Source organism: Halomonas sp. 141 (assembly GCF_002810305.1).
GTDB lineage: Bacteria > Pseudomonadota > Gammaproteobacteria > Pseudomonadales > Halomonadaceae > Vreelandella > Vreelandella stevensii.
The window spans coordinates 1-57,671 of record NZ_PINZ01000017.1 but is presented as its reverse complement, the minus strand read 5'-3'; the positions used below and the strand labels follow the sequence as shown (position 1 = coordinate 57,671).

General features: G+C 62.7%; 48 protein-coding genes and 2 riboswitches (1 of these 50 running past the window's edge). Of the genes, 15 read left to right on the top strand and 33 right to left on the bottom strand.

The features are described from left to right. The 3 genes in view from cobM to CWI66_RS09680 are tightly spaced (at most 32 nt apart) and all read right to left on the bottom strand, a layout consistent with a single transcriptional unit that may run on beyond the window. On the bottom strand, nt 1-556 hold the 5' portion of the coding sequence (gene cobM / locus CWI66_RS09690) for a precorrin-4 C(11)-methyltransferase (protein WP_016914166.1). It extends 242 nt beyond the left edge of the window; 556 of the gene's 798 nt are visible here — the first part of the coding sequence; its start codon is at nt 554-556; the stop codon falls past the left edge of the window. Then, nucleotides 556-939, bottom strand: a complete 384-nt coding sequence (locus CWI66_RS09685; RefSeq protein ID WP_016914167.1) for a cobalamin biosynthesis protein — start codon at nt 937-939, stop codon at nt 556-558. The genes cobM and CWI66_RS09685 overlap by 1 nt, the downstream gene beginning before the upstream one ends. A 32-nt stretch (nt 940-971) precedes the next feature. After that, nucleotides 972-2,207: a bifunctional cobalt-precorrin-7 (C(5))-methyltransferase/cobalt-precorrin-6B (C(15))-methyltransferase gene (locus CWI66_RS09680; RefSeq protein ID WP_016914168.1), complete on the bottom strand. Its 1,236-nt coding sequence runs from the start codon at nt 2,205-2,207 to the stop codon at nt 972-974. Here CWI66_RS09680 and CWI66_RS09675 point away from each other — a divergent pair. After that, complete coding sequence (locus tag CWI66_RS09675) at nt 2,206-2,943, top strand: cobalt-precorrin-6A reductase (RefSeq protein ID WP_016914169.1); 738 nt, start codon at nt 2,206-2,208, stop codon at nt 2,941-2,943. The two genes, CWI66_RS09680 and CWI66_RS09675, sit on opposite strands and share 2 nt — an antisense overlap. 10 nt (nt 2,944-2,953) lie before the next feature. On the opposite strand, the gene cobJ is transcribed toward CWI66_RS09675, so the two are convergent. The 8 genes from cobJ to CWI66_RS09635 are packed head-to-tail and all read right to left on the bottom strand — an operon-like array spanning nt 2,954 to nt 14,163. After that, a complete protein-coding gene (gene cobJ, locus CWI66_RS09670) occupies nt 2,954-3,703 on the bottom strand; it encodes a precorrin-3B C(17)-methyltransferase (RefSeq protein ID WP_016914170.1) in 750 nt (249 codons plus the stop codon). Continuing rightward, nucleotides 3,700-4,425: a precorrin-2 C(20)-methyltransferase gene (locus CWI66_RS09665; RefSeq protein WP_016914171.1), complete on the bottom strand. Its 726-nt coding sequence runs from the start codon at nt 4,423-4,425 to the stop codon at nt 3,700-3,702. Before CWI66_RS09665 ends, cobJ begins: the two co-directional genes overlap by 4 nt. Then, on the bottom strand, nt 4,422-5,051 hold the full coding sequence (locus CWI66_RS09660) for a precorrin-8X methylmutase (RefSeq protein WP_016914172.1): 630 nt from the start codon (nt 5,049-5,051) through the stop codon (nt 4,422-4,424). The genes CWI66_RS09665 and CWI66_RS09660 overlap by 4 nt, the downstream gene beginning before the upstream one ends. Continuing rightward, nucleotides 5,035-6,186 (bottom strand): cobalamin biosynthesis protein CobG, encoded by a 1,152-nt coding sequence (locus CWI66_RS09655; RefSeq protein WP_040460823.1) that lies wholly within the window; start codon nt 6,184-6,186, stop codon nt 5,035-5,037. The genes CWI66_RS09660 and CWI66_RS09655 overlap by 17 nt, the downstream gene beginning before the upstream one ends. Continuing rightward, on the bottom strand, nt 6,176-10,003 hold the full coding sequence (cobN, locus tag CWI66_RS09650) for a cobaltochelatase subunit CobN (protein WP_100731552.1): 3,828 nt from the start codon (nt 10,001-10,003) through the stop codon (nt 6,176-6,178). Before cobN ends, CWI66_RS09655 begins: the two co-directional genes overlap by 11 nt. Next, entirely contained in the window at nt 10,003-11,109 is a 1,107-nt protein-coding gene (gene cobW / locus CWI66_RS09645) for a cobalamin biosynthesis protein CobW (protein ID WP_016914175.1), read from the bottom strand. The genes cobN and cobW overlap by 1 nt, the downstream gene beginning before the upstream one ends. Next, nucleotides 11,096-12,466: a cobyrinate a,c-diamide synthase gene (locus tag CWI66_RS09640; RefSeq protein ID WP_016914176.1), complete on the bottom strand. Its 1,371-nt coding sequence runs from the start codon at nt 12,464-12,466 to the stop codon at nt 11,096-11,098. Before CWI66_RS09640 ends, cobW begins: the two co-directional genes overlap by 14 nt. Next, a complete protein-coding gene (locus CWI66_RS09635; protein ID WP_016914177.1) occupies nt 12,466-14,163 on the bottom strand; it encodes an ATP-binding protein in 1,698 nt (565 codons plus the stop codon). Before CWI66_RS09635 ends, CWI66_RS09640 begins: the two co-directional genes overlap by 1 nt. 296 nt (nt 14,164-14,459) lie before the next feature. Further along, nucleotides 14,460-14,651: riboswitch (cobalamin riboswitch) on the top strand. Nucleotides 14,652-14,714: 63 nt separating this feature from the next. On the opposite strand from CWI66_RS09635, the gene CWI66_RS09630 reads away from it, so the two are divergent. From CWI66_RS09630 to CWI66_RS09620, 3 genes are read left to right on the top strand one after another with little or no spacing between them, the layout of a single operon-like run. Next, entirely contained in the window at nt 14,715-15,731 is a 1,017-nt protein-coding gene (locus tag CWI66_RS09630; RefSeq protein WP_016914178.1) for an ABC transporter substrate-binding protein, read from the top strand. After that, a complete protein-coding gene (locus CWI66_RS09625; RefSeq protein ID WP_016914179.1) occupies nt 15,728-16,792 on the top strand; it encodes a FecCD family ABC transporter permease in 1,065 nt (354 codons plus the stop codon). The genes CWI66_RS09630 and CWI66_RS09625 overlap by 4 nt, the downstream gene beginning before the upstream one ends. Next, on the top strand, nt 16,792-17,559 hold the full coding sequence (locus CWI66_RS09620) for an ABC transporter ATP-binding protein (protein WP_016914180.1): 768 nt from the start codon (nt 16,792-16,794) through the stop codon (nt 17,557-17,559). The genes CWI66_RS09625 and CWI66_RS09620 overlap by 1 nt, the downstream gene beginning before the upstream one ends. Here CWI66_RS09620 and CWI66_RS09615 read toward each other — a convergent pair. From CWI66_RS09615 to CWI66_RS09560, 12 genes are all read right to left on the bottom strand, one after another. Continuing rightward, nucleotides 17,556-18,326 (bottom strand): ABC transporter ATP-binding protein, encoded by a 771-nt coding sequence (locus CWI66_RS09615; protein WP_100731551.1) that lies wholly within the window; start codon nt 18,324-18,326, stop codon nt 17,556-17,558. The two genes, CWI66_RS09620 and CWI66_RS09615, sit on opposite strands and share 4 nt — an antisense overlap. Then, the gene (locus CWI66_RS09610; protein WP_100731550.1) at nt 18,326-19,297 is read right to left on the bottom strand and encodes a FecCD family ABC transporter permease; all 972 of its coding nucleotides are present in this window, start codon (nt 19,295-19,297) and stop codon (nt 18,326-18,328) included. Before CWI66_RS09610 ends, CWI66_RS09615 begins: the two co-directional genes overlap by 1 nt. Further along, nucleotides 19,297-20,154 carry a cobalamin-binding protein gene (locus CWI66_RS09605; RefSeq protein WP_100731556.1) on the bottom strand — a complete coding sequence of 286 codons (858 nt, stop codon included), beginning with the start codon at nt 20,152-20,154 and terminating at the stop codon, nt 19,297-19,299. Before CWI66_RS09605 ends, CWI66_RS09610 begins: the two co-directional genes overlap by 1 nt. 40 nt (nt 20,155-20,194) lie before the next feature. Next, entirely contained in the window at nt 20,195-22,000 is a 1,806-nt protein-coding gene (locus CWI66_RS09600) for a TonB-dependent receptor domain-containing protein (RefSeq protein WP_100731549.1), read from the bottom strand. 143 nt (nt 22,001-22,143) lie between these two features. Beyond that, a riboswitch (cobalamin riboswitch) is annotated at nt 22,144-22,380 on the bottom strand. Between the two features lie 73 nt (nt 22,381-22,453). Then, nucleotides 22,454-22,891, bottom strand: coding sequence for a bifunctional adenosylcobinamide kinase/adenosylcobinamide-phosphate guanylyltransferase (locus tag CWI66_RS09595; protein ID WP_039179601.1), 438 nt, complete (start codon nt 22,889-22,891; stop codon nt 22,454-22,456). Beyond that, on the bottom strand, nt 22,843-23,496 hold the full coding sequence (locus CWI66_RS09590) for a histidine phosphatase family protein (protein ID WP_170919403.1): 654 nt from the start codon (nt 23,494-23,496) through the stop codon (nt 22,843-22,845). The genes CWI66_RS09595 and CWI66_RS09590 overlap by 49 nt, the downstream gene beginning before the upstream one ends. Beyond that, entirely contained in the window at nt 23,448-24,209 is a 762-nt protein-coding gene (gene cobS, locus CWI66_RS09585; RefSeq protein WP_081135151.1) for an adenosylcobinamide-GDP ribazoletransferase, read from the bottom strand. Before cobS ends, CWI66_RS09590 begins: the two co-directional genes overlap by 49 nt. Continuing rightward, a complete protein-coding gene (locus CWI66_RS09580) occupies nt 24,206-24,754 on the bottom strand; it encodes a bifunctional adenosylcobinamide kinase/adenosylcobinamide-phosphate guanylyltransferase (RefSeq protein WP_081135024.1) in 549 nt (182 codons plus the stop codon). The genes cobS and CWI66_RS09580 overlap by 4 nt, the downstream gene beginning before the upstream one ends. After that, the gene (gene cobD, locus CWI66_RS09575; protein WP_100731548.1) at nt 24,738-25,850 is read right to left on the bottom strand and encodes a threonine-phosphate decarboxylase CobD; all 1,113 of its coding nucleotides are present in this window, start codon (nt 25,848-25,850) and stop codon (nt 24,738-24,740) included. Before cobD ends, CWI66_RS09580 begins: the two co-directional genes overlap by 17 nt. Continuing rightward, complete coding sequence (gene cbiB / locus CWI66_RS09570; RefSeq protein ID WP_100731547.1) at nt 25,850-26,872, bottom strand: adenosylcobinamide-phosphate synthase CbiB; 1,023 nt, start codon at nt 26,870-26,872, stop codon at nt 25,850-25,852. The genes cobD and cbiB overlap by 1 nt, the downstream gene beginning before the upstream one ends. Beyond that, complete coding sequence (cobT, locus tag CWI66_RS09565; RefSeq protein WP_100731546.1) at nt 26,869-27,960, bottom strand: nicotinate-nucleotide--dimethylbenzimidazole phosphoribosyltransferase; 1,092 nt, start codon at nt 27,958-27,960, stop codon at nt 26,869-26,871. The genes cbiB and cobT overlap by 4 nt, the downstream gene beginning before the upstream one ends. A gap of 109 nt (nt 27,961-28,069) precedes the next feature. Beyond that, nucleotides 28,070-29,545: an efflux transporter outer membrane subunit gene (locus CWI66_RS09560; protein ID WP_232710823.1), complete on the bottom strand. Its 1,476-nt coding sequence runs from the start codon at nt 29,543-29,545 to the stop codon at nt 28,070-28,072. A 147-nt stretch (nt 29,546-29,692) separates the two neighbouring features. Here CWI66_RS09560 and CWI66_RS09555 point away from each other — a divergent pair, with 147 nt between their 5' ends. From CWI66_RS09555 to CWI66_RS09530, 6 genes are all read left to right on the top strand, one after another. Continuing rightward, the gene (locus tag CWI66_RS09555) at nt 29,693-30,769 is read left to right on the top strand and encodes an efflux RND transporter periplasmic adaptor subunit (protein ID WP_100731545.1); all 1,077 of its coding nucleotides are present in this window, start codon (nt 29,693-29,695) and stop codon (nt 30,767-30,769) included. A gap of 8 nt (nt 30,770-30,777) precedes the next feature. Then, nucleotides 30,778-33,918, top strand: coding sequence for an efflux RND transporter permease subunit (locus CWI66_RS09550; protein WP_100731544.1), 3,141 nt, complete (start codon nt 30,778-30,780; stop codon nt 33,916-33,918). A gap of 201 nt (nt 33,919-34,119) precedes the next feature. Continuing rightward, nucleotides 34,120-36,021, top strand: coding sequence for a phosphogluconate dehydratase (edd, locus tag CWI66_RS09545; RefSeq protein ID WP_100731543.1), 1,902 nt, complete (start codon nt 34,120-34,122; stop codon nt 36,019-36,021). Next, nucleotides 36,021-36,986 carry a glucokinase gene (glk, locus tag CWI66_RS09540; protein ID WP_100731542.1) on the top strand — a complete coding sequence of 322 codons (966 nt, stop codon included), beginning with the start codon at nt 36,021-36,023 and terminating at the stop codon, nt 36,984-36,986. The genes edd and glk overlap by 1 nt, the downstream gene beginning before the upstream one ends. Nucleotides 36,987-37,003: 17 nt before the next feature. Then, nucleotides 37,004-37,435 carry an aldo/keto reductase gene (locus tag CWI66_RS09535; protein WP_232710821.1) on the top strand — a complete coding sequence of 144 codons (432 nt, stop codon included), beginning with the start codon at nt 37,004-37,006 and terminating at the stop codon, nt 37,433-37,435. 73 nt (nt 37,436-37,508) lie between these two features. Next, nucleotides 37,509-38,474: a carbohydrate kinase family protein gene (locus CWI66_RS09530; RefSeq protein WP_016914197.1), complete on the top strand. Its 966-nt coding sequence runs from the start codon at nt 37,509-37,511 to the stop codon at nt 38,472-38,474. Nucleotides 38,475-38,495: 21 nt separating this feature from the next. Here the strand turns inward: CWI66_RS09530 and CWI66_RS09525 are convergent, their stop codons facing one another. The 4 genes from CWI66_RS09525 to zwf all read right to left on the bottom strand — a co-directional run bounded on the left by CWI66_RS09525 (nt 38,496) and on the right by zwf (nt 43,613). Further along, the gene (locus CWI66_RS09525; protein WP_100731541.1) at nt 38,496-39,977 is read right to left on the bottom strand and encodes a glycoside hydrolase family 32 protein; all 1,482 of its coding nucleotides are present in this window, start codon (nt 39,975-39,977) and stop codon (nt 38,496-38,498) included. A 770-nt stretch (nt 39,978-40,747) separates the two neighbouring features. Further along, nucleotides 40,748-41,410, bottom strand: a complete 663-nt coding sequence (locus CWI66_RS09520; RefSeq protein WP_039179577.1) for a bifunctional 4-hydroxy-2-oxoglutarate aldolase/2-dehydro-3-deoxy-phosphogluconate aldolase — start codon at nt 41,408-41,410, stop codon at nt 40,748-40,750. A gap of 42 nt (nt 41,411-41,452) precedes the next feature. After that, nucleotides 41,453-42,118, bottom strand: coding sequence for a 6-phosphogluconolactonase (gene pgl / locus CWI66_RS09515; RefSeq protein ID WP_100731540.1), 666 nt, complete (start codon nt 42,116-42,118; stop codon nt 41,453-41,455). Nucleotide 42,119: 1 nt separating this feature from the next. Continuing rightward, nucleotides 42,120-43,613: a glucose-6-phosphate dehydrogenase gene (zwf, locus tag CWI66_RS09510; protein WP_081135050.1), complete on the bottom strand. Its 1,494-nt coding sequence runs from the start codon at nt 43,611-43,613 to the stop codon at nt 42,120-42,122. Nucleotides 43,614-43,913: 300 nt separating this feature from the next. Between zwf and malE the strand changes: the two genes are divergently transcribed. From malE to CWI66_RS09490, 4 genes are all read left to right on the top strand, one after another. After that, on the top strand, nt 43,914-45,101 hold the full coding sequence (gene malE, locus CWI66_RS09505; protein WP_232710819.1) for a maltose/maltodextrin ABC transporter substrate-binding protein MalE: 1,188 nt from the start codon (nt 43,914-43,916) through the stop codon (nt 45,099-45,101). 62 nt (nt 45,102-45,163) lie between these two features. Beyond that, nucleotides 45,164-46,720: a maltose ABC transporter permease MalF gene (gene malF, locus CWI66_RS09500; protein ID WP_081135051.1), complete on the top strand. Its 1,557-nt coding sequence runs from the start codon at nt 45,164-45,166 to the stop codon at nt 46,718-46,720. A gap of 10 nt (nt 46,721-46,730) precedes the next feature. Further along, complete coding sequence (gene malG / locus CWI66_RS09495; RefSeq protein ID WP_100731539.1) at nt 46,731-47,621, top strand: maltose ABC transporter permease MalG; 891 nt, start codon at nt 46,731-46,733, stop codon at nt 47,619-47,621. A gap of 172 nt (nt 47,622-47,793) precedes the next feature. Further along, nucleotides 47,794-49,281, top strand: coding sequence for a TrkH family potassium uptake protein (locus CWI66_RS09490; protein ID WP_100731538.1), 1,488 nt, complete (start codon nt 47,794-47,796; stop codon nt 49,279-49,281). 16 nt (nt 49,282-49,297) lie between these two features. Here CWI66_RS09490 and CWI66_RS09485 read toward each other — a convergent pair whose 3' ends face one another. From CWI66_RS09485 to kdpF, 6 genes are read right to left on the bottom strand one after another with little or no spacing between them, the layout of a single operon-like run. Next, complete coding sequence (locus tag CWI66_RS09485; RefSeq protein WP_100731537.1) at nt 49,298-50,026, bottom strand: response regulator; 729 nt, start codon at nt 50,024-50,026, stop codon at nt 49,298-49,300. Further along, nucleotides 50,016-52,700 (bottom strand): sensor histidine kinase, encoded by a 2,685-nt coding sequence (locus CWI66_RS09480; RefSeq protein ID WP_100731536.1) that lies wholly within the window; start codon nt 52,698-52,700, stop codon nt 50,016-50,018. The genes CWI66_RS09485 and CWI66_RS09480 overlap by 11 nt, the downstream gene beginning before the upstream one ends. A gap of 4 nt (nt 52,701-52,704) precedes the next feature. After that, on the bottom strand, nt 52,705-53,367 hold the full coding sequence (gene kdpC, locus CWI66_RS09475) for a potassium-transporting ATPase subunit KdpC (RefSeq protein ID WP_100731535.1): 663 nt from the start codon (nt 53,365-53,367) through the stop codon (nt 52,705-52,707). A gap of 10 nt (nt 53,368-53,377) precedes the next feature. Further along, complete coding sequence (kdpB, locus tag CWI66_RS09470) at nt 53,378-55,414, bottom strand: potassium-transporting ATPase subunit KdpB (RefSeq protein ID WP_100731534.1); 2,037 nt, start codon at nt 55,412-55,414, stop codon at nt 53,378-53,380. Between the two features lie 10 nt (nt 55,415-55,424). After that, a complete protein-coding gene (gene kdpA, locus CWI66_RS09465; protein WP_100731533.1) occupies nt 55,425-57,116 on the bottom strand; it encodes a potassium-transporting ATPase subunit KdpA in 1,692 nt (563 codons plus the stop codon). A gap of 9 nt (nt 57,117-57,125) precedes the next feature. Next, complete coding sequence (kdpF, locus tag CWI66_RS18675; RefSeq protein WP_100731532.1) at nt 57,126-57,206, bottom strand: K(+)-transporting ATPase subunit F; 81 nt, start codon at nt 57,204-57,206, stop codon at nt 57,126-57,128. 205 nt (nt 57,207-57,411) lie between these two features. On the opposite strand from kdpF, the gene CWI66_RS09455 reads away from it, so the two are divergent. Beyond that, nucleotides 57,412-57,671, top strand: a 260-nt coding sequence (locus tag CWI66_RS09455) for an NAD-binding protein (protein WP_198517503.1), incomplete at its 3' end; no start/stop codon positions are given.

Here is a 57,671-nt window from a genome sequence, read left to right as displayed (position 1 = left end):
GGCACTGCGCTCCATAATGTGGGGTCAGGCTTTCCACCACCTGGGCAAGATTGTGAATGGAGAGGTGAATGGCCAGGGTGGCGCCAGTGCGGGCAAAGTTGGCCAGGGTCTCTTCGCTGGGCATGGCACTGGCCCGCCCAGGTGTACGGGTGAGCACCACCGACTGGGCCACGCCGGGCAGCGTCAACTCCTGGCCCAGGGTCGCTGCTGCGGCGGCAAAGGAGGGCACACCGGGGGTGATGCTGTAAGGAATCTTCAACTCACGCAGGCGGCGCAGCTGCTCGCCCATGGCCGACCATACCGAGAGATCCCCCGAGTGCAGGCGGGCGATGTCCAAGCCTGCCGCGTGGGCGGTTTGAACTTCGTGAAGTATCTCGTCTAGCGATAGCGGCGCGGTGTTGATCACCCTGGCCCCTGGCGGGCAGTGTTGCAGAATCTGCTCCGGCACTAACGAGCCCGCATAGAGGCACACCGGGCAGGCGGCGATCAGGTCACGCCCGCGCAGGGTAAGCAGATCCGGCGCGCCGGGGCCTGCGCCAATGAAATGTACGGTCATTATCGATTTCCTTCTGCCAACGCCAGCGCGGCGGTGGCCTGTCGATCCGCTGAGATGATTCTGGGCCCTAGCAGCCTTGCCCCTGGCCCGGCCCCCAGTAGCGCCACGGCTTCGGCGACGCTGCCCGTACCACGGGCCTGCATGCTGCGAACCGAGTGGGTGAGCGTTGAGGCTGAAGAGAGCTCGGCGTCTGCCACGGCGATTACCTCCAGACTGCGCAGTTGGCCCAGTTGTTGAACCAACGGCAGCATGGAGTGGGCCGATGCCAGTTGGTCGATGGTGCCATACTGCTCGATCAGTTGATCCAGCGCTTGACCAAGAGACGTCAGCGGCGCTTCGCTGCGAAAGCCAAACCCCGCTACTTTTATCCTTTGCACCTTCATCGCGTGCGCTATCGGTGTATCGTCAACATCGTTCATCGAACGCCCCGCCACTGCACAATCGGGTAGTTGGCCTTCCAGCCCCGGCGGGTGCCGATGGGGGCCGCGCTGGCCAGCTCCAGGCGCAGCAGCTCACCGCCTGCCTGCTGGTGCCAATGGGCCAGCAATGCTTCCGACTCCAGGGTGACCGCATTGGCGACGATGCGCACGCCTTGGGGTAGGCATTGCCATAAGGCCTCTAACAGCGTTTGGGATAACCCGCCGCCGATAAACACCGCATTCGGTAGCGGTGTCTCGTTGAGCCTGTCAACCGCACTGCCCTCTTTGACCGCTAGCCAGTCAACGCCCAGGCTGGCTGCGTTGGCGCGTGCCCTAGCAGCCCGTTCAGGGTGGCGCTCAAAGCCGATGGCCTGATTATCCGGGTGAGCGAGCAGCCACTCAATGGCGATGGAGCCCGACCCGGTGCCGATATCCCATAGCCGCTCACCGGGCATGGGGGCCAAGGCGGATAGAGTGATTGCGCGAACGGCCTGCTTGGTGATCTGGCCGTCATGCTCAAAGAGGCTATCTGGCAGGCCGGGGGTAAGCGGCAAGGCGGGGCCAGCCCCGGCAATGTTGAGCCCTACCGCGACGGGGTGGGCGATATCCTCGGGTAACTCGGCCCCAATACGACAATGGCGAATGCGCTCTTCGGCACCGCCCAGGGATTCCAGCAGCGTTAGCTGGGAATCACCAAAGCCGAAGCGGTTCACCAGTGCCGCTAACTCGGCCACCGCCTCGCCGTCTCTTACCAGCACTAATAAACGCCTGCCCGCATGCAGATAGGGGCGAATGCGCGTTAGCGGTTTGGCATGCAGGCCCAGGCAAGTGCAGCGCTCCAGCGGCCAGCCTAAACGGGAAGCCGCCAGGCTAAAGGTGGAGGGCGATGGCAGCGCCTGCCACTCCTCTGCCGCCAGGTGACGTGATATGGAAGTGCCTGCCCCAAACCAGAAGGGGTCGCCGGAGACCAGCATAACGACCCGACGGCCGCGCTGCGCTAACAGCATGGGAATGCCATCGGCAAAGGGCACCGGCCATTCATGCATCTCCATGTTCAGGTCAGCATTCAGGGGTGGCAGCAGGCGTAAGTGGCGGCGCGCACCGAAGACTACCTGGGCATTCTCCAGCGCTTCACGGCTTGTCGGGGTTAGCCCCGCTATGCCACTCTCCCCCCATCCTAATAGCGTCAGCCAGGGAGCCTGACCCACTGGAGCGTGAGAAATTTCAGCCATGATCAACATCCTAATTCTTGGGGGAACCTCTGAAGCCAGCGCCCTGGCCAGCGCCGTCGCCAAGCGCGGCCTTCCTGCTGTGTTCAGCTATGCTGGGCGGGTGAACGCGCCCAAACCCCAGCCGCTACCTACCCGCATTGGCGGTTTTGGCGGCGTCAGTGGGCTAGTCGCTTTTTTAGCCCAGCAGCGCATTACCCATGTTGTTGATGCCACCCACCCTTTTGCTACCCAGATGAGCACTCATGTTGTCGCCGCTGCGGCTCAGTGTGGGGTTAAGGCCACTGCCCTTACCCGGCCTGCCTGGCGACCCATTGATGGCGACCAGTGGCAGAGCGTGGCAACGGTCGATGAGGCGGTTAGCGCGCTGGCTGGCCCACCCCAGCGTGTACTACTGGCCATTGGCCGCATGCACCTGGCTGCCTTTGCCCCCCAGCCCCAGCACCATTACGTTCTGCGTCTGGTCGATCAGCCTAACAGCCCGCCGCCGCTCGTGGATTATAGCACCGTGATCGATAGAGGCCCGTTTACCCTGGAAGGCGACTTGGCTCTGCTGGAGACCCTGCGTATCGAGCGCATCGTATGTAAAAACTCCGGCGGCGAAGGCGCGGCGGCCAAACTCACCGCTGCCCGTAGGCTCGGCCTGCCGGTGGTAATGATCGAGCGGCCGGAGCTGCCTTCCCGCCATGAGTTGCATAGTATCGATGACGTGATGAGCTGGCTTGATGACCACTGTTAAGATACCACTGTTAATCGGCAGAACGTGGCGTATACACCAGCGGCACGCCCTCCCGCTCGATCAGCCGCGTCTGCTGGGAACCGACGATCACCAGCGTGCGCATATCGGCCATTTCAGGTTCAGCCCCGCCTAGCGTCGTGACACGAACCGATTCCTCGGGGGTAGAAACCGCGCGGGCGAAGATGATCAATCGGTCCGGGCCGCAGGCTTCCCTCAGTACCTGCAGGGTGCGCGCAAAACCCTCGGGCCGCGCTTTGGAGCGAGGGTTGTAGAACGCCATGGCAAAATCGGCCTCGGCGGCCAAACGCAGGCGTTTTTCGATGAGCGCCCAGGGCTTGAGGTTGTCAGAAAGATTAATGCAGCAGAAGTCGTGACCCAGCGGCGCGCCGACACTGGCGCTGGCGGCCAGCATGGCGGAAATGCCCGGCAGCACCTGGATATCCAGGGTACGCCACTGGACGTTCCCGGCTTCCAGCGCCTCGAACACCGCCGCCGCCATGGCAAACACGCCGGGGTCACCAGAAGACACCACCACTACCCGGTGCCCCTCAAGCGCCAGCTGCAGCGCATGCTCTGCCCGGCGAATCTCTTGGCGATTATCCGAGCCATGGCGAATCAACCCGGCTCTAGGCGCGACCCGGTTGACGTAGGGTACGTAGCCCACCACATCGGTGGCCTGCTGCAGCGCAGCCGTCACTTCCGGGGTGATCATCGTTTCGGCCCCAGGCCCCAGGCCGACGATTTTCAGCCAGCCGCTCATGGGCGCCGCCCGTTGCCGTGAATCAGCACGATCGAGAAGTACGGTACGCTCTCGCCAACGTCGGCCAGCGGCAATACCCGTTGCTGAGGCATGGCGGCGTACTCGATCAGCCAGGCATCCTCTTCTCGGCCAGCGTGCACCAGCGCCCGGCGCAATTTGGCCAGGTTGCGGCCAATCTTCATCACCACCAGCGCGTCGGTCTGGGCGATACGTTCGGCCAGCGCCGCTTCGGGTAGCGTGGCCATCAGTACGGTCATGATGTCATCGCCCCAGGTGATCGGCTGGCCGGTGGCTGTCCATGCCGCCGACATGCCGGTAATGCCCGGCACCACCGAGACCGGCACCCGGTTCAACAACCGCGTGTAGAGGTGCATGAAGGAGCCGTAGAAGAACGGGTCGCCTTCGCACAGCACCACCACATCGCAGCCTGCCTCGGCCATCTCAGTTAGCTGGGCCACGCTGCGTTCATAGAAGGCTGACAACAGCTCGTTGTAGCGGGGGTCATCAAAGGGAATCTCCGTGGTCACCGGATACTCCATGGGCAGCTCGATTGCCCCAGGGCTTATCAGTCCTTCCACAATGGTGCGAGCATGGCCGCAGCGGCCCTTCTTGCGAAAATAGGCCACGTGGGTCGCCCCGCGTATCAGGCGGTCGGCGCGCACGCTCATCAAGTCCTGGCTGCCGGGCCCCAGGCCCACTCCGACGATGGCTCCCTGGGTCATTCGATGCGATCCGCCATGGCGTTGATGGCAGCCACCGTCACGGCGCTGCCGCCCAGCCGACCACGAACGACACAGCTGGGCAGTGCCGAATGGGCCAGCAGCGCTTCCTTGGATTCCGCCGCTCCCACGAAGCCCACCGGGCAGCCGATGATCGCCGCCGGGCGTGGGCAGGCCGGGTCTTCGAGCATGTTGAGCAGATGAAACAGCGCGGTGGGCGCGTTGCCAATGGCGACCACGGCGCCTGCCAGACGCGGGCGCCACAGCTCCAGCGCCGCCGCCGAGCGGGTATTGGCCATTTCCCGGGCGAGCGTGGGCGTGCGCTCATCGTTAAGGGTGCAGATGACCTGATTGTCGGCTGGCAGACGCTTGCGAGTGATGCCTTCCGAAACCATCCGGGCATCACACAGAATCGGCGCGCCCTGCTCCAGGGCGGTGCGGGCCTTGTGCACCACATCGTTTCGAAAGTGAATATGCCCGGCCAATTCCACCAGGCCAGCGGCGTGAATCATGCGTACTGCAACCGTCTCTTCTTCCGCTGAAAAGCGGCCAAGTTCCGCCTCGCGGCGAATGATGGCGAAGGATTCCCGGTATATCGCCGGGCCACTGGTTTCATACTGATAAGGCACCCAAACTCTCCAAGTAGGCGATCACCTCACTCTCCGTGAGATCTGACTTCACCGGCGTGCTGTCGGCACTGCCATTGACGATAAGATGGAACCGGCCCGACTGCCCCACCAGACACAGATCGGCCGCAGCGCGTCGGGCGCACCCTTTCGCACAGCCGGAAATATGTACACTGCTGCTGTTCACGCCGCTCAGCCGCTCGGCAAGGCGCTGGGTCTCGACACTGGCCTGCTCGCAGTAGGGCGCGCCAGGGCAAGCATCCAGGGACAACCGCGGGTCGGCGTCATCCAGGATCAAGCCGTCGTTGGCGGCCTCGAATGCCCCTTTCAGCAGCAACCGCCGCCAGGGGGTCACCCGGCCTGCCGTCACCGTGGCGGGCGCTATCCACTCCCGCAGCGTGGCCGCAGTGGTACGCCCCAGGGGTAGCCCCACCACCCATCCAGCCGGATGGCGACCCAGCGCCAGCCGGGGGCCCGCAGGCGCGGGCAGCGTGTCCTCGGGTGCCCAGGCAGGCAGCGGCGCCATATGGCGCCGCATGCGGCCAGACTGCCCGCCACCGCTCTCCATGAACCAGTGGGTCAGGCGGATGAGCAGTGCCACAGCGGTGTCCACATCTTCCACGGCGGTACCTGCCGGATGGCCATCGGCCCGTACCAGCAGACCGCCACACTCGGAGCGCTCGATGCGAAAATCGGCGGCCTCCTCACCCAGCACCGGGGCGTCGCCCGCATCGATGGCGATGCCCACCTTGCCGGGCAAGGCGGCCACTTCAGCGCCCCTGGCCTGCAGCAGGCGAGCCATGGTAGGCGAGTCTTCCCCCGCTTGCCAGTCGGGCGCCAGCATCAGTGGCGGCTGGCGCTCCGTTTCGGGGTCGGCGCTCACCAGCTGGTGCCGAAGCAAAAAGTCCATCAGCGGCGGCCAGCTAGCATGGCTCACCCCGCGTAGCTGGATATTGGCGCGCCGGGTCAGCTCGATCAAACCACTGCCGAAGGTTTCGGCGGCATCGCAGAGCGCCAGCAGCTGCGCTCGCGAAAGCTCTCCCATGGGCGGGCGCACCCTGACCAACAGGCCGTCTCCGGTGGCCATGGGGCGCCAGGCACCAGGGCACCAACCCTTGATACGCGGGCTAGACAACATGGCCATTGGCCTCCCTGGCTTCGTCCAGTGCCAGCAGTAGCTCCTGCAGCGCTTCGCCATGCTCGCCAGGGGAATGCCACATGCCTCGCTGGGCGGCTTCCAGCAGCCGCTCGGCCATCTCTTCCAGGGCTGCCGGATTGTGCTGACGCAGAAACTGCTGATTGGCAGCATCGAGCACCAGGGCATCGCTGACCTGAGCATACTGGTAGTCGGCGACCAGGTCGGTGGTGGCGTCGTAGGCAAACAGATAGTCCACCGTGGCGGCCATTTCGAAAGCACCCTTGTAACCGTGCTCGCGCATGGCGTCGATCCATTTGGGGTTCAATACCCGAGCGCGCAGCACCCGATTCAACTCTTCCTTCAAGGTGCGGATTCTGGGCGCCGCCGGGTTGGCGTGATCGGCGTGGTAAATCTCCGGAGCGATGCCGCTCAGCGCTCGGCTGGCGTTGGCCATCCCCCCCTGGAAGGCGTAATAGCTGTTGGAGTCGAGAATATCGTGCTCGCGGTTGTCCTGATTCTGCATGACGGCATCGAGCCCCTGGAGCTGCTGCTCGAACGCTGCCCGTGCGGGAGCCCCCGAGCCCTTGAACTGGCCATAGGCGTAAGCCCCTGCGTCCAGATACGCCTCGGCCAGATCATCGGCGCTCTCCCAGGCGCGGTTGTCGATCAGCCGATTGAGGCCCGTGCCATACTCGCCAGGCTTGCTGCCGAAGATACGGTAGCTTGCCTGCTGGGCCGCCATGTCCGAGGGCATGCCCTGTGCCTCCAGGGCTTGCTGGCGAGCCAGCACCGCCTGCCGAATTGTGTTGCTGTTACCGGGCTCCTCGTAGCTTGCCACGGCCTGCACGGCGGCATCGAACAGACGAATCACGTTGGGAAACGCATCGCGGAAAAACCCGGAGACGCGCAGGGTCACATCTACCCGAGGGCGATTGAGCAGCATGGCAGGGATGACATCGAAATCGGTGACCCGCTGCGCCCCCAGCGACCACCTGGGCCGCACGCCCATGAGCGCCAGGGCCTGGGCAATGTCGTCGCCACCGGTGCGCATGGTGGCGGTGCCCCAGATCGACAACCCCAGCCGCCTTGGGTAGTCGCCATGATCCTGCAGGTAGCGCTCGACGAACGCCTGGGCGGACTTTTCACCCAGCGCCCAGGCGGCTGGCGATGGAATCGAGCGGTTATCCACGCTGAAAAAGTTGCGCCCGGTGGGCAGCGTGTCCAGGCGGCCTCGGCTGGGAGCCCCACTGGGCCCGGCAGGCACGAAGCGGCCCGCCAGGCCATCCAACAGTGATTGAATTTCCATGCGGGCACCCCGCTGCATGGCCACCCACAGGTGTTCCCGGGCGTAGTGCAACTGTTCCGCCGTGGCGGGGTAGCACTGGGCCAGGGTCTCCAGGCAGCCCGGCGCGAGCACGTAGTCACTCACCCAGCGTTCGGCAAGCAGCTCCAGACGCTCCCGGGTGTCGGCAGCGGTACGCCAGGGGGCATCGAGCTGTGCGAGCAGGATGCCAGGCGTGGGCCCTTGCCAGGGCTCGCTGCCCGCGGCCAGGGGGTCGAAAGCCGCGCCCTCATCGGGGGCGCTCAATCCGAGGTCCTGGGCCAGGTTATGCAGCAGGCCGCGTTGGGCTACGGCCTCCCCTCTGGGCAGCCGCAACAGCGCCACCAGAGTGCCCGCCCGCTTGTCTGCTGGCGGCAGGTCGCCAAGCACATGGAGGCCGTGGCGAATCTGGGCCTCCTTGATATCGCACAGAAAGGTATCCAGCTCGTTGAGCAGTTCGGTGTCGTCGCTGCTGTGGGCCAACTCCTGGTCGATGCCGGTATCCCGCAGGTGGGCCAGTATCTGGCCGCGGATCAGCGCCTCCCGGCGCGGGTCCATGTCCAGCGCCTGATAATACTCGTCGGTGAGCGCTTCGAGTTCGGCCATGGCGCCGTACAGTTCGGCCCGGGAAAGGGGTGGCATCAGATGGTCTATGATCACCGCATGGCTGCGCCGCTTGGCCTGGGCGCCTTCACCGGGGTCGTTGACGATGAAGGGGTAAAAGTGCGGCAGCGGCCCCAGGGCAATATCCGGCCAGCAGTCGGCGCTCAGGGCAGTACTTTTCCCCGGCAGCCACTCCAGATTGCCGTGCTTGCCTACGTGGATAACCGCATCGACTTGATACTGTTCGCGCAGCCAGACATAGAAGGCCAGGTAGCTATGCGGCGGCGCCAGCTGCATATCGTGGTAGGACTGGGTGAGGTCATCGATGAAGTCCCGCTCGGGCTGGATCCCCACGAAGGTATCGCCTAGCCGGATACCGGCAATCATCAGCCGCCCCTGACGACACTTGGGGTCATCCTGGGGGGCTCCCCAGCGGGCCCAGACGACTTCCTGCAGTTCGGCAGGCAAGGTGTGGAACCAGGCCAGGTAATCCTCCACGCTGATGCTCTGCCAGCAGGCGCGCTGGTCGAGGCTGGCGTGGTCGTTGGTCACCGCGCCCTGGAGCTGGCGAATCAAGGTGTCGCCGCTGTCAGGTAGCTCGCTGAGCGGATAGCCCGCCTCGGCCAGCGCCTGCAGAATCTTCAGCGTCGACGCCGGGGTGTCCAACCCTACCCCGTTGCCGATACGCCCATCACGGTTGGGATAGTTGGCCATCACCAGCGCCACCCGCTTTTGCGCATTGGGGGTCAATCGCAGGGCAGACATGCGCCGCGCCAGCTCGGCCACGAAAACGGCGCGCTCCGGTTGGATGACATGGTGGGTCACCGCCAGCTGGCAACGCGGGTCATAGTGGGCTTCGGCCTTGAAGCCCACCGGCCGGGTAATGATGCGGCCATCCATTTCCGGCAGCACCACCTGCATGGCTACATCGCGGCTATGCAGCCCGGCCGCCATGGCTTGCCAATCTTCCAGAGTGCTGCTGGCGAGAATCGCCTGGAGCACGACCGGACGGCCCACGAACAGCTCGTCAGGTAGCGCATCCCCCAGGGCATCCAGGCCGTCGGCGCTGCGATTCACCGCGAAGCTGGTGGTGTTGATCACCAGCAGGGCACCGGTCTGCTCGATCAGATGGTTGATGAAATCGATGCATGGCCCTGCTTTCAACGACGCCACGGCAACCGCCAGCGGCGCCAGCCCCTGCTCCTCAAGCGCCGCGATCATGCCATCGGGCACTGCGGTATTGGCCCCTTGCAGGTGGCTGCGATAAAACAGCAGCAGGCAGACGGGCCGCCCCGGCGCCTGGCGTGCCCGCCATTCGCTCAGGCTGGAGACCTGCTGCGCTGCCGGCGCATATATCACCGCAGACGGGATGACCTTGGGCTCCTGCCACGCGCCCAGGTGGGTCTGCCGATACTCGCTGGCAACAAAGCGCAGCAGCTGCTCGGCGTTATCCACCCCCCCCTCGCGCAGGTAGCGCCACACCCGGTAAGCGTCATCGAACGCCACGCTGGAGTCTTCCAGCAGCGCATCGTCCGGGGCATCGCAACCGGGCACCATGATCAACTGGCGGCCGGGCTTCTGGGCCCAGGCCAGCAGACGTTCGTGCCCATAAGGCCAGTAGGTCTTGCCCCCCAGTAGCGACACGATCACCAGTTGAGCGTGCTCCAGCACCCTGTCTTCGTACAGGTCGTAGGCAGCGGGCTTGACCAGGTTCATCCAGTTGGCCAGCCGCACCGAGGGGCAAGGCTCCCCCAGTCGCTCCACCGCCTGGGCCAGCGCCGACAGGTTGCTGTCGGCGGCGGACAGGATCACGATCTCGGCGGGGCTCTGTTGCAGGTCGATGATGCCCTCATCATCGACGAAGCCTCCTGGCTTGGCGGCAAATAAGTGCATCAGTTGGCCGTCTGGACCTCTGCCGTTGCCAACGCTTCGCGGAGCGCGGCGCTATCCAGGTGCTTGCCAATGATCACCAATTGGGTTTGGCGGGCTTCCCCAGGGGCCCAGAGCCGGTCGAAATAGCCTTCCAGGCGCTCGCCCACCGCTTGAATGACCCGCCGCATGGGCTTGCCGGGAATTGCCGCAAAGCCTTTGGCGCGATAGATCTCATGGTCTTTCAGCAACTGCTGCAACTGGCTGGCCAGGGCATCGCCATCCACGTCGCCCAGGGTGATCACACAAGAGTCGAAATGATCGTGAGCGTGGTCGTGGTGAACACCTTCGGCGTGATGCTTGTCGTGGTGGTTGGTGATGCTATCGATGTGTGCTTCGCTGGCGGCGCCAATCCCCATGAGTGCTTCCAACCGAGCGGTATCGGTCACTTGGGTCTGATCGATGAACAGCGTTTTCACCGAGTCGTTGACCCGCGCCTGGATGACCGTTTCCACTCGCGAACGCGCTTCCGGGCTGAGTAAATCCGCCTTGCTGACCAGCACCAGATCCGCCGCGCTGAGCTGGTCGTCGAGCAACTCGCGCAGGCTGGGATCGTGGTCGAGGCTGTCGTCGGCACGGCGCTGGGCCTCTACTTTATCGACATCGCTGGCATAGCGCCCAGCGGCCACGGCAGGCCCATCGATCACGGTGATGATGGCATCCACGGTGCAGTGCTGACGTACCTCGGGCCAGTTGAACGCCTGCACCAGCGGCTTGGGCAGCGCCAGGCCGCTGGTTTCGATGAGAATGTGGTCGATATCATTGCGGCGGGCGACCAGCTTATTCATCACCGGCAGAAACTCCTCTTCCACCGTGCAGCAGATACAGCCGTTGGCCAGCTCATAGATGCTGCCGTCTTCGCCGTCTAGCTGCCCGCCTTCGCTACCCTCTTCACACCCCAGCGCGCAGCTGCGCAGCAGGCTGGAGTCGATATCCTGTTCGCCGAACTCATTGACGATCACGGCGATCCGCTTGCCGGTCACCTGACGCAGAATATTGGCCAGCAACGTGGTTTTGCCGCTACCCAGAAAACCGGTCACGACGGTGGCAGGAATCTTATTCAATTGCATGGGTAAATGCCTCGCGGTGGGACGGTTCGCCCTGTGCCGGGTTTGCCGCAAACAAGCGGCCCACGGCCTCAGGGTTGTTGGGAAAAAACAGATGTAGATAGGTCGCCGTCAGGCGCTTCTGCCGATAAATCGCCTCACCCGGCGCCGGGTGGCGCTGACGGCGGCCGTGGGCAATCGGCTCCGGCGTGCCCTCCGCCATGGAGCGGTGGTGGGCATGGCCGCGCACTGGCCCTTCCGGCAGTTCAGCGGTCTGCATGCCCTGGCAGCCCCGGCGACCGCGCATGGCGCCTTGCCCAGGCAACAGGCCCAACATGGTGTGGGTAGCATCGGCGTAGTCGGTCAGGGTTTCCAGGCAGTACAGCAGGCCACCGCACTCGGCCAGGATAGGTTTTTCGGCATTAAAAAACGCCTGAATGGCCCCGCGCATGGCGCTGTTATCGGCAAGGGTTTCGGCGTGCAGCTCCGGATACCCCCCCGGCAGCCACAGGGCATCGCACTCGGGCAGGTGGCTATCCGTTAGCGGCGAGAAAAAGCGCAGTGTGGCACCCATCTGCTCCAACACATCCACATTGGCCTGGTAGATGAAACTGAAGGCAGCGTCTCGGGCCACGCCAATGGTGTGGCCTTCGAGCAGCGGCGCGGTGGACGTTCGACTTTTCTGAGGAGCGGCAAACGTCACCGGAGCCAGCGTCGAGAGCGCCTCCAGCAAGCCCGCCGCCTCCAGCGCCTGGGCAGCTGCCTCGAAGCGGATTTCCAGATCTTCGCGAATTTCCGCCGCCTGGACCAACCCTAGGTGACGCTCGGGAAGCGACAGGCCGGGGTCACGTGGCACGGCCGCCAGCAACGGGATCGAAGGTGGCAGCGCCTCTTCGATCAGCTCGCGATGGCGCGCCGAGCCACAGGCATTGGCCACTAGCCCGGCAATATGGATATCGTCACGAAAACTGGCCAACCCCGATACCAGCGCGGCGGCGGTTTGGGCCATGCCTTTGACATCCATGACGATGGCTAGGGGAATGCCGAACAGTGCTGCCAGATCCGCGCTGGAGGGTTCGCCGTCAAACAGCCCCATGGCACCTTCCACCAGGATTAAGTCAGCCTCAAAAGCGGCGTCATGAAAACGCTGGCGGCAGTAGGCTTCGCCTGCCATCCATAGATCCAGCTGATCCACTGGCTGGCCAGAGGCCTGGGCAAGTATCTGCGGATCCAAGTAGTCCGGGCCGGTCTTGAACACCCGCACCACCTTGCCCTGGTTGCGTAGCAGACGTGCCAAGCCCGCCGTGACGGTGGTTTTGCCCTGGCCTGAGGCCGGGGCAGCGATAAACAGCGCGGGACAGTGGGCGGTTGGCATGGTCATCAGGTGGGGCTCCCTGGCAGTAGTGGGCTAAACGGAGCGGGCCAGTAACGCGCGCCCAGCTGCAAGGCAATCCGCTTGCCCTGCCCGCGTTTGACACGGGACTGTTCGGTGTCGATCAGCAGGCACTCTTCCAGGGGGGCAAGGTCGTCCACGTGTTCCCGGGTACGGCCGTCGGTAATCAGGTAAGTGCGCACCCGCAGCCCGGGTTCGCGTCGCTGCCACTGACGAATCAGCCGCTTGGCTTCAATGATCGCTTCCCGCAGGGGGGTTCCCCCACCGCCTTTGGCGTTATCGAGCGTGCCTCGGACGTTTTTGGGTGCACGGCGGCGGGACAGGATCGGCATCACCCCGCCATTACCAAATCCCAGTACCGCTACCTGCTCCCGCGTGGCGTAGGCTTGGGTCACCAGCGCTTCCACCAGCCCTTTCGCCTGCCCCAACAGGCGCTGGCCCAGGGTCGAGCCGGAGGTGTCCAGCAGCACCAGGTGCGCCGTCGCCTGCCCCGCTCGGGCCTTGCGCATCGTCAACTGCCGCCAGGGCCACTGGCCGCGATTGGCAACAATGGTCGCAAAGCCGTCCAGCCGTGAAGTCGCCACTCGGGATCGCCCCTGGTCCAATGCAGCGCCGAGACCCGCGCTAGCGCCGGTGTCGGTGCGTTTAGCCCGCTGAAACAGCGCCTCGCTATCGGGCAGGCTCACCGCAGGCTGGCGAATCGATGCCTGGGCCACGGGAGGCATAGCTCCCCACTGGCCCTGTTTACTGTGGGGATGGGATGAACCGCCCTCGCCCTTTGAGGGCATCTGCTCAGGCGGGGGAGACGGCGGGCTCTGCTCAGGCGATTGGGTACGCCGATGTGCCAACACCCAGGGCTCCACGGTGTCGATATCCTGCTGCTCCACGCTAGCCACACCCCGCCAAGCCGCGTGGGCCTGGGCGGCGCGATGCCAGGTGACATCGGCGCGCAGGCCTTCGACCCCGGCGGCTTCGCAACGGGTGGCAATGATGCGGTAACCCCAAGGCTCGGTGGTGATCTCATCGAGCAAGCGCTGCGCTTGGGCAATCCGCTCGGACAGGGCGGCCTGGGCATCCTCTACCCGTGCGAGAGTGCCAATGGGGTCGCGGTCAAAGGCTTCCCGCTGTTGCACGATGGCGATCCGCTCGTCGATACTCATGGCGCCCGCCTGCTCAAGACAGAGGCCAAAGCGATCCAGCAGTTGAGGGCGCAGCTCACCCTCGTCCGGGTTCATGGTGCCAATCAGGCTGAAACGCGCTGGATGCGTGTGGCTGATCCCGTCACGCTCGACGATATTGGTACCACTGGCCGCCACGTCCAGCAGCAGGTCCACCAGGGTATCCGGCAGCAGATTGACTTCATCCACATAAAGAACACCGCCGTGGGCGTTGGCGAGCAGCCCAGGGTGAAAAGTGGCTTCCCCCGCCGACAGTACCTTTTGCAGGTCCAGGCTGCCGACCAGCCTATCTTCGCTGGCGCCCAACGGCAGCGTAACGAAAGGCGCCTGCGGACGCTGGCCATCGCCGGGCAAGAGGGCGGCCAGGGCCCGCGCCAAGGTCGATTTCGCACTGCCGCGTGGCCCGCTGATCAGCACCCCGCCAATGCGCGGGTTGATGGCATTGAGCAACAGCGCGGTTTTCAGCGATTCCTGGCCGATCACCGACACAAAGGGAAACTCATCCACTGGCACCTCCTGTGCTGGCCATGCCCGTTGGGGGTCATCATCTCGCCACCGAGACAGAGAGCGTCACCCATGAATGACATTCATGAAAAAGTGGCTATACAAAAGTCGCTTAGTATAGAGGAAACCTTGGCCGTGAGGCCAACCCGGACGGCCCATGGAGCGGGAAGAACCGCATGACCATCAGCGCAGATGATCAACTGCCGATGACACGCTCAAAAACATTATGATATAACATATCAATCCAGCACAGGCAGCACAGGCTTCTGGCCTTTCAGTTGTTCGCCACCTACCCGCCCCCTAGAATGGCCAGCGTCGGTGTTCCCAACGGAACTTAATAGAGAATCCGCCGTGGCGTGCCACGAAACGGAACTGCCCCCGCAACTGTAGGCGGCGAGCGACGCTCATCGATGCCACTGGACATCACGTCTGGGAAGGCGAGCTAGCCATGACCCGTCAGTCAGGAGAACTGCCGATCCACTACTTACCTCGAGCAAAGCAGTCTGGCCAGCAGGTCACGGCCAGGGCTGAGCTCATCATGCACGGAAGGGTACATGATGTTGAGATTGACCATGGCCATGGCCGCAGGCGCCATCGGCCTCGTTCAGGTGGCACACGCCGCCACCGACTATCCGCTGACGCTGACCAACTGCGGCGTAGAGATCAGTGTAGCGTCGGCCCCGGAGCAAACGGTGACCGTGGGCCAATCAGCCACGGAGATCCTCTATTCGCTGGGGCTCGCTGACCGAGTGAATGGCACGTCGGTTTGGTTTAATCCGGTGTTGCCACAGTTTTCTGAGGTCAATGAAGGGATCGAGCGGATCGCCAACGACGACCCGAGCTTTGAGGCCGTGGTCAATAAACGGCCTGAGCTGGTGGTAGCGCAGTATGAGTGGCACGTAGGCCCCACCGGCAGTGTCGCTACCCGTGAGCAGTTTCATGAGCTGGGTATTGACACCTATGTCATGCCCGCCGATTGCGACACCAAGGATAACTCCACCGGCGGTGATGGTACCCGCACCGCCGCCTTCTCGACGGATTCAATCTATAAAGGCATTACCGAGCTAGCCCAAATTTATGATGTGCAAGACGCTGGAGAAACCTTGGTAGCCGATCTTATTGACCGCGAAGCGCGTGCAATTGAGCTGGCGAGCAGCCTTGACCTACCGGAAGACCTGTCGGCGGCATTCTGGTTTTCATCGACAGACCTGGGGGTTAGCCCCTTCGTGGCGGGCCAGCTCGGCGCACCGGGCTATATGATGGACAAGCTTGGTATTCACAATGTGATCGAGTCCGATGAGGAGTGGCCCACTGTCGGTTGGGAGAGTATCGCCAGAGCGGATCCCGATGTGCTCGTGATCGCTCGAATGGATCGCCGTCGCTTTCCTGCCGACGATATTGAAGCCAAGCGTGAGTTTCTGCGTCGTGACCCGGTCACCCGTGAGATGAACGCGGTCCAGAATAATCGCATCGTAGAGATGGATGCCCATGCCATGAGCGCCACGATGCGCACTATTTACGGCCTTGAAACTCTGGCCGAGGCGCTGGCGACGATGGCATTTGACGAATGAGCATCGCGTTAACGCGGCTATCGACGGCGGGTTTCGAGGTGCGCTGGCTATGGATAACCCCGCTCGTGCTTGTGACGGCTCTGATCGCGGGCACAGCCATCGGCGAAACCGCCATTCCAGTGGATACCATCCTGAAAGTACTCGCCAACCAGCTGTTGGGGGCTGATTACGCAGTCGACCGGATCGATGAGGGCATTATCTGGAATTATCGTCTTAGCCGCGCCGTCGTGGCCGCCTGCTGTGGCACCAGCCTGGCCTTGGCGGGGGTGGTATTGCAGGCCTTGCTGCGCAACCCCCTGGCCGACCCTTACCTGATGGGTATTTCCGCTGGCGCCTCTACCGGCGCGGTTGCCGTGGCAGTGGCTGGATTGGGCGCCGGGGTGCTTTCGCTCTCTCTGGGGGCCTTTACCGGCGCCCTGCTCGCCTTTGGCATCGTGGTCCTGCTTGCCCACGCAGCCAACAGCGGCGTGGGTGGCGGACGTGGCGTCCAGGCAGCGGGTGCCATCATTCTGGCGGGCATCGCCGGTTCGCAACTCTTCAATGCATTGACGGCCTTCATCATCACCAAATCGGCAAGTGCCGAGCAGGCAAGGGGCATCATGTTCTGGCTAATGGGCAATCTCTCTGGAGTTCGCTGGGCCGATGCGACACTGGCTGTGCCAGCCGCCCTTTTTGGGCTGCTGGTTTGCCTGTGGCACCGCCGCTCATTGGATGCGTTTACCTTTGGTGCCGACAGCGCCGCCTCCATGGGCATCGCGGTGCGCCCGGTGCGCGGGATGCTGATCATTGCCATGGCGCTGGTGACGGCGGTGATGGTATCTATTGTGGGGGCGATTGGCTTTGTCGGCTTGGTGATTCCCCATGCCATGCGCTTTATTGTGGGTAGCCAACACACCCGCTTGGTACCCGCCACGGCGCTTGCGGGCGCAGTATTTTTGATTGGCTCGGATATTCTATCGCGCATTCTGATACCCGGCCAAGTGCTACCTATAGGCGTGATTACCTCGCTGGTGGGCGCCCCGGCATTTGCACTTATCCTCATTCGCGGCAGGAGGTACTGATGCGCTTGATGGCCGAACGGCTAGATTGGGCGGTGCATGGTACACCGCTGCTGAGGGACATCAACCTCACCGTGGAACCAAGCCAAACCTTTGGCCTGGTGGGCCCGAACGGCTCGGGAAAAACCTCCCTGCTGCGTCTGCTAGCGGGCCTGAATAAACCCAGGTCCGGGAGGGTATTGCTCGACAGCCAGCCCATGCACTCCCTCAGGCAGCGTGCCATTGCCCAGTCCATTGCGCTGGTAGAACAGCAGGCGGAAACCACTGACCGGATCACCGCACGCCAGGTGGTTTCACTGGGACGCACGCCGTTTCTCTCGGCGCTGCGTCCATGGTCCATGGAAGACGATCACATCGTGGCTAAAGCGTTGTTCGATGTGGACATGGCCCATATGGGCGATCGGCTTTGGCATACCCTCTCGGGTGGCGAGCGACAGCGCATCCATATTGCAAGAGCGCTGGCTCAACAGCCCAGAATACTGCTACTGGATGAGCCCACTAATCATCTCGATATTCGTCACCAGCTATCGATACTGCAACTGGTTCGAGGGCTACCGATCACGGTCATCATCTCACTACACGACCTCAACCAAGCCATGGAGTGTGATCGCATCGGCGTCATGGAGGGTGGCCGCCTGATCGATAGCGGCGCTCCTCATGAGGTGCTGACCCCGAGCAGGCTGCACCACACCTTTGGCGTACACGCGCATCTCATCGAAGACCCCTCGGATGGCCGACAGATCATGCGATTCAGGAGCACGACTGCCTAGCCACTGATAGGCACGAACACCGGCGCGCCGTCCACCACTACCGTGGCCAGCCGCTGGCGGTAGAGCCGCTCCAGGGCGCTGGGCACCAGCATGGTGTCCCGGGGGCCCCAGCAGGCTTCGCCGCTGGGGTAAAGCAGCAGAATGTGGTCGCACCAGCGGGCGGCCAGGTTGAGGTCGTGCAGGCACATCATCACCGCGCTGCCCTGGGCGGCCTGTTCGGCCATCAGCGCCATCACCGCACTTTGATGGTGTAAATCCAGATGATTGGTGGGTTCATCGGCCAGCCAGAGGCTGGGGGCCTGGGTCAGTACCGTGGCCACGGCCACCCGCTGGCGTTCGCCGCCGGAAAGCGTATTCACCAGGCGGTCGCGCAGATGGGCAACGTCCAGCGCAGCCAGCGCGGCTTCGGCGCGGGCGTAGTCGTCGGCACCTTCCCGCTGCCACAATGAAAGGTAGGGGTGGCGGCCTATCAGCGCGGTCTCCAGTACCGTGGCGGGAAAGCCGTCCAGCCGCTCCTGAAACACCAGCCCCAGCCGCTGGGCCACTTGCCTCCTGCGTAGCTGGCCAAGTGGCGTGTCGTCCAGCAGCACCTGCCCCGAGCGGGGAGCGTGAAGCCCGGCCAAAGTGTGCAGCAGCGTGGTCTTGCCCGCGCCGTTGGGGCCCAGCACGCCCCATACCTGCCCCGGCTCGATGGTGAGGTTCAGCGCGGTGCCTGAACGGCGCCCCGGCACGTCGATGATCAACTCCTGGGTGGCCAAGCGGGTCATCAGCGGCTCCGGTAGAGCAGAAAGAGGAACGTGGGCACGCCCAGCAGCGCGGTGATCACCCCCACGGGCAGCTGTTCCGGGGCAATCAGGGTGCGGGCCAGGGTGTCGGCCAGCACCAGCAGCGTGCCCCCGGCCAGGGCGCAGGCGGGCAGAATCAGCCGCTGGTCGTTGCCCAGCACCAGGCGCAGCATGTGCGGCACGATCAGCCCCACGAAGCCGATGCTGCCCGCGCTGGTCACGGCGGCGGCCGTGAGCAGGCTGGCGGCGATGTAGATGCTCCACTCCAGCGGGCGCACATCGACCCCCAGTGCGGCCGCCTGCTGGGGGCCTCGGGCCAGTACGTTCAGGCTGCGCCCCAGCGGCACCAGCACCAGGCAGGTCAGAAGCAGCAGGAGCAGCGGCGGCCAGGGGGTGCGGGAGTAGGAAAGGTCGCCCATCAGCCAGTAGAGCATGCCGGGCAGCCGCTCGGCGGGGCTCAGCGCCAGCATCAGGGTAATCACCGCGCCCCAACCGGCGGCCACCACCACGCCGGTCAGCAGCAGCCGAGAAGGAGTCCAGCCGCCCCGGCCATGGGCCAGGCCAAACACCAGCAGCGTCGATACCAGCGCCCCCACGAATGCAGAACCGGAGACCAACAGGCCGCCCAGGCCCGCCAACATGGCCGCCAAGGCACCAATCGAGGCGCCGCCGGAAAGCCCAAGCACGTAGGGGTCGGCCAGCGGGTTACGCAGCAGCACCTGCATCAGCGCCCCGGCCACGGCCAGCAGCCCGCCCACCGCAAAGGCCGAGAGCGCCCTTGGCAGGCGCAGTTCCACCACCAGGGTGCGCGCCAGCGTATCGCCCTGCCCCTGAACCACGCCCCAGAGCTGAGCCATGGAAAGCGAGGCGCTGCCCACCGTCAGCGAAAACAGCAGCGCCGCCACGGCCATCAGGGCCAGCAGGCCAAGGGGTGTCCAGCGGCGCAGCGGCATCAGGCGTCCTCGCGCTTCTGGCGCGCCTGGTCGAGTTTGTCGCACAGCAGCTGTGCGCCTTCCAGCAACCGCGGGGTGGGCCGCTGGATCAGTGAAGGCGGTACGAAGTAGAGGTTCTCCTTGGCCACCGCATCGAGGTGGGGGTACTGCTCCCAGTGGGTCAGCCAGTGGCGGTTCTCTTCGCCCATGCCGCCCGCGATGATGGCTTCCGGGTTGGCGGCCAGCACGGCTTCGTCATCCAGTCTTGGCACCAGCCGTTCCAGCTCGCCAAACACGTTCTCGCCGCCGCACAGGGTCACCACCTGGCCAATCAGGTGTTCGTCACTGACGCCCATCAGCGGTTCGTCCCACACCTGGTAGAAGGTGGGGACCGGGTCGCGTTCGCTATAGCGCGCGGTGAGCGCGGCCATGCCGTCTCGGAACTCGCTGGCCGCCTGCCGCCCTATTGGCTCGGTTCCCGCCAGCCGGGCGAGTCGTTCGATGGTATGGGCGACGGCTTCCACGCTACGCGGCTCGATGTAGAACACCGGCATGCCCAGCGCTTCCAGGGTCTCCATCTGCTCGGCGGGGTTGCCGGTCACCCAGCCGATGACCAGATCCGGCTCCAGCCCCACCAGCGCTTCCAGGTCGATGCGCGTGTGGCTGCCTACCGAGGCCACCTGCTTGGCTTCCGGGGGGTAGTCGCTGTAGCTGACCACCGCCACCACCTGATCCCCCGCCCCGGCGGCCCAGGTCAGCTCGGTGGCCCCCGGCGAGAGCGTGGCGATACGGTTGGCAGAGGCGTGCAGGCACACCTCTCGGTCGCGATCATCCACCGCGCAGCGTGAATGGTCATGCCCCTGGGCGGCGGCCGCCATGAACGAAAACGCGAGGCCCAGGGCCCCGCGTGTCAGTGTGTCATTGGCCAAAGTGAACACTCAGGAACCCTGCCCGGCCAGCGTTGATGTAGTCGGCACCGTCGAAGGAGCGCGTGGTGGTGTACTCCTGGTCCAGCACGTTCTCCAACGTCACCCGGGCGCTCCACAGCGGCGCAAACTGCCAACCGGCGCGCAGGTTCACCAGGCCGTAGCCACTCAGGCGGTCCTGATTGGCGGCATCCCGATAGCGGTGGTTCTGGGCCAGCCAGGAGCCGCCCACCGACCACTCGCCCAGCTCACGGTCGATGTCCAGACGCAGGCTTTGGGAAGCGCGGTTTTGCAGGCGCATGCCGGTCAGGCGATTCTCCGGGTCGGTGTAGGTGAGCGCCGCCGCCAGCGTCCAGGCGTCGAGTTCGAGCCCAGCGCTCAGCTCGGCTCCCCGAATACGGCTTTCCGGCACGTTGAACTGCAGCCCCTGCCCCGCAATCAGGTTGTCGATGTCGGTCTGGTACAGCGCCGCATCCCAGAACCACTGGGCATACTGGCCGCGTAGCCCAGCCTCGACGGTATGTGACGTTTCCGCTTCCAGATCGGGATTGCCGAAGCCAGGGAAGTAGAGCTGGTTGTAGGTGGGCGCATTGAACGCCGTGCCGTAGCTGGCGCGAAGGGTGTGCTGGTCATCCAGCTGGTAGCCCAGCCCCAGGCTGCCGGTCACTTCCTCGCCGTAAGCCTGGTTGTCGTCGAAGCGCAGGCTCGCCTGTACCAGCAGCGGGGAGAAGTCCAGCAGGGTCTGGGTGAACACGGCGGCATTGCTGCGGCTGGTTTCATCGTAGGCGGTGGTGCTGTCTACCCGGTCTTCGCTGTACTCGGCCCCGGCCACCAGCTCATGGGCCCCTGCGGTGAAGGTGTTTTCCCAGCGGGCAGCACGGATCCTGGTATTAAAGGCAGACTCGCTGAAGCCATCGAAATTATCGCTTTCATCGCGGGATTCGCTGAGCGTCAGGCGGCTACGCCAGCTGTCTGTCAGCGGCAGCTCGCCATATACCCCGGCCACCTGCTGCACGAAGTCGTTCTCGCCGCCGTCGTATTCGTTGTGGCCACGGGCACGCAGGGCCAGCACGCCCGCTTCGGCACCGTTATCAAAGGTGTGCGATACCCGCGCCAGCGCCGATGTGTTGTCGTACCCCTTGTCGTCGCCATCGCGGCGCACGGGTTGGCCATCGGTGGTGAAGTGGCTACCGGCAAAGCTGTAGCGGGTGCCGCCTTCTCGGCCGCTGATACCTGCGCTGAGCCGCTGGGTGTTGAACGAGCCACCGCCTGCGGAAATACGCGGCTGCGGGCCTTCCTCACGCCCTTCGGGGGTAAACAGTTGAATGACGCCGCCCATGGCATCGGCACCGTAGAGGCTGCCGCGGGGGCCGCGCACGATTTCGGCGCGGTCGAACATGCGTGGTTCCAGGTACTGCCACGCCGCGCTGCCGCTGGTGGCCGAACGTAAGCGAATGCCGTCGATCAGCAGCACGTTCTGGGCGCTGCCGGTGCCGCGCAGAAAGACGCCACCGCTCTTGCCGAAACTGCCATTGGAAGTGACATCGACCCCCGGCTGGCCGCGCAGCAGATCCGTAATGCTCACCGGGTCCTGGCGGCGAAGCGTCGCTTCATCCAGAACGGTGACCGAAGAGAGACTTTCGTTGGCGGTACGCGGTGCCAGCGCCGCCGTCACGACGACAGGATTGAGCGTATCGTGACTGGCCGAGGCCTGCTGCTGCGCCTGCGCATGAACGGCCATGGGCACGGCGGCCATGGCAAATGCCGCCAGCGTGGCGGTAGAAGATAAACGTTGCATGATGGATCCCTTGCGCACTGTGCTCACCCGCACAGCGTGTTTTTTAGTGGCCGGTGCAGGCGCACACGCAAGGCAGGCAAGCTGCGTTGGCAGCCCACCCTACACCCTGCACATGCCCACCGCATGCCGGTAATCCGTGGCTTTTCAGCCGTCACTCCTGGGCCGGTCTCCGGGCTGACGAGCGAAAGGAGGCGCTTTTTTCAAGCGCCGACCCTTTCCGAGCGACCACCTTCCCATGCCTGAGCACAGTGGCGTCCTGGCCGTTCTTGTCTCGATCACCGTTGCGGGGGCAGCGTTGGATTGACGCAGTTGCGTTCACCAACTTCCCGTTTAACTGAGGGCGAAGGGTCGCCATCAGCACCTAAGAGTGCGCGTAAACTAGCAACTTGCGCTAATCAGGTCAATTTTGGCCAGGCGGGGCGTGCTGCACTAAGTCGGACTTTATGGCGTGCTTTATGCCGTGCTTTTCAGCGCTTGCACGAGCCCATGGCGCACGTACCACACCTGGCTTGCCTGGGCGGCGGCGTCCTGGGTGAACCAACCGCTGAGGTCCCTCAGGCGGCGCTGGTCCCGGGCCATGGGCACCAGGCCTCGGCCCAGCTCGTTGGCAATCACCACCAGGGTGGCGTGCTGGCCTGCCGCTGCCTCGTCCAGGCGCTGCAGATCTTCGCGCCAGTGGGCGCGCCATTCGTCGCTGCTGAAGTCGGAGTGAATGGCCGCCGAGAGCCATTCGAACAGGCCATGCAGCACCAGCGGAGTGCCGGGGTGCATGACGTGGGACACTTCCTGCAAGCGCTGGCCCGGCGCCAGGCGCCACCACACCGCGCCGGGAAAGCGCTGTTTTACTGCGTCTCGCTTGCCTGCGCTGGCACCGCCGATGAACAGTTGCATTGCCACTCTCCTTTGCCTGCATCGTTGGGCTGATAGGTCAGCTGCCAGCGACGGCCCTGGGCCTGATGGACGATGCCCGCCCAGAAATCCAGCGTTTCGAACCGGCGGCGCAGCTCACGAATCACCCCGCCGTGGGTCACCACCAGCACCTTGCGATGGCCCTGTTCGCGCGCCTGTTGCGCCACCTCTTCCAGCCAGGCATCGAGGCGCTCACGCAACTGGCCAGACGACTCACCGCCGGGTATCTGCAGCTCGCCCGCGCTGTCTATCCAGGCGCGGTAGTGCGGCAGCTCCTTGAGTTCATCGTAAACCTTTCCTTCGTACTCGCCAAAATCCAGCTCTCGCAAGCGCGGCTCCCGGTACACCGGCATGCCGGGCTTGGCCGCCTGTGACCACGCCAGGGTTTCCTGGCAGCGGCCCAGGTCACTGGCATGAATGGCATCGAAACGCTCGCTTGCCAAAGCGTCACGCAGGGCCAGCAGGCCCGCTTCCGCGTCCGGGAACAGCAGCGGGATATCGCGCTGCCCCTGGTACCGACGCTCCAGATTCCAGGACGTTATACCGTGGCGAACTGCCACCAGCTCCACATCAAGACCAGTAGCCAAAGCTCTCCTCCTTCGATAGTGGCACCCACCATGTCACCGTTGATGCCGTGAAATAAGCGCAGCAGCGCCTGACGCACCAGCACGACCCACAAGGCCGTGGCCACCAGCCAGACCCACAGCCCCGGCATGAACAGTGCCCCCAGCAGCAGCGGCAGCAGGGCCAGCACCACGTCTCTTCGGCCCAGCGACTGCTGCCAGCTAAAGGCCAGGCCGCTGGGCTGGGCACAGGGCGTCAACACCAGCAGGGCCACCCCCGCCAGCCGACCCAGCGCGGGGGCCACCACCAGCCAGCCAAGCGGCGCCTGATAGTGCACCAGCGCCCATAGCAGCACCCCTTTCCAGGCCAGCAGAAACACTAGCGCCAGCATGCCAAAGCTGCCCACCACCGGGTCTTTCATGATCTCCCATCGGCGGGCCACGGGCTGGTTGCTGCCCAGCGCATCGGCCAGGTCCATCACGCCATCCAGGTGCAGGCCACCGGAAATGGCCACCCACAGGCTAAGCAGCACCAGCGCCGTGATGGGCGATGGGGTTTGCCACTGGCCCAACAGCAGGGCGACACAGGCCAGCAGCGCTCCCACCATCAGGCCCACCAGCGGGTAGGCGCGAATGGCCCAGCGCCGGGTGGCCGGTGTCCAGGGGCAGGCAACGGGGATCGGCAGGCGCGTCAGAAACTGCAGCGCCAGCAGCATGCCGTACAGGGCATTTTTCATGGTGCGCCAGCCGCCTTCCATTCGATGGACTGCCCGGCCACCACCTCCACCACCCGGTCGGCCTGAGCCGCCAGCCAGCGGTGCAACCTTTGCAGGAATTCAACGTAGCGCCACACCTCTGCCGAGGCAGGCAGGGGCGCTTCGTTGAGATCGTTGGAGACCACCACCAGCGTCACCCCCCGGCGGCGGGCATCGTGAAGCGCACGCACCAACAGTGCAAAGGCTTCCGTTTCACTGACCGGGGCGGCGTCCTCCTGGGTATTGAACATCACCTGGCTGGCCCAGAGGGTCAGACAGTCCAACAGGGCGGCATGGCCGTTGGGCACCTGGGCCACGGCCTGCTCGATGTTGAGCGGAGCTTCCAGGGTGACCCAGTGGTTGGCGCGGCGGGCCTGGTGATGGCCTACCCGTTCGGCCATTTCGCTGTCGTAGATGTCGGCGGTGGCCACGTAGTAACACGTCTTGCCGTCGGCGTACTGCTGAACACACTGCTCCGCCACCAGGCTCTTGCCCGACCGAGCCCCTCCACTAACAAAGACAATCATTCAGCACCTTTAACAACCGATCATTGGTCACACCATCGCGCAGTGCCAGCCTTAGCCAACCACCCTTCAGGCCAGCAAAACCATGGGTATGTCGCGCCAGCATACCTTGGTGAAGCAGGCGTTCAAGCAGCACGATACTGGAAATGCCCCGTTGCCGCTGAGCGGCCCCAGGCCGCACCAGATGAAAGCAGCTGTGGCTGGGCACCACCTCCAGCCCCAGCGCGGCCAGGGCAGCGCCCATGCGCGGCTGCTCACGGGCCAACCACTGGTGGGTACGCCGAGCAAAGCCCTCATCCGCCAGCAGCGGCGGCACCAGATCGGCAGCCAGATGATTGACGCTCCAGGGCGGTTGCTGCGCCTGAAGCTGAGCGATATGCCGCTCATCGGCCAGCACGTAGCCCAGCCGCAGGCCCGGCAGGGTAAAGAATTTGGTCATGGAGCGCAGCAGGATCAACGCCGGGTAGCGTTGGAGCAGCGGGGTCAGCGGTGCAGCCTCCAACGCCAGGTCGATGAAGGCTTCATCCACCACCAGCGAGGCCCCCGGTTTCAAGGCGTCCAGCAGCGCCTCGATAAGCGCCACGGGCAGCAGCGTGCCGGTGGGGTTGTTGGGGCGGCAAACGAATACAACATCAGCGCTGGCCGCCGCCTGCAGCAACGCGGCCGCGGGCGGGTCGAAGGTGCCCGGCAACAGGCCAAGCTCGCTGATGCGCACACCGTGGGCGTTGCAGGCCCGGGCGTACTCGCCAAAGGTGGGGGTGACGATCAGCGCCTGCTGGCCAGCGTGGTGCGCCGCCGCCAGAAAGATGGCTTCCGCGCCGCCATTGGTGAGCAGTACCTGCCCCGGCTCCACGCCTGCGTGTTCGGCAATCGCCTGTCTGGCGGCGCGGTAGTCCGGTTCGGGGTAGCGGCCCAGCCCAGCCAGGCGCTGGGCCAGGTAGCCGGTTACCCAGTCGGGCGGGCCCAGCGGGTTCAGGTTGGCGCTGATATCTTCCAGCGGATGGTCGGCAGGCAGGCCAAAGCGCTGCAGCAGCGCGGCGGCCTGGCCACCGTGGCTTGGCCAATGGTCGAGGGGTAGGTTGCCGGGCTGGCCGCGCATCACCCGGCCCCCGTAGCCATCACGAGGCACAGTTGCTGGAAAAACAGCTGCAGGAAGAACAGCAGCAGGAAGAAGAGCAGCCAAGCCCCGTGCATCAGCCAAATCGTGGTAGTGATGTGGCTGGCTTTCAGTAAATCATGGGCGGTGCCCAGCGTGGCCCGGTGTGATACTTGCCCCTGGTAGACGTTGGTGCCGCCCAACTGGACGCCCAGCAAATTCGCCACCATCGCCTCGGGCCAGCCCGCGTTGGGGCTTGGGTGGCGGGGTGCCTCGCGCCAGGTGGCCGCCAGGGCGCCCCGCCAGCGCAGAGGTGAGCGGTGAAACACCCCATACAGCACGCCCGCCAGCCACAGGCATAAGGCGGTCAGCCGGGCAGGCAGCCAGTTGGCCAGGTCGTCCAGCCTGGCCGAGGCGTAGCCGAAGTCGCCGTAGCGCTCGTTCCGATAGCCCACCATGGAGTCCAGTGTATTGACGGCCTTGTAGGCCAGCGCCAGCGGCGCGCCTCCCAGCAGCGCAAACAGCAGCGGCGAGGTAATGCCATCGACGGTGTTTTCCGCCACGGTTTCCACCGCGCCTCGGGTAATCTCGGCTTCATCCAGAGCCTGGGTATCACGCCCCACCACTCTGGAAAGCGCCTGCCGCGCAGCGGGCAAGTCGCCCTGCCGCAACGGGGCGGCAATGGCCCGCCCGGCATTCGCCAGCCCCTTGATGGCCAGCGTGGTGGCCAGCAGCCACAGCTCGGCGGCCAGCCCCAGCCAGGGGTGCACCCACGACAACAGCGCAAGCCCCAGCCAGGCCACCGAAAAGGTGCCCAGCACCACCACCAGGGTAAGGCACCCGCCCAACAGGCGCCGCCGCTGGGGGCTGCCATGGTTCCAGCGGTGCTCCAAAGCGCTAATCGCCTTGCCGAGGATCACCACCGGGTGGGGCAGCGCGCGCGGGTCCCCCACGATCAAATCGATGACGATGGCCAGCGCGACCCATCCGGCCAGAGCGGGCAGGCTCAGCAAGTCGAGGCTCATGGTGCCTTGCCACTCACCCTCGCCTGGGAGAACGTGGCCATGTCACTGAGCATGGCGGCAGCGGCCTGTAGCAGCGGGTAAGCCAGCGCCGCCCCACTGCCCTCGCCCAGGCGCATTTCCAGGGCCAGCAGCGGCTGCGCCGCCAGGGCTTCCAGCGCCAGGGCGTGGCCCGACTCCGCCGAACGGTGGCCAAACACCAGGTAGTCGCGCAGTGCCGGGGCCATGCGGCAGGCGGTCAGGGCCGCCACCGTGGCAATGAAGCCATCCACCACCGCGGGCAGGCGGTAGGCCGCCGCCGCCAGGTACGCGCCCGCCATGGCGGCGATTTCCAGACCACCCAGCTTGCACAACACCTCCAGCGGGTCGTCAGGATTCGCTTGGCGATTGGCCAGCGCCCGTTCGATGACCGCCGCCTTGTGGGCCTGCTGGGTGCTGTCGATGCCGGTGCCCGCCCCCACCACTTGGGCGGCAGGCACCCCTAGCAAGGCCGCCAGCATGGCGCTGCTGGCGGTGGTGTTGGCGATGCCCATGTCGCCCACGATGAGCCCATTGGCCCCCGCCTGTACGGCCCGCTCGACCGCTGCCATGCCGACCTGCATGGCCTGGCGCGCGTCGTCCAGCGGCATGGCGTCGTGGTGCAGCATGTTGGCCGTGCCCGAACGCACGCGGGCATCGGTGGCTCTCGGCAGCGGTCGCGGCGACGCCACCCCGACATCCACCACGTCCACCCGAGCGCCCAGCTGGCGGGCAAACACGTTGATGGCCGCGCCCTGCTGAACGAAGTTGGCGACCATCTGCGCGGTCACCTCCTGGGGAAACGCCGACACGCCTTCAGCGGCCACGCCGTGGTCGGCGGCAAACACCACCACGGCGGGGCTATCCACCCGAGGGCGTGCGCTGCCCGTGATGGCGCTGAGCTGAATCGCCAGCGCTTCGAGCCTGCCCAGGCTGCCGGGCGGCTTGGTCAAAGTGTCGAGGTAGGCACGGGTGCGCTCAGCGGCGGCGGCATCGACGGGGCCGATGTCGGGTAGCCAGGGGTAAGCGGCAAGGGAGTCAGAAGCGGCAGCAGAGGACGCGCAGGGAGGCATGGCAGCTCCAGTGGCAGCAAAACCAGAGATGAAGTGATCGCAAGCGCAGCATGGTAACAGATGCGGGCGGCCAGCGGAGCCGCCCGGGCTGTGGTTACCGTACCGGCAATCAGTAAACGGGGGTTTCCTGCCAGCCGCCCCCCAGCGCCTTGAACAGCGTGGCCGTGGCCGCCAGCTGTTCACGGCGCGCACCGGCCTGGGCCAAACGGGCCGAGAGCAGGTTGCGTTCGGCGTCCAGGCGCTCCAGCTGGCTCACCTGCCCTTGGTCGTACATCAGCACGGCCAGCTCCCGGGTGCGAGCAACGGCCTCCAGCTGTTCGTCGATGGCGGCCAGCCGTCGCTCGCTGAAGTCGTAGCTGTAGAGCGCATCGCGCACTTCGTTGAAAGCGGTCAGCACGGTCAGGCGATACTGCGCTTCGGCCTGTTCGGCCAGCGCTTCGGCGCTTTCCACCCCGGACTGGCTACGACCGAAGTCGAACAGCGGCCCCATCACCGAGGCCCCGACGCCCCAGGTGCGGGCCACATCGCTGAACAGATCACTGGTGCTGGCGGCCGCAGTGCCCAAAAAGGAGCTGAGATTGAGCGACGGCAGGCGGTTGGCCTCGGCCACGCCGATCTGGGCGGTGGCCGCAATCAGCGCCGCTTCTGCCGAGCGAATATCGGGCCTGCGCTGGAGCATCGCCGACGGCATCACGGCAGGTATGCCCACCGGCTGGGCCAGGTCATCCAGCCGCGACGTGCCGGTGTCCAGGGTAGTCAGCAGCTCATCAGGGGACATGCCCACCAGCGTGCCCAGGGCCCCGCGCAGGGTTTCCACCTGCTGCTTGAGCGACGGCAGCTCTGCCTGCAGGTTGCGCCACTCGGCTTCGGCCTGGCGCAGTTCCAGTTCGCTGATGTCGCCATGCTCGAAGCGCAGCGCCTGAAGGCGATAGGTCTCCTGGTACGCGGCCAGGGTCTCCTCCATCAGCGCTTGCTGGGCTTCGGCACTTTTCAGGCTGACGTAGGTGGTGACCACGTCACCGATCACGCCCAGCTCGGCGGCGTCTCTGGCAAACAGGCTCTCCTGCAGGGCGGCCATGGCCGCAGCGCGCTGGTTGGCTAGCCGCCCCCACAGGTCGATTTCATACTCCAGGCTAGCGGCCAGGGAGTACTGGTTGTTGGTGGAGGTCAGCAGCTCCTGCACGGGCTGAACATCGATGGGCAGCGCCGCCCCCGGAGTGCGCTCACGGTTGGCTTCGGCCTGATAGCCCACGGTGGGAAAGCGCTCGGCATCGGCAAACCCCAGCTGGGCCCGGGCCTCGCGAATGCGCGCCAACTGAATCGCCAGTTCGAGATTATCTTCGCTGGCGCGCTCGACCAGCCGGTTCAGCGCCGGGTCTTCGAAGCGCTGCCACCAGCGGTGCCAGTCGTCACGGGCCTGCTGCTCCAGAGTGATATGGGCAGGCCAGCTCTCCGGCAGCTCAATGTCGGGCGCTTGATACTCCGGGCCGACCGCACAGCCTGCCAGCAGCAAGGCCAGCACCGAGGCAGCGGTGAACGGTTTGAGGCGGGGTCCCCACGGGCGATTCCTGTGCACGCTGATCATCCTTGCAGTTCGGGTGAATACCGATTTAGGGCGGCGTTAAACAAAACACCTGTTCGAATTGGCCAATAATACCTATTATAGGGGATCAACGAAACAGGGGATACATCACACCACCGTGATCCCCATTGGCTTACAGGGAGGCATTGGATGAGGTTCATCCGCAAAGGGAAGTGGCTACCCACTCTGGTCGGGTTGCTGGCATGCGTGACGTTATTGGCAGGTTGCGGAAACGACGAAGAGCCCCCCGAGCCTCCGGCTCAGGTGGTCAAGCTGTTCGAAACCGGCCAGCAGCAGGCCTTCTCGGGCCGCCGTTTCGTGGGTCGCGTCGATGCCGTGAGCACCGTCAACCTGGCCTTTCAGGTGGGCGGGCGCCTGACCACCTTTCCAGCCGTACAGGGCACCACGCTGGCCAAAGGCGAGCTGATCGCCCAGCTCGATCAAACCGATTACGCCTTGCAGGTGCGCGCCGCGGAAGCGGAATTGACCCAGGCCCGCCAGCATCTGCAGCGGCAGGAAAGTCTGTATCGCCATAACGCCGTCTCCGCCTCGGTGCTGGAAGCGGCCCGCACTGATGCCGAGCTGGCCGCCACCCAGCTGGAGAGCGCCCGCCAGGAGCTGGCCTACACCTCATTGTACGCGCCCTTTGATGCGCTGATTGCCCGCCGCCTGGTGGAAAACCACACCACGCTGCCGCCCAATGCCGAAGTCGTCCGTATTCAGGACATCTCGGAGCTGCGCATTCGCATCAACGTGCCCGAAGCGCTGATGCGGCATCTCGATGGCGAACACGGTTTCAACGCCGAAGCCGAGATCGCCACGCTGCCCGGCGAGCGCATTGCGCTGGAGTACCGCGAACACATCACCGAGCCCGACGAGGTCGCCCAGACCTATCAGGTGGAGTTCGCGCCCGCCCAAGGCGAGCACCTGGTGGCGCTGCCCGGCACCACGGCCACCGTGTTCATCGAGCCCGCCGAGCGGCTGGTGTCCGGGGTGATGATGATTCCAGCCAGCGCCCTGGACACCACCGAGAGCGGTGATTTTCGCGTGTGGGTCTACGACCCCGACGAGGGCACGGTATCGCCCCGGGAGGTCACCGTGGGTGAGCTGAGCGACGACGCCGTGATGCTGGTGGCAGGCGTTCAGCCTGGCGAGTCGATTGCGGCGGCCGGGGTACACCTGCTGCGCGACGGCATGCGCGTCAAACCGCTGGATAACGCCCTCTAGGAGCCGCCATGAACATCGCCAAGCTGTCCATCGAACGGCCTTTAAACACGTGGCTAATCGTCTTAATTTGCTTATTTGGTGGTTTGTGGGGATATAACGCCGTCGGCAAACTCGAAGACCCATCCTTCACCATCCCTAACGCGATTATTAATACGCCCTATCCTGGCGCCACCGCGACAGAAGTAGAAAATGAGGTCACCGAACGCCTTGAGCGCGCTATCCAGAAAATGGAGCAGATCGACGTCATCAAGTCGAAGTCGCTACCTGGGCGCTCGGAAATCCAGGTGGAAGTCCACTCCAGCTACCGCAACCACGAACTGCCGCAAATCTGGGATGAGCTGCGCAACAAGATCAACGATGCCCAGGGCGACCTGCCCGAGGGGGTGCTGGGCTCCCAGGTCAACGACGATTTCGGTGAAGTGTACGGCCTTTTCTATGCGGTCACGGCCGATGGGCTCACCACGCGGGAGATCCGCGACATTTCGACGTTTCTTCAGCGCGAGCTGCTGGCAGTACCCGGCGTGGCCAGGGTGACCACCGCAGGCGAGCGGGAAGAGACCATCTACATCGACATCTCCAACGAGCGCCTGACCACCCTGGGCATTCCCATCAATCAGGTCATCAACACCATCCAGACCGAAAACGCCGTGGAAAACGCGGGCAGCCTGCGGGTAGGGGAACGCCAGGTGCGGCTGGTGGCGCGTAGCGACATCGACAGCACCGCGCTGATCGAAGCCATCCGCATCGGCCGCCCCGGCACCACCGAACAGGTGTCGCTGATGGATATCGCCACCGTCTACCGCGAGCCCAGCGACCAGCCCAACCAGCTGATTCGCTATAACGGCGAGGATGCCTTCACGCTCGGCATTGCGGGCGCCGCCAACGACAACATCATCGAAGTGGGCGAAGCCGTCGAAGCCCGCATGGAAGAGCTGAAAAGCCGCCTGCCGCTGGGCGTAGAGCTACATCCTCTCTACGAACAGCACCATGTGGTCAACGATGCCATCAACGACTTCCTGCTCAACCTGGCCATGTCGGTGGCCATCGTGATCGGGGTGCTGTGCCTGGCCATGGGCTGGCGCATCGGCGTGGTGGTCGGCAGTACCCTGCTGCTCACCGTGCTGGGCACCCTGCTGTTCATGGGGCTGTTAAACATCGAGATGGAGCGTATCTCGCTGGGGGCGCTGATCATCGCCATGGGCATGCTGGTGGATAACGCCATCGTGGTCGCCGAAGGCATGGTCACCAACATCAAGCGCGGCCAGCGCGCCAAGGAGGCAGCCGGCAGCGCCGCCAAGCGTGCCCAGCTGCCGCTGCTGGGCGCCACGGTGATCGGCATCATGGCCTTTGCCGGTATTGGCCTGTCGGACGATGTCACCGGCGAATTTCTCTACTCGCTGTTCATGGTCATTCTGGTCTCCCTGATGCTGAGCTGGCTGCTGGCGATCACCGTCACCCCGCTGTTTGGCTACTACCTGCTGCGCCAAAAAGGCGACGACGAGGACCAGCCCGCTGACGAGCAGCAAGCAGGCGAGCGCCAGCACGAGAACGAGGAGAACGAGGAGAACGAGGAGAACGACGACGAGCCCAGCAAGCGCGAGCTGTACGGCGGCCTGCTCTATCGCGCCTATCGCCGGGTGCTGCTGTTGGCACTGCGCATACGCATCGTCACCGTCAGCGCGCTGGTGCTGATCACCGCCGTGTGCCTGTGGGCCTTCAGCCTGATACCCCAGTCGTTCTTTCCGGACTCCAACACGCCGCTGTTCTTCGTCAATGTGGAGCTGCCCCAGGGCACCGACATTCGCTCGACCGCCGACTACGCCGCCGATATCGAGGCGTATATCCTGGAGCAGGAGGACGTGGTATCGGTGGCCAGCTTCATCGGCCAGGGCGCTACCCGCTTCATGCTCACCTACGCTCCGGAGCAACCCAACACCGCCTATGCCCAGTTCATCGTGCGCACCGAAGACCTGGACGCCATTCCCGCGCTGGACCAGCGCTTCTACCGAGAGCTGAACGAAGCGTTTCCCAGCGCGCAGGTACGCACCCAGCGGCTGCAATTTGGCCCAGGCGATGGCGCGGACATCGAGGCGCGCTTTCAGGGGCCCTCCCCGGAAGTGCTGCGCTCGCTGGCCGACCAGGCCCAGCGCATCATGGCCGACAGCCCCTACCTGATCGACCAGCGCACCGACTGGCGTCAGCAGGAGTTGGTGGTGCGGCCGCGCATCAACGAGGAGCGCGCCCGCATTGCCGGGGTCAGCCGTGAAGACATCACCCAGACCCTGCAGTTTGCCTCGTCGGGCATTCGGGCAGGCACCTACCGTGAGGGCGAGCACCTGCTGCCCATCGTCGCCCGCCCCCCGGCGGCCGAGCGGGACGATGTGGCGCTGCTGGAAAACCGCAACGTGTGGAGCGCCGCGCAGCAGCGCTTCGTGCCCATCAGCCAGGTGGTCTCCTCCTTCGATACCGATAGCGAGGAAGCGCTGATTCAACGCCGCAACCGGGTGCGCACGCTAACCGTCGGGGCCGACCCCGCCGAGGGCTATACCGCCGCCCAGGCGTTCGACGGCATTCGCGAAGAGATCGAGGGCATGACGCTGCCACCGGGCTACCAGCTGAGCTGGGGAGGTGAACACGAGGATTCCGGCGATGCCCAGGAGGCGCTGGCCCAGCAGCTGCCCATCAGCCTGCTGGTGATGCTGCTGACCTCGATTTTGCTGTTTGGCAAGCTCAAGCAGCCGCTGATCATCTGGCTGGTGGTGCCCATGTCGGTGTGTGGCGTGGTGATTGGCCTACTGGTAACCGGCCTGCCCTTCTCGTTTACCGCGCTGCTGGGCATGCTCAGCCTGTCGGGCATGCTGATGAAAAACGCCATCGTGCTGGTGGATGAGATCGACGGGCAGATCAAGGAGGGCAAGGCGCGCTTTTCTGCACTGGTGGACGCCAGCGTCAGCCGCTTGCGGCCGGTCTTCCTGGCCGCTGGCACCACCATCCTTGGCATGCTGCCGCTGCTGGCCGACGCCTTCTTCAACAGCATGGCCGTGACCATCATGGGCGGCCTGGCGTTTGCCTCGCTGCTGACGCTGATTGCCGTGCCCACCCTGTATGCCATGCTGTTCCATATCAGCAGCGATGAGGTCGAGTCCTGAGCAGGCGCGTTCGGCCCATGAGCGCTTTTTGGCTATCATGGGCTGGACGCCGGGATCATCCGGCTCATCCTTTCGGGTAATAAAACTACAACTTAAGCTATAAATCGGCTTTTTATTGCCGTAAGGTCTCTATTATTGGCGCCATAAAATGTAAAATAACTACAAGATACTTTCACCGTCTCTACTCATGCAGAGGTTTCTATGCCTGGTTCAACGTCTGGTTCTACCCCCGCAGCCCTTCACCCCAAGGTCGCGGAAGTCACCCAACGCATTCGTGAACGCTCTGCCGAGCGCCGCGCCCTCTACGAGCGCCGCATGGCAGAGCAGCACAAGCGTGGCGTGCATCGTGCCGAGCTCTCCTGCGGTAACCTGGCCCACGGCTTTGCTGCCTGTAGCCCCCAGGAAAAAGACGCCCTGAAGCTGATGAACAGCGCCAACCTGGGCATCATCTCGTCCTACAACGACATGCTGTCGGCCCACCAGCCGTTTGAAACCTTCCCGGAAACCATCAAGGCGGCGGCGCGGGCCATGGGTTCCACCGCGCAATTTGCGGGCGGCGTACCGGCCATGTGTGACGGCGTAACCCAGGGCCAGCCGGGCATGGAACTATCGCTGTTCTCCCGTGACCTGATTGCCATGGCCACGGCGGTGGGGCTGTCGCACAACATGTTTGATGCCGCTCTTTACCTCGGCGTATGCGATAAAATCGTTCCCGGACTATTCATCGGCGCGGCGCGTTTTGGTCACTTGCCCGCCATGTTCGTACCCGCAGGCCCGATGCCAAGCGGCTTGCCGAACAAAGAGAAAGCGCGCATTCGCCAGCTCTACGCCGAAGGCAAGGTGGGCCGCGAGGAGCTGCTGCAAGCGGAGTCCGACTCTTACCACAGCCCCGGCACCTGCACCTTCTACGGCACCGCCAATTCCAACCAGCTGATGATGGAAGTGATGGGCCTGCACCTGCCGGGCACGTCGTTCGTGAACCCCGGCACCGAGATGCGCGAAGCGCTGACCCGCTACGCCACCGAACAGACCATTCGCAATACCGAAGCAGGCGGCGAGTACCGTCCGTTCTACAAGCAGATCGACGAGCGCGCCATCGTCAACGCCGTGGTCGGCCTGCTGGCCTCCGGCGGCTCGACCAACCACACCATGCACCTGATTGCCATGGCGGCAGCGGCGGGCATCACCCTGAACTGGGACGACTTCACTGATCTCTCGGCGGTGACCCCCAGCCTGATGAAGGTGTACCCCAACGGCCAGGCGGACATCAACCACTTCCAGGCCGCAGGCGGCATGAGCTACCTGTTCCGCGAACTGCTGGGCGCTGGCCTGCTCCACGGCGACATTCCCACCGTCTTCGGCACCGATCTGACCGCCTACACCCAGGAGCCCTTCCTGGAAAATGGCAAAGTGGTCTGGCGCGAAGGCCCGGAGAAGAGCCTGGACGAAGAAGTGCTGCGCCCGGTCGCCACGCCCTTTGCCCCCACTGGCGGCCTGACCGTCATGAAAGGCAACCTGGGCCGAGGCGTGATCAAGGTCTCGGCGGTGGCCGAAGAGCATCGAGTGGTCGAAGCGCCGGTCAAGATCTTCGAAGACCAGAACGAAATGAAAGCCGCCTTCGAATCCGGCGAGCTGGACCGTGACGTGATTGTGGTGGTGCGCTTCCAGGGGCCCAAAGCCAACGGCATGCCCGAGCTGCACAAGCTCACTCCGTTTTTGGGGGTGTTACAGGACCGTGGCTTCAAGGTCGCGCTGGTCACCGATGGCCGCATGTCCGGTGCGTCGGGCAAAGTGCCTGCCTCCATTCACATGAGCCCGGAAGCGCTGGACGGCGGCCCGCTGGCCAAGCTGCGCGACGGCGACGTGGTGCGCCTGGATGCCAACGCCGGCACGTTGGAAGCCAAAGTAGACGCCGCCACCTGGGCCGAGCGTGAACTCGCCGTTGCCAATCTAGACCACTACCATGTGGGCCTAGGCCGCGAGCTGTTCTCGGGCTTCCGCCACTTGGCAATGCGCGGCGAAGAAGGCGCAGGCTCGTTGGGCGGCTTCGAAGCCGACGATCTCGCTCGTCAAGAAGGTCAGATTTTTCAAGAGGACGCCTGATGCGACCGGCACTGATCGGGGACATTGGCGGCACCAACGCTCGCCTGGCGCTGGTAGCGCCTGGCGAGGTAACGCCCCACGATATCCTCAACCTACCCTGCGCGGACTACCCCGGCGTGATCGAGGCGATTCAGGATTACCTCGCCCGCGTGGGCGCGACCGGGGATAACGCCCCCGAGGAGGCCTGCCTGGCCTTCGCCTGCCCGGTGCACGCCGAGCGGGTGAAAATGACCAACAACCACTGGGACTTCATGAAAAGCGACGTTCAGCAAGCGCTGAACCTGTCGCTGTTCAAGGTCATCAATGACTTCACCGCCCAGGCGTTGGGCGTGCCCCACGTGGGCGAAGACAACCTCGTCGAAGTGCAGCCCGGCGTCGCCCAGTCGCACTCGACCCGTTTGGTCATCGGCCCGGGCACCGGGCTGGGCGTGGCCGGGGTGTTTCCCGGCCAGCATGCCTGGATTCCGCTGCCCACCGAAGGCGGGCACGTCACCTTTGCGCCCACCGACACCACCGAGCGCGCACTGCTGGATGTTTTCCTGCAGCGCCACCAGCGGGTCAGCGTCGAGCGCATCCTGTGCGGCCAGGGGCTGCTGGAACTCTACCAGGCCCACTGCGCGCTGGAAGGCCAAGCGCCACGTTGCGAAACCCCCGCCGAGGTGACCCAGGCGGCCAACCAGGGCGATGCCCTGGCCACGGCTACCCTGCTGCGCTTTTTGAAAATTCTCGGCGACGTGTGCGGCGATGCCACCCTGACCATGGGTGCGCGCGGCGGCGTGTACCTGTGCGGCGGTATTCTGCCCCGCCTGTTGGACTGGCTGCCCAAGTGTGAGCTGCGCGCAAGTTTCGTCAATAAAGGGCGCATGGGCGCTTACAACGCCGACATCCCGGTGAGGATTGTGACTCACCCGTGGACCGGCCTGCTGGGTGCCGCCGAAGCGCTGCATAACGAAGAAGTCTTTTAAACTGACGGAAATACGCCATGGCTGCTGTGACCTTTGACGTGCCGTTCGTACTCGGCATGATGCGCCTGCATGAAGCGCAAGAGATGCACCAGGCGAGCCATTTGGCCGACTGGATCGAAGCTCGCTTAGAGCAGGGCTTGCACTGGTTCGACCATGCCGACATTTACGGCAACGGAGCTTGCGAAACGCTATTCGGCCAGGCGCTGCGTGCCCGCCCGGCCCTGGCCAAGCGGCTCCACGTGGTCACCAAAGCCAGCATTGCCAACGACAACCCGAGCGCGGGCGGTCAGTTGATGCAGGGCGAGGTCAGCCGCGTGCTGAACCGTTTGGCAGGCGAGCTCGTCAGCACCCCCGGCGCCGGTGATGGGCAGCGTGAAAGCGGAGCGCATTGCCGATATGCTCAATGGTCCGGAAGCCCTGCCCCGAGAAGCCTGGTACGAACTGCTTGAGGCGGCCCGCGGCCACTGCGTCGCTTGACGCGCTTGTTTCACATCCAATGCCAATAATGACAAGGAACGACCTATGACGCCAGTGATTGCTTTCGGTGAAGCCTTGATTGACATGCTCTCCAGCCGCCTGGGCGACGACACGGGGCCAGAGACCTTCACCCCCTACGCAGGCGGTGCGCCAGCCAACGTGGCGGTGGCCTGCGCCCGGTTGAGCGTACCCAGCCAGTTTCTGGGCATGGTGGGTGATGATACCTTTGGGCACTTTCTGATCCGTGAGCTGCAAAGCCACGGCGTGGACACCCAAGGCGTGGTGCTGACCCGGGAGGCCCGCACGGCGCTGGCCTTCGTTTCACGAGACAGCCATGGCGAGCGCACTTTCGACTTCTACCGCCCACCCGCCGCCGACCTGCTCTACCGCCTGGAGCACCTGCCCCACGGCGTGTTCGAGCAGCCTGCCATCGTGCACCTGTGCAGCAACAGCCTGACCGACCCGGAAATCGCCGACACCACCCTGGCCATTGCCGCCATGGCCAAGCGAGCGGGCTGCCTGGTAAGCGTGGATGCCAATCTGCGCCATAACCTGTGGGCGGACGGCTCGGCGGATGTGTGGCGGGTCACCGAGCTGATCGATAGCGCCGAGCTGGTGAAGGTCTCGCTGGAAGAGCTGGACTACCTACGCGGCGACCATCCCAGGCAGGCGTGGCTCGCCGAGCGCATGGCCGCCGGTGTGAAAGTCATCGTGATCACTGACGGCCCCCATGACGTGGTGCTGAAAGGCGTTGGTATCGAGCAGACCATCACCCCGCCCAGCGTGACGGCCGTGGACACCACCGCCGGTGGCGATGCCTTCATTGGCGGCCTGCTGGCGGAGCTTTCCCGGTTCGGCATCGGCACCAACTGGCATCAGGACAGCGCGTTTCTCAGCCGTGCGGTGGACATTGCCTGCCGCTGTGGCGCCCATGCCGTGACCCGACCCGGCGCTTATGCCGCCCTGCCCACCCACGCCGATATCGAAGCCCTGCGCGGCTCCGCAGGCTAGCCCTCAGCGTCGCCGGGCAGTCTACTCGGCGACGCTCTGAGTGAGGCCTTCCATGATCGCCACCCGACCGCTGACCAGGTTCAGCGTGGTCGGCTGACGGCGATGATCCACCAGGCTCACCTGGCTGATGCTGCGCTGCTCGGTGGCGCCCTCGATCAGCATTTCCAGCGTTCCGTGATCGCACCACCAGAGGATCTTGACGGTCAATCCATCGACGCTGCCCGCCGCATGGTCGCAGGCGAAGTGTTCATCGAAGGCGGCCTGGCCGTTACTGCCCTGGCGCGCATAGTGCAGCGCCGTCTGCGTTTCACCCGCCGACAGCCATAACTGCTGCTGGTAGCCCTGCTGCAGCGAGAGCGCCAGCCGCGTCCCCGGCTGCAGCGTCAGGGTCATCTGCCCCTGCACGGCCGTGCCTTCCGGCAGGGCGATACAGTGCTCCCCCACCGTTTGCAGCGAGCGAGGCGAGAGATGGCGGGGGGCGCCGAGCGCTCGAGCCGCCTCACGGGTGAAGCGCTGGTATAAGCGCACGCCGCGATGCGTTGCGCGCAGCGCAAGCTCCCTGGGCAGACTCATGGTGCCCCGCCAGCCCGCTTCAGGGGCATGGTTGGCGTACTGCCAATTGTTCAGCCACGCCAGCGCCAGCCGCCGCCCAGGGGTATTCGACCAGCTCTGCACCGCGTAGAAGTCCCGCCCTTCGTCCATCATCAGCACGCTATCCGGGGCGTTGTCATTGGTGAAACGCTGGCCGTCGAAATCACCCACAAAGTACTGGGTAAACGAGCCAAACGGGTTATCCGGCGTAGCACCAATGCCCACCACCAGCACCCAACGCGACGCGGGCTCATGGGGCTCGGCGCCTTCCACCGGTAGCTCGAACAGGTCCGGGCACTCCCAGGGGTGCTGGGTGTGCGCGCCCTCGCCCGCCCCAAAAGCGCTGGCAAACTGCCACGCCAGCAGGTTGGTCGAGGTATAGAAGTGAATCTCCTGCCCGCAGGCCAGCGCCATCACCCAGCGCTGGCTGGGGGCATGCCACACCACCTTGGGGTCGCGGAAATCCTTGAAACCGGGCGGCGGCAGGACGGGATCCCCCGCATAGCGCTGCCAGGTACGCCCCTTGTCGCGGCTGTACGCCAGGCACTGGGACTGCTGGTAATCCTGTGGGTCATCGGAGAGCACCTTGTGGCAGGTATAGAACGCCAACAGCCCAGGCTTGCCATCGAACAGCCCCGTGACATCGTGCTCATCCACCACGGCGCTGCCGGAAAAGCAGGCCCCTTCTTCATCGGGCGCCAGCGCAATGGGCAAATGCTGCCACCGGCACAGGTCACGGCTGACCGCATGCCCCCAGTGCATCGGCCCCCACTCGGTCCCCAGGGGGTGGTACTGATAAAACAGATGGTACTCGCCTTCGAAAAACACCAGCCCGTTGGGGTCGTTCATCCAGCCCATCGGGGGAGTAAAATGCAGCGCAGGGCGCTGGGGCTCAAAATCCGCTAACGTCATGCTTAAACCTTAACTTAATCGGTCAACTTAATCGTTTAAGTTAGCGTATCACGACTCCCCTCCATGCGTACTCCTCCCCTTTAGGCGTAAGTATAAAAAAGTTCGTCGCATTCTGGCGTGAAAGCGAAGCAATTCCTGGTAAAGCGCGATGAACCTTGCTTATTGCGGAGGGCCATGTGAGACGGCCATGACCAGTGATGAACATCGGCGCGTGATGGATTCATTGGGCGACTGCCTGGGCAGGCACCAGTGCCGCCATCATCGCGGGCTAAAGCCCCCTCCAACAACAGCAAAGTGGCTGGGGTGGGGCCTGTGAATTCAGGATAGCCTGAGTAGTCACCTAAACCTGCCTGTGGGAGGCCAATTCATTGGGCGACTGCCCGAGCAGGCACCGGTGCCGCCGTCATCGCGGGCTAAAGCCCCCTCCCACAGCAGCAAAGTGGCTGGGGTGGGGCCTGTGAATTCAGGATAGCCTGAGTAGTCACCTAAACCTGCCTGTGGGAGGCCAATTCATTGGGCGACTGCCTGAGCAGGCACCGGTGCCGCCGTCATCGCGGGCTAAAGCCCCCTCCCACTGGGTCATCTCCCACCGGGTCATTGCCCAGCCCACCTGTGGGAGGCCAATTGATTCACGCCAGTCAGCATAGAACCTAAAAAAAGCCCGAGCATGGCAACATGCTCGGGCAAACGTCCTGCTCACATGACCCGACATCAGTGAAGCAAGTGACGAGAGTGCTCGGTACGGTATTACGGTGTTAGCTGGCTACCCATCAGTGATGGAAACGCTCGGCGGCCTGGCGGGCCAGTTCGCGGATGCCGTCCCAATCTTCGGCGTCGACCATGGCTTTCGGGGTCAGCCAGGAGCCGCCGACGCACATCACGTTGGGCAGCGAGAGATAGGATTCGGCATTGTCCACGGTGATGCCGCCCGTGGGGCAGAAACGCGCTTCCGGGATCGGCGCGCCGAACGCCTTGATTGCCTTGGCACCGCCGCTGGACTCCGCGGGGAAGAACTTGAAGCGGCGGTAGCCGTACTGCCAGCCGGTCATCAGCTCGGAAATGGTAGAAACGCCCGGCAGCATGGGCACCGGGCTCTCGACGCCGTAGCGGTACAGCGCCTCGGTGGCCCCCGGCGTCACCACGAAATCAGCGCCGACCTGTTCGGCCTGGCGGTACTGGGCAGGCGTGAGCACCGTGCCGACACCAATGCTGGCCCCCGGCAGGGCTTCTTTCATGCGCTTGATGGCTTCCAGCGCGCAATCGGTGCGCAGCGTCACTTCCAGAACGCTCAGGCCGCCCTCTACCAGCGCACGGCCCAGCGGCACGGCATCCTCGATGCGCTCGATGGTAATGACCGGAATGACTTCGGCCTTCAGGCAAATACTGTCCAGCTCGGCGGTGCGCGTTGAGGGTAACTGTTTATCGATGGTCATCAGTGAATCTCCAAGCAAATTGTTATTGGCGAAGGCCTGCCGTCAGGGCGCCCAGTAGATCGCCAGCGGGCAAGATAAAAAGGCGCGAATCGGCAGTGTCCGAACGTCGTCACCACTCATGGCGTTGGCCAATACGGCACGCTTGTCATCGCCGGTAATGTGCAGAATGTGGCGTTTTGCCTGATGCAGGCGGTCCGCCGAGAAGGTAATACGCGGCTGCGGCTGGCTGGGGGTGCGCACGGCAACCAGCGGCTCGTCGGTGGAGAGCGCCAGCCCCAGCTCCTGGCTATCCGGGAAAAGCGAGGCCGTGTGGCCGTCTCCGCCCATGCCCAGAATCACCACGCTGGCAGGCCAGGCAAGCCCTGCCGTGGCCTCGGCCACGCTGGCTACGCCCTCTTCCGGCGTGCCGTGTGCCGAGGTCAACGGTACGAACGTAGCCGCTGCTGCCGGACCTTGCAGCAGGTTGTCGCGCACCAGTTTGGCGTTGCTGTCGCCGCTCTGCTCATCCACCCAGCGTTCATCGGCCAGGGTGATGTCCACCTGCGCCCAGGCCAACGGCTTTTGCGCCAGCGCTTTGAAAAACGGCACCGGCGTCGAGCCACCCGATACCACCAACAGGGCACGCTCCTGGTGCGCAAGGTCGGCCGCCAGGGCTTGATAAACGGCTTCTGCCAGCTGCTCGGCCAGCGCTTGTCGTGTAGTGCTCATCTCAATAATCCTCGTACCAGCTGCGGCCGTCCTGGGTGATCATGGCAATCGAGGCCACCGGCCCCCAGGAGCCTGCGGGGTAGCGGCGCGGCGGGGTCTCGCGTGATTTCCAGCCGTCGATCAGTTGGTCGCACCAGCGCCAGGCGTGCTCCACTTCATCGCGCCGCACGAACAGGTACTGCTGGCCTTTCATGACTTCCAGCAGCAGACGCTCGTAGGCATCCGGGATACGTGATTTCGGGAAGGCATTGTTGAAATCCAAATGCAGCGGACCGGGGCGCAGGCGCATGCCCTTGTCCAGGCCGCTATCCTTGGTGAGTACCTGAAGGGCGATGCCCTCTTCCGGCTGCAGGCGAATGATCAGCTTGTTGGAAGCGATACCACGCTGGTCCGGGTCGAAGATGTAGTGCGGCTGCTGGCGGAAATGAATGACGATTTGCGACAGCTTTTCCGGCATACGCTTGCCGGTACGCAGGTAGAACGGCACGCCCGCCCAGCGCCAGTTGGACACTTCGGTCTTCATGGCCACGAAGGTTTCGGTCTGGCTCTGGGTGTTGGCGCCCTCTTCTTCCAGGTAGCCCGGCACGGCCTGGCCATCGCTGGTACCGGCAATGTACTGGCCACGCACCACGTCGCGGCCCAGCGCTTCGCCGGTAAACGGCTTCAGCGCCTTGAGCACTTTTACCTTCTCATCACGGATGGCATCGGCATCCAGATTGGAAGGCGGGTCCATGGCAATCAGGCAGAGCAGTTGCAGCAGGTGATTCTGCACCATATCGCGCAGCTGGCCCGCGTCGTCGAAGTAGCCCCAGCGCCCTTCGATGCCGACCTTTTCGGCCACGGTGATCTCGACGTGAGAGATGTGGTTCTGGTTCCACTGGGTGCCGAAGAGCGGGTTGGCAAAGCGCAGGGCAATCAGGTTCTGAACCGTCTCTTTACCCAGGTAGTGGTCGATGCGGTAGATGCGAGACTCGGGGAACACGGCACCGATGGCGTCGTTGATCTCTTCCGACGACGCCAGGTCATAGCCAATCGGCTTCTCGACGATCACCCGGGTGTCGTCATCCAGGCTGTTGCTGGCCTGGAGATTGTGGCAGATATCGCCATAGATCCGCGCCGCCACGGAAAGGTAGACCACCATGGGGCGCCGTGCGCCTTCACGCCATTGGCGAAGCGCGTCGTAGCCGTCCACCGTGGTGAAGTCGAGCTTCAGGTACTCCAGCCGTTGCAGGAAGCGCTCCATGCTGGCCTTGTCCTGCTCGTCCTTCTTCAGACGCTTTTGCAGCGCAGTGCTGACCAGCTGACGAAACTCGGCCGTGTCGTGCTCCTGACGCGCCAGCCCCATGATCCGCGTGCTCGCCGGCATCAGCCCTTCGCGGTCAAGATGATACAGCGCAGGGAACAGCTTGCGCATGGCAAGGTCACCAAGCGCCCCGAACAGCGCGAGATCAATCGCGTGATTGGGGTCGCCTAGCGGTGCATGTGACTGGCTCATCTCAGCTCCTGTTTATAATTAGGTGATCCAACTTATGTAGTTAGATTACCTAAAATCTATCTGATAACGGGCATTATACGCAATATTTCGTGTAATTTTACTACAAAAAAATCGCCGTGGCTGCTTTTCCTGTCAGGCGGTGCCTGTAGTGCTCGGCCCTACGCCCCCGACATACGCCATCCTCCTCCCCCGTAGGGAGGAGGCGGCGCACCACCAGATTGGCGAGGCTGGCATGACAAGGCACGGGCTGACAGCATCGTGCACGACAATAACAATGGCATTACACGAGGTATGCACATCATGGCAATGAATCGCATCTTTTTCACGCCGCTATTGGCCACGGCCTTCGCCGCCGGTCTCTCCGCCCCCGCGCTGGCCTTCGAGGAGGACCGCCTGACGATCTGGATGGGCGACAACAAGGGGCAGGAAGGCATTCGTGCGGTGGCCGAGCAGTTTCTGGAAGAGACCGGCATCCGGGTAGAGGTGGTGTTTCCGGACAACCTCACCGACCGCTTTCAGCAGGCGGCGGGGAGCGGTCAGGGGCCGGACATCGTCATCTGGGCCCACGACCGCATGGGGGAATGGGCGCAAAGCGGCCTGCTCCGGCAGGTATCCCCCAGCAGCGCGTTCCGTGAAGGGTTTTTCGATTTCACCTGGGAAGCCGCGCTGTGGAACGGCGATACCTATGGCTACCCGATTTCCGTGGAGTCCCTTGGCCTGATTTATAACAAGGCGTTGGTGGATACCCCACCCGACAGCTTCGCGGAACTGATCGAACTGGACGCCACCCTGGCCCCCGAGGGTAAAAAGGCCATCCTGTTCGACTACAGCGAGCCCTATTATGGCTGGACCCTGCTGGCCGCCAACGGCGGTTACCCGTTCAAACAAACCGATAGCGGCTATGATGTCAGCGACATTGGGGTCAACAATGCCGGTGCCCTGCAGGGAGCCGAGCTGCTGGTGGAGCTGATCGAGAGCGGCGTGGTGCCCCGGGGCACCGACTACAACCTGATGGATACTCGCTTCAACCGGGGCGAAGTCGCCACCATGATCAGCGGCCCCTGGGCATGGCCCAACCTGGAGCGCAGCGGCATCGATTATGGCGTGGCGCTACTGCCCCGGGTAGGCGACGAGCGCGCCCGACCGATGTTTGGCGTGATGACCGCGATGATCAACTCCGCCACGCCCAACGACTTCCTGGCGGTGGAATTTTTGGAGAACTACCTGCTGAGCGAAACGGGCATGCGCACCTTCAACAGCGACGGTTCGCTGGGCGCAGTGGCGCATATCGATTACCAGGCAGAGCTGGCGGACAACCCCAACATTGCCGCCACGCTCGACAACGCCGAAGTGGGCATGCCGATGCCCAACATTCCTGAAATGGGAGCCTTCTGGGCGGCCATGGAGCCAGCGCTGCAAAACATCGGCAGCGGGCGCCAATCGCCCCAGGAAGCGCTGGATGCCGCTGCGCGGCGCATGCGTCAGTAGCCTCTCTTTTTTGCTCATCTGCCCAGCGGCATTAGCCGCTGGGCAGCTTTCAGGAAGCCATCATGTATACCACCAACGCGTCTCGTGGCCTTCCCCGCCATCGCTCTCGCCATCTTACTGAACGCTACACACGCTGGGCCATGCGTGGCGTGATTGCTGTTTTGGTGATTGCGCTACTTTGGTTAGTCTTGGCCTTTCATTTGAACGGCCAGTGGATGTTTGCTCTGCTGTTTTTGGTACTTGGCGGCTCGCTGGGCGTGGTCTTCACCAAGCGCACGCTGATGAGCCATCGCTATATCTTTCCTGCGATTGCCGGACTTGGCGTGTTCGTCATTTTCCCGCTGTTGTACACCATCGGGATCAGTTTTAGTAACTACAGCTCTACCAACCTGCTCTCGGAAGAGCGGGTGCGCAGCCAGTTGATGAGCCAAACCTATCAGGAGGACGATGATGCGTTCGATCTCACGCTTTATGCCGAAGGCGACCTGGTGCGTTTGCGGCTGGAAAACGAGCGCCAGCGCTGGATGTCGTCACCGCTGAATCTGACCAATGTGGAGTCTCGCCAGCTAGGCCTGCAGGCGGCCAGTGATGCCCCCACTGCAGACCCGCTGCCCATGCGCGACATCATTCAAGCGCGCAGTGCCCTGCAGGGGTTACGCCTGATCACTCCCGAAGGCACCGAGCTGCGCATGGCCGGTATTCGCCAGTTTGCGCCCATGCTCGACCGCTACGAGGCCCGGGAGGATGGCACGCTATATGATCGTCGAGACGACCGCGTGCTGACACCGGACCACACCATCGGCTTTTTCGTCGCCGACGATGGCCAGCGCATCACTCCGGGCTGGCCGGTCAACGTGGGCTTCTCGAACTACACGCAAATCTTCACCGACCCGGACATTCGCGGCCCGTTCATGCAAATTTTCGTATGGACCTTCGTGTTTGCCAGTCTCACCGTGGTGTTCACCCTGGCCGTGGGCTTCGTGCTGGCCTCTTTGCTGCAGTGGGATCAGCTGCGCGGCAAAGCGATATACCGCACGCTGCTGATTCTGCCCTACGCCGTCCCGGCGTTCATTTCGATTCTGATTTTCAAGGGCATGTTCAACCAGCACTTCGGTGAAGTGAACATGATTCTGGATACCCTCTTCGGCGTGCGGCCCGAGTGGTTCACCGACCCGTGGCTGGCCCGCAGTATGCTGCTGATCGTGAACACCTGGTTGGGCTACCCCTACATGCTACTGCTCTGCATGGGCTTGATTCAGGCCATTCCCCAGGATTTATACGAAGCCTCGGCGGTAGACGGCGGTGGCCCGCTCACCAACCTGTTCAAAATCACCCTGCCGCTGATCATCAAGCCGCTCACGCCGCTGCTGATTGCCGCCTTTGCGTTCAACTTTAATAACTTCGTGCTGATCGCGCTGCTCACGGGTGGCAACCCGGACATTCTGGGCGCCAGCACCCCGGCGGGCACCACCGACCTGCTGGTGAGCTACACCTACCGCATCGCCTTCCAGGATGCCGGACAGAACTTCGGCCTCGCGGCCGCCATTGCCACACTGATTTTCCTGCTGGTGGCGGGCATGTCGCTGCTCAATTTGCGCCTTTCCAAAGTGAAGGTATAGGAGGTTACACATGGCCATGGTTCAACCCCGCTCCGTTGGTGTGCGCCGCCTAGGGGCGCACTTAGCGCTGATCTGCTTTGTATCGCTGATTGTCTTTCCGCTGCTGCTGGTCATCTCGATTTCATTTCGCGAGGGCAACTTTGCCACCGGCAGCCTGATTCCAGAAAATTTCTCGCTGGAGCACTGGTCGCTGGCGCTGGGGATTCCTTGGGAGCGGCCAGACGGCACCGTAGTGCAGCCGCCCTTCCCCGTGCTGCTCTGGCTGTGGAACTCCATCAAGGTGGCGGTGGTGTCGTCGGTGCTGATTCTCATGCTCGCTACCACCAGCGCCTACGCGTTTGCCCGCATGCACTTCAAGGGCAAAGCGCCGCTGCTCAAAGGTATGCTGATTTTTCAGATGTTCCCGGCGGTGCTCTCGCTGGTGGCGCTGTACGCGCTGTTCGACCGGCTGGGGCAGTTCGTGGGCTGGCTGGGCATCAACACCCACGGCGCACTGATCGTGGCGTCGCTTGGGGCAGTGGCGCTGCATATCTGGACGATCAAGGGCTACTTCGAATCCATCGACGGCTCGCTGGAAGAGGCCGCCATGGTGGATGGCGCCAGCACCTGGCAGGCGTTTCGCTACATCCTGCTGCCGCTCTCGCTGCCGATCCTGATGGTGGTATTCATTCTGGCGTTCGTGATGAGCATCATGGAGTACCCCATGGCGTCGGTACTGCTGGTGGACGAGCACAAGCTGACCCTGGCCGTGGGCGCCCAGCAGTATCTGGCCGACCACAACCAGCGCTGGGGTAACTTTGCCGCCGCGGCGGTGCTATCTGGCCTGCCGATTACCGTGGCCTTCCTGATCTGCCAGCGCTGGATCATCGGCGGCCTGACCGCTGGGGGGGTGAAGGGGTAGGCGCTTACTCCACGAATCTATTTCCTCGCTTGAGCGGTTTGCTCATGACCGGCGCCGGATGGGGCCGGTTTTTTGTCTAAAAAAATAATTTTTAGGCAAATTTTACGGACATTTTTTTATTGGCATGGTGAGATAGCGCTCTCACTACCAAGGTAATTTAGAGCGGAATTAAATGGCCACCTTCCCGAGCGCGCGTTATTACCGAGACACTTACCGACACTGGGCACAGATTTTTAAGATCATGGCGGTATTGTGGCTAGTCCTGGCTATTTTCATGACGCTACCGTTGGCGGTATTGGTGATTGAAAGCGACCCTGATGCACCCGCTTTCATCGTATCGTTGCTGATTGTGTTAAGCGTGACCTTGACGACTTGGGCGCTCACCCGCCATGTCTCGCTCGAGCTCAAACCCTGGCAAATGTTCATTCTCACCGCGGGCAGCTGGGTGAGTATTAGTGGTTTTGCCAGCCTGCCGCTAATTTTGGGCGCTCCACAGCTGAGTTTCACCAACGCTGTGTTCGAGTCGGTTTCAGCGATCACCACCACGGGCTCTACCGTGCTGGTGGGTATCGATGACCTCTCGGATGGCTTGAAACTGTGGCGGGGCCTCATGCAGTGGATGGGCGGCATCGGCATCATCGTCATGGGCATTGCCATTCTGCCTTTTCTGAAAGTAGGCGGGATGCGGCTGTTCCATACCGAGTCTTCGGACTGGTCGGACAAGGTCATGCCCCGCACCGGCGGCATTGCCAAAGCGACGCTGTCGATCTATGTGATCCTGACGCTAACGGCCATGGTCAGTTACTGGCTTGGCGGCATGCAACCACTGGATGCCATCGTGCATGGCATGACGTCGCTTGCAACAGGGGGCTTTGCCAACTCGGATGCTTCCTTTGGCGCCTACGCGGAGCAGCCTTGGCTACTGTGGATGGCCAGCTTTTTTATGCTCTGCGGCGCGCTACCGTTCGTGCTGTATATCCGTTTTATCCGCTCATCACGCAGCGCTTTATGGCAAGACCAACAGGTCCGGGGGCTTCTCAAACTACTGTTGGCGGCCATCGTCATCCTGACCGCCTGGCGCGTCTTGCAAGGCGACGACTGGTTTGTCTCCCTCACCCACGTCACCTTCAACGTCATGTCCGTGGTCACCACTACCGGCTATGCGTCGGATGACTATACGCTGTGGGGTACACTGCCGATTGCAGCTTTCTTTTACTTGACGTTCATTGGCGGCTGTAGCGGTTCCACCAGCGGCGGCATGAAGATCTTCCGCTTCCAGATCGCCATGCTGATGCTGCGCAATCAGCTACGCTACCTGATTCATGCCAACGGCATCTTTACCACTCGCTACAACCAGCAGCCGGTCACCAGCGATATTTCACGCAGCGTCGTGGCCTTCTCGTTCTTTTTCTTTATCACTATTGCCGTATTGGCATTAGGGCTTGCCGCGCTGGGGCTGGACCTGGTGACGGCGCTTTCGGGCGCCGCCACGGCGGTGGCCAACGTTGGCCCTGGCCTGGGCGATACCATTGGTCCATCAGGCAACTTCGCCACACTGCCCGATGCAGCCAAGTGGCTTTTATGTGTGGGCATGCTGATGGGCCGCCTGGAGATATTAACGGTCGTGGTGCTGATGACCCCCATGTTCTGGCGGCGTTGACCGCGGTTTGGGGGCGTCAGGATGCCTTCGTAGGCCGAGCGCAGGCTTCCACTAGCAATCGATAGCCGACGCCAGCTTCTGTTTGCAGCAGAGTCGGCGTTTGTGGATCGTCGGCTAGTTTTTGTCGCAAGCGGCTCACCACAATACGCAGGTAGTGAGTATCTTCGGTATGTGTCGGGCCCCATACCTCTTTCAGCAGTTGTGTTTGCGTCACCACCCGACCGGCGTAGCGACAAAGCTTCGCCAGGACTGCAAACTCTTTACGGGTTAAACGAACCTCCTGCTGGTGCACCATGACGTGCCTCAGCTCCACATCGATGGTGACATTAGCGCTTGCGAAGTAGCTGGCACTCTCTTCTCCTTTGACTTTTTGAGCAATGCGCAGCACTGCCCGAATACGCGCAAGCAGTTCCTGAATACCGAAAGGTTTGGTGACATAGTCATTGGCACCGTTATCCAACGAACGTACTTTCTCTTCCTCCCTGTCGCGTACCGATACCACAATAATCGGCACGCTACTCTGCTCACGAATACCACGTAGCACGTCATGACCATCTATATCAGGCAGGCCTAAATCGAGCAGTACGACATCTGGCGCTTGGGTATAAGCGGCTGCCAATGCTTGCTCACCGTTTGCTGCCTCAATCACGCCGTAACCCTGGGACGCGAGGCTGATGCGCAAAAAGCGGCGAATCTGCTGTTCATCATCAACGACCAGAATGCGCCCGTTCCCTTCACTCTTCATTCATCCTCCTGATATCTGCACCTAGCAGTGGCAGCTTGATAATGATCGCAGTTCCCTTGCCATTCGTACCCACACCAGCGGTGATCGTGCCACCATGTGCCCCAACCATGCCGCGGCAAATCGCCAATCCCAATCCACTACCATGGGCACTGCGATCACCGTCACCGCCACTGTAGAACATATCGAATACCTGCTCACGTAACGCTGGTGAGATACCCGGGCCTTCGTCTTCAACGCTAACCACCAACGCGCTGGGGTCCTCGTCGCTTACGTATGCGTTAATCAATAGCTCTCCATTAGGAGGCGAAAAGCGCTGGGCATTGTCCAGAACGTTCACCAGCGCTTGCTCTACCAGCGCAGGGTGCACGTAAAGTAGCGGCAAGTTGCCAGACCACTGCTTGCGAACCACCACGTGCCTGAGTGATTGGCCTAGTCGCTTGAGCGCCGCATTAATCAAATCATCAAACGAGACCCAGTCACGTTCAATTTTGAGTGTGCCATGCCCCAAACGAGTCATGTCTAACAGATTTTGGATGTAGCGATTGAGCCGTTCGCTTTCAGACAAAATACCGTCCAGCAGCTCACGCTGATCACTATCACTGAGCTGTGGCTTCAACTCAATTAATGAACTAGTGGAGCCTATAATCGAGGCAAGCGGGGTACGTAGATCGTGGGACACGGAGGAAAGCAACGCAGAACGCAGACGCTCGTTCTCCTCTGAAACCCGCGTAGCGTTAAGCTCTGCTACCAGACGCGTCCGCTCCAGCGCCATGCTAAGCTGGCGCGCCAACGTATCGATTAATGCTTCACTTTCATGAGTCAAGGCCTTCGGGCTTGCAGAGAGCTTGAGTGCCAGCATCCCCACTTTTTCTCCTTGTACCGCGAGCGGTAGTAAGCGCCACGCCTGTTGGCTTAATGTTTGAGTGCCATGACCGCTGGGTTTTTGGTGTTGCCAACTCCATACCGCTGCCTGCTTGGCGGCCATGTCCAGATGCTCGTCATCCGACAGTGCGTAGACCACACGCACCTCGCTAGCGCTTTCCGCTGTTTCAATAAAAATAACGGGGACGCCAAAACACTGCACCAGGGTATCGACACCCACTTTGGCGGCACTGGCACTGTCGGTGGCGATTGAAAGCTGCTCGGCGTAGCAGAGCAGAAGTTGTGTCTGATCGCGGCTAGACCGCAGTGCAACTAAGCGCTGGCGCCCACGACCCGCTAATTGCCCCACCACTAGCGCTACCAAAAAGAAGAACACCACCGTCAACAGTTGCCCTCGCTCCACCATGGCAAAGGTCAAACGTGGTTCTGTAAAGAAGAAATTAAAGATCAAAAAACCCGCAACGGCACTGAACATCGCCATTGCGGTGCCCGCCGAGGCAGCGCTGAAAAGCACGGCGGCTAAAAATACCAGTGAAAGATTGGCAAGCTCCAGCCAGGGCTCTAGCACGTGAGCAATTCCGAGAGATACCATCACCGCCAAGCTGGTGGCAAGTAGTTGAGGTCGTCGCACCCTCCAGCCTGGCTGCCGTTTGTGCCTACCTTGCTTCACGCTGCTCTGAGCCACTACCACGATATCGAAGACGTCGGCATGCGCAATCAAGCGTTGGGCGAGCGGCCTTGACCAAGGCCACCAGCGGCGTTTTGCGTCGCGTCCCACCATAATCGTAGTGGCATTAATCGAGCGGGCGTAGTTGAGCACCTCACCTAGCTGGCTATGCCCCTGCAAGCGAAGTGAATCGCCTCCCAGCCGGGTCACCAGACTAAATATCTTCTCAATCGTAAGCTGCTGCTCCGGCGAGGCGACACCTTTATCCACATAGACCGCCCGCCATACGGCCAAACGCCTCTCGGCCATTCGGTGGGCTGCACGCACAAGGGTCATATCGTCTTCGTTACCGGTAACAATCACCAACAGGTGGGGCCTTACCGGCCAAGGGCCTGCCCTACCGCTGGCGTCCATAGCCACTTTTACATCGGCATCCACCCGCTCGGCCATGGTTTGAATCGCCAGCTCGCGCAGCGCGTTAAGGTTTGACTCGTTAAAGTAGCCCTCCATGGCGGCGCGTGCCTGCTCGGGGATATACACCTTGCCGCGTCTTAAGCGCTCGAGCAGCTCCTCCGGGGTTAAGTCCACCAGCGATACATCCCGAGCGCGCTCTAACAGTGCATCGGGGACGGTTTCGCGCATGCGAATGCCGGTGATCCGGGCAACATCGTCGTTAAGGCTTTCCAAATGCTGGACGTTCACTGTTGTCCAGACATCGATCCCTGCATCCAGCAACTCTTCAATATCCTGATAACGCCGTGGATGTCGGCTGCCAGGGATATTGCGATGGGCTAACTCGTCTACCAGCAGAATAGTGGGCTTCCGCTTCAGGGCCGCATCGATATCGAATTCGTAAAACGTTCGTCCATGGTGCTGTAAAGGCGCTAGTGGAATACGTGACAGCCCCTCACAGAGCGCTTCGGTGTCGGCGCGCCCGTGGGACTCCACCACGCCAATCACGATATCATCGCCCTCTTCTGCCCGCTCCCGGGCCGTGCGTAGCATGGTGTAGGTTTTGCCAACGCCAGGGGCGGCTCCCAAAAATACACGCAAACAGCCGCGCGCCTCTCGGCGCGCAGCTTTTAGCAATGCATTGGGATCGGGTCGCTGATCCGCTGAATACATTTAGCTACTCCACAGGGGTAACGGACGATGTGGTGGCGACGGGAAAACGCTCATCCAAACTCACATTCAATCGTAAAACGTTGACCACTGGCGACCCCAACCAGCCCGTGTTCTCAAGCGCTTGGTCGATCAGCTCAGTGACGCTAGCTTCGTTGATTTCACGCGCCTGTGCTACCCTTGCGACTTGTAATTCAGCGGCTGGTAACGAGATATGTGGATCAATCCCGGAGCCCGACGCGGTGATCAGATCAACCGGGATTTGATCAACGCTGACGCCTTCCCGCTGGGCAATCGTTTGGGCATCGGCCCGGGCACGCTCACGAAGCGCTTCATTGCTTGGAGCCAGATTAGAACCCGAAACCTCGCCTGCATCATTACCCGCTGCTGACGGGCGACCGATAAAGTATTCATCGCTGACAAAGGTTTGTGACACCAGGCTTGAACCCACTACCCGACCATCGGCGTCGCGAACCAAGCTGCCTTGCGACTGCTCAGGAAACAGCCAACCGCCAACCGCTGTAGTGGCCAAGGGGTACACCAGCCCAAGCAGAACGGCCATCACCACCATAAAACGCAGCGCACTGCCCCAAGTGGCTTTAGTCTCCAACGTTGGTGCCTGCTGTTCTTCATCATTAATCGCCGCGGGATCTTTAATACCTATATTCATGACGCTTCTCCTAGATAAACAGCGCAATCAGCATGTCGAGCAGCTTGATGGCAGGGAACGGTAGTAGCAGACCACCAAGACCGTAGATCAGCAGGTTGCGGCGCAATAATACCGTCGCCGATGCGGCCTTTACGGACACGCCACGCAGTGCAAAGGGAATCAGCGCGGGGATAATCAACGCATTGAACAGCACGGCTGCCAGCACCGCGGTGGTGGGTGAATGCAGGTTCATTACATCCAGCACGCCCAGCGCCGGGAAACTCGCCGCGAAGAGCGCCGGTAGAATCACGAAGTACTTGGCGACATCATTCGCCAATGAGAACGTGGTCAATGCGCCTCGGGTCACCAGCAACTGCTTACCAATTTCCACCGCGCTAATGAGCTTGCCGGGGTCGGAGTCCAGATCGACCATATTGGCCGCTTCGCGGGCGGCCTGGGTGCCGGAATTCATGGCCAGACCAAGGTCAGCCTGGGCCAGCGCCGGCGCGTCATTGGTACCGTCACCCACCATGGCCACCAGACGGCCACTGGCCTGCTCCTCGCGAATCAGCGCCAGCTTACGCTCAGGCGTGGCTTCGGCGATGTAGTCGTCGACACCGGCCGTGGCAGCTATCGCCGAGGCAGTAATCGGGTTGTCACCGGTGATCATCACGGTTTTGATGCCCATAGCGCGTAGCGCGGCAAACTTCTCCGTGATACCGCTTTTGATGACGTCAGACAGCGCTACCACACCCAGGATCTGATGGTTTTCTGCTACTGCAATAGGGGTGGCACCATCCCGAGATATGCGCTCAATGACTTTGTGATAGTCGCTGGGGATATCACCGCCCTGCGCCTTTACCCACTCGGCGATGGCATTGGGGGCTCCCTTGCGTAGCTTTTTACCGCTGGTTAGATCCACTCCTGAAAGCCGAGTCTCAGCACTGAAGGCTTCAAAGGTAGCGCCATCGGCTTCTTCACTAAGCTGCACATCCACCCCCTGCTCAGTGGCCAGCGTCACAATCGAGCGGCCTTCAGGCGTAGGGTCTTCCAGAGAGGTTAAAAACGCTACATCGCGTACCCGTTGACGCGGCACCTGCTGGCAGGGGGCAAACTCGGTTGCGCGACGGTCGCCCAGGGTAATCGTACCGGTTTTATCCAGCAACAGCGTGTCGATGCTACCGGCAATCTCCACCGCCTTGCCTGACTTAGCGACCAGATTGGCTCGCATGGCGCGCTCCATACCGGCAATGCCGATGGCGGGTAAAAGACCGCCAATGGTGGTGGGAATCAAGCACACCAGTAGCGCTACCAGCATGACCGTTGAGGTTTCTACCCCAACGAAAGCGGCCATGGGTACCAACGTCACCACCACAATCAGAAATACCAGGGTCAGCATTGCAAGCAGCACCGAAAGCGCCAGCTCGGAAGGTGTTTTCTGACGGCTAGCCCCCTCTACCAAGGCAATCATACGATCCAGCAGGGATTCACCGGGGTTGGCACTGACTTCAATGACAAGCTGATCCGAGAGCACTTTGGTGCCCGCGCTGACGCCGCTGTTATCGGTGCCCGCTTCACGCAGCACCGGCGCGGATTCACCGGTGACCGCTGACTCGTTGATAGACGCCGCGCCCTCGACGATATCGCCATCTGCCGGAATCAGCTCACCCGCCACCACCTTCACTCGGTCACCTTTACGCAGCGAGTCGGCGGTCACGGCGCTGGTGGTGCCGTCAGCGTTTAGCTTGGTCGCCTTGAGCTCTCCTTTGGTTTTGCGCAGCGCGCCAGCATGGGCCTTACCCCGGGATTCCGCCAGCGACTCCGCACCGGTGGCAAACAGCACGGTAGCAAGCAGCAGTAGCGCAATGGCGAGCGCAAAGCCGCCGTTCTCGCCATGTGCGAAAGCAATCGGCGTTAGCCCAAAGCACACCACGGTACCAATGGCGACCACTGCCATGACCGGGTTGCGCGCCAGCAAATGAGGCGCAAGCCCTTTCACTGCCCCAGTAACAACCTGGCCAATGGGCAGCGAACGACGCGGCTGTTTAGTAAGCTCTGTATGTGACATCTATTTTCTCCTAGAAGCCTTGCACGACGGATTCTGCAATCGGGCCAAGCACTAACGCCGGTAAGAAGCCAAGCAGGTTGACGATTACAATCACCCCTGCCGTTAAGCCCATAAAAGCAGGGCTATCCATGGGCAAAGTGCCGCGGCCCGCCGGTGCCGTGCGCTTGGCAGCCAACCAACCGGCGACGGCTAATGGCACTAGCATGGGTAAGAAGCGACCAATCAGCAGGGCGAACACGCAGGCAATATTCCACCAGGTTGTGTCATCGCCCAGCCCTTCAAAACCAGAGCCGTTATTGGCAAACGCAGAGGTAAACTCGTAAAGCACTTGGGATAAACCGTGAAACCCTGGGTTTGAATTGGCGGCCGCGTTTGGCATCGCCACGGTCAGCGCGCTCAACCCCAGGATGACCAACGGCTGAGCCAGAATCGCCAGTGAAATCCAGCGCATTTCACGGGTCTCTAAGGGTTTTCCAAATAACTCTGGTGATCTGCCCACCATTAACGAGCCCACAAAGGCCGCCAACATCAAATAAAGGAAGAAACCAATTAGCCCGACGCCCACTCCACCAAACGTTACGTTCACAAACATGTCCATCAGCAGCATCATGCCGCCCATGGGATTGAAGCTATCGTGCATGGCATTGACCGAGCCGTTGGAGGTTTGTGTCGTCCAGCTACCCCACAAGGCGGAAAGGTCAGTGCCAAAACGCAGCTCCTTGCCTTCTAAATTGGCCCCCGGCTGGGAGAGTTCGAGCAAAGCCGCATTGGGCATGCGTTCTGAATAGACCACCACAGAAGTGGAAATCAGTGAGAACGCGATCATCACGGCGCCAATGCCCATCATTAGTCGGCGTCGACCGCTGATCAGAGCAATCGCAATTAGCAGCGCCACGGGAATAAGCGTAATTGAGGCAGTTTCGATAACATTCGCCAGCGGCGTAGGGTTCTCAAGCGGCACACTTGAGTTGGGCCCGTACCAGCCTCCCCCATTGGTACCCAACTGCTTGATCGCCACCATGGACGCCACTGGGCCCAAGGGAATCGTCTGCACCTCTTCCACCTGAGGATCCAGCATGTTTACCTGATGAGCGGCCTGATAACTGGCAGGTACGCCTTGCCATGTGAGCAACAATGCGACTACCGCTGCCAATGGCACCATAACGCGCACCACGCTGCGGGTAAGGTCGTGGTAGTAGTTGCCGACGCCGTTTAAAACCTTGGCAGGTTTGGCGACTAATAAAGTGCGGACAATGGCGAGCAACACTGCGAGCCCCGTGGCGGGCGTCAAGAACTGTAGCGTGACAATGGCGAAGGTTTGGCTTAAGTGCGAAAGCTGCGCTTGGCCAGAGTAGTGCTGCTGGTTAGTGTTGGTAGCAAACGACACCGCTGTATGCAGCGCCGTGTCCCATGTCATGCCCGGGATACCGTCCGGGTTGAGTGGCAGCAGTCCCTGACACATAAATACTAGCCATGCCAGCAGTATCAGGCCCACATGCAGCTTAAGAATGGCTAGCGCGTACACTTGCCACGTCATGGCATGTTGACTGTTAACGCCCGCCAACCGGTAGATTGGCTTTTCGATTACGCCAAAGAGCGTATCAAGCCGGTTCGGCTGGTCACCTAGTGCATGGGCAATGTAGATACCCAGTGGTACGCTGAGCAAAGCCACCAAGGCGTAAATAGCGATCATATCGTTCATGGTGATCTCCTAAAAACGCTCGGGGCAGATGAGCGCGTAAAATAGATACGCCGCTGTGCCGGCCGCGATGATTAGCAATGCAATATTCATGAAAGTGCCTCCTGTGATTGGCACCTTGAGCTTAGAGATTACCCGCGTAAAAATTCGATGGCGTTTAAGGCGTTAGCCGTCAAAAAGGCGTAAAAAAAGCCCTTTTTGTAGACCAAAAGTAGATCTCAAGCTCCCTATCCTCGACAGCCTCCTTTAGATAGGTGAGTATCTGCATTAACGTGTCGCTGGAGTGACCTAACTACCTATGAAGATCATCATTCTTGGCGCCGGCCAAGTGGGCGGCACCCTGGCGGAGCACCTTGCCCGCGAGGAAAACGACATCACCGTCGTCGACACCGACGGCGCCAGGCTACGCGAACTGCACACCAAGCTGGATATCCGTACGGTCACCGGTGCGGGCTCCTACCCCATCGTGCTGCGCCAGGCAGGCTGCGAAGACGCCGACATGCTGATCGCGGTGACCAACACCGACGAGATCAACATGATCGCCTGTCAGGTGGCCCA

Coding starts and splice junctions, on each gene's coding strand:
- kdpF (WP_100731532.1), bottom strand. CDS start 57,206: ATGAATATTGCATTGCTAATCATCGCGGCCGGCACAGCGGCGTATCTA.
- cobS (WP_081135151.1), bottom strand. CDS start 24,209: ATGAAAAATGCCCTGTACGGCATGCTGCTGGCGCTGCAGTTTCTGACG.
- cobW (WP_016914175.1), bottom strand. CDS start 11,109: ATGCAATTGAATAAGATTCCTGCCACCGTCGTGACCGGTTTTCTGGGT.
- malG (WP_100731539.1), top strand. CDS start 46,731: ATGGCCATGGTTCAACCCCGCTCCGTTGGTGTGCGCCGCCTAGGGGCG.
- kdpB (WP_100731534.1), bottom strand. CDS start 55,414: ATGTCACATACAGAGCTTACTAAACAGCCGCGTCGTTCGCTGCCCATT.
- CWI66_RS09680 (WP_016914168.1), bottom strand. CDS start 2,207: ATGGCTGAAATTTCTCACGCTCCAGTGGGTCAGGCTCCCTGGCTGACG.
- kdpC (WP_100731535.1), bottom strand. CDS start 53,367: ATGAATATAGGTATTAAAGATCCCGCGGCGATTAATGATGAAGAACAG.
- CWI66_RS09595 (WP_039179601.1), bottom strand. CDS start 22,891: ATGCAACTGTTCATCGGCGGTGCCAGCGCAGGCAAGCGAGACGCAGTA.
- CWI66_RS09530 (WP_016914197.1), top strand. CDS start 37,509: ATGACGCCAGTGATTGCTTTCGGTGAAGCCTTGATTGACATGCTCTCC.
- edd (WP_100731543.1), top strand. CDS start 34,120: ATGCCTGGTTCAACGTCTGGTTCTACCCCCGCAGCCCTTCACCCCAAG.
- cobJ (WP_016914170.1), bottom strand. CDS start 3,703: ATGAGCGGCTGGCTGAAAATCGTCGGCCTGGGGCCTGGGGCCGAAACG.
- CWI66_RS09655 (WP_040460823.1), bottom strand. CDS start 6,186: ATGTTGTCTAGCCCGCGTATCAAGGGTTGGTGCCCTGGTGCCTGGCGC.
- CWI66_RS09600 (WP_100731549.1), bottom strand. CDS start 22,000: ATGCAACGTTTATCTTCTACCGCCACGCTGGCGGCATTTGCCATGGCC.
- CWI66_RS09490 (WP_100731538.1), top strand. CDS start 47,794: ATGGCCACCTTCCCGAGCGCGCGTTATTACCGAGACACTTACCGACAC.
- glk (WP_100731542.1), top strand. CDS start 36,021: ATGCGACCGGCACTGATCGGGGACATTGGCGGCACCAACGCTCGCCTG.
- CWI66_RS09480 (WP_100731536.1), bottom strand. CDS start 52,700: ATGTATTCAGCGGATCAGCGACCCGATCCCAATGCATTGCTAAAAGCT.
- CWI66_RS09610 (WP_100731550.1), bottom strand. CDS start 19,297: ATGCCGCTGCGCCGCTGGACACCCCTTGGCCTGCTGGCCCTGATGGCC.
- zwf (WP_081135050.1), bottom strand. CDS start 43,613: ATGAGCCAGTCACATGCACCGCTAGGCGACCCCAATCACGCGATTGAT.
- CWI66_RS09620 (WP_016914180.1), top strand. CDS start 16,792: ATGCGCTTGATGGCCGAACGGCTAGATTGGGCGGTGCATGGTACACCG.
- CWI66_RS09560 (WP_232710823.1), bottom strand. CDS start 29,545: ATGATCAGCGTGCACAGGAATCGCCCGTGGGGACCCCGCCTCAAACCG.
- cobN (WP_100731552.1), bottom strand. CDS start 10,003: ATGCACTTATTTGCCGCCAAGCCAGGAGGCTTCGTCGATGATGAGGGC.
- CWI66_RS09675 (WP_016914169.1), top strand. CDS start 2,206: ATGATCAACATCCTAATTCTTGGGGGAACCTCTGAAGCCAGCGCCCTG.
- pgl (WP_100731540.1), bottom strand. CDS start 42,118: ATGAGCACTACACGACAAGCGCTGGCCGAGCAGCTGGCAGAAGCCGTT.
- CWI66_RS09665 (WP_016914171.1), bottom strand. CDS start 4,425: ATGACCCAGGGAGCCATCGTCGGAGTGGGCCTGGGGCCCGGCAGCCAG.
- CWI66_RS09520 (WP_039179577.1), bottom strand. CDS start 41,410: ATGACCATCGATAAACAGTTACCCTCAACGCGCACCGCCGAGCTGGAC.
- cobT (WP_100731546.1), bottom strand. CDS start 27,960: ATGCCTCCCTGCGCGTCCTCTGCTGCCGCTTCTGACTCCCTTGCCGCT.
- CWI66_RS09605 (WP_100731556.1), bottom strand. CDS start 20,154: ATGGCGGCCGCCGCCCAGGGGCATGACCATTCACGCTGCGCGGTGGAT.
- CWI66_RS09685 (WP_016914167.1), bottom strand. CDS start 939: ATGAAGGTGCAAAGGATAAAAGTAGCGGGGTTTGGCTTTCGCAGCGAA.
- CWI66_RS09630 (WP_016914178.1), top strand. CDS start 14,715: ATGATGTTGAGATTGACCATGGCCATGGCCGCAGGCGCCATCGGCCTC.
- malF (WP_081135051.1), top strand. CDS start 45,164: ATGTATACCACCAACGCGTCTCGTGGCCTTCCCCGCCATCGCTCTCGC.
- malE (WP_232710819.1), top strand. CDS start 43,914: ATGGCAATGAATCGCATCTTTTTCACGCCGCTATTGGCCACGGCCTTC.
- CWI66_RS09640 (WP_016914176.1), bottom strand. CDS start 12,466: ATGACCATGCCAACCGCCCACTGTCCCGCGCTGTTTATCGCTGCCCCG.
- CWI66_RS09525 (WP_100731541.1), bottom strand. CDS start 39,977: ATGACGTTAGCGGATTTTGAGCCCCAGCGCCCTGCGCTGCATTTTACT.
- CWI66_RS09550 (WP_100731544.1), top strand. CDS start 30,778: ATGAACATCGCCAAGCTGTCCATCGAACGGCCTTTAAACACGTGGCTA.
- cbiB (WP_100731547.1), bottom strand. CDS start 26,872: ATGAGCCTCGACTTGCTGAGCCTGCCCGCTCTGGCCGGATGGGTCGCG.
- CWI66_RS09485 (WP_100731537.1), bottom strand. CDS start 50,026: ATGAAGAGTGAAGGGAACGGGCGCATTCTGGTCGTTGATGATGAACAG.
- CWI66_RS09535 (WP_232710821.1), top strand. CDS start 37,004: ATGGCTGCTGTGACCTTTGACGTGCCGTTCGTACTCGGCATGATGCGC.
- kdpA (WP_100731533.1), bottom strand. CDS start 57,116: ATGAACGATATGATCGCTATTTACGCCTTGGTGGCTTTGCTCAGCGTA.
- CWI66_RS09625 (WP_016914179.1), top strand. CDS start 15,728: ATGAGCATCGCGTTAACGCGGCTATCGACGGCGGGTTTCGAGGTGCGC.
- CWI66_RS09580 (WP_081135024.1), bottom strand. CDS start 24,754: ATGATTGTCTTTGTTAGTGGAGGGGCTCGGTCGGGCAAGAGCCTGGTG.
- cobD (WP_100731548.1), bottom strand. CDS start 25,850: ATGCGCGGCCAGCCCGGCAACCTACCCCTCGACCATTGGCCAAGCCAC.
- CWI66_RS09615 (WP_100731551.1), bottom strand. CDS start 18,326: ATGACCCGCTTGGCCACCCAGGAGTTGATCATCGACGTGCCGGGGCGC.
- CWI66_RS09555 (WP_100731545.1), top strand. CDS start 29,693: ATGAGGTTCATCCGCAAAGGGAAGTGGCTACCCACTCTGGTCGGGTTG.